The organism is Spirosoma sp. 48-14 (assembly GCF_001898575.1).
Classification (GTDB): domain Bacteria; phylum Bacteroidota; class Bacteroidia; order Cytophagales; family Spirosomataceae; genus Spirosoma.
The window spans coordinates 173,015-230,685 of the sequence record NZ_MKUD01000009.1 but is presented as its reverse complement, the minus strand read 5'-3'; the positions used below and the strand labels follow the sequence as shown (position 1 = coordinate 230,685).

The following is a 57,671-nucleotide window of genomic DNA, read 5'->3' as shown; positions in this document are numbered from 1 at the left end:
CGGCCCGAGTTTGCCTATGTTCAGAAAGGGGTAGCCATCAAAGAAGGGGTAGATTTAAATCTGGGCGGATTTAATCTGCCGATTGGGGCCACCATCGCCTACCAGTCGCAACACCTGGAGATTCCGCTGCTGGCAAAAATCAACCTGACCGATGGTGCAGTTCAGCCCTACCTGATTGTTGGTCCTTCGGTAAGTTACGCTGTTGACGGGCGAATTCGTACACGAGCTTCTGCCTTATTTACGACGCAACCCTACGATATCGATGTTAACTATGGCGGTTCACTCAGCCGCTGGGACGTCGGCGCAGTGGGTGGCCTAGGGCTGGCGATGGATGCGGGTCCCGGAAAGTTCTTCTTCGAAGGCCGCTACACGCAGGGATTTACCCGTCAGATACAGGTTCCCGTTGTCAATCTCAACGTACGTAACCGTGGCGTCGCGGTTTCGCTCGGATACTCATTCCCGATTGGTTATTAACCAGTCCACCATTCACCATCCCACCCACTATACGAATTTGTTGAATCAACCTGAATCAGTAAAGGCGGAGCTAATCAGCTTCGCCTTTCTTATTTTGGTGGAATATCTGATTAAAATCAGGCAATTTTCCATTCGCTAAGTAGGATTGCCTGCTAAGATTGTGTTAATTTTACTGTCTATTTTTTCACTGAGCCGCTCGCACGGCCATTGTTGTTCTGGCGACACCTTATTTATGGCAAGATTCACAGATTTTGTTCGTTCAAACGCAACTGAACCGCACCGTATTCGTACCCGACAAATTCTTAAAGCGCATCCTGAAATCAAACAGTTAATCGGTCAGAAAAACCCTGCCACGTTCTGGGTTATTCTGGGCTGTGTAAGCATGATGGTGGGCATGGCCTGGCTGGTACGCGATCAGTCATGGTGGATTGTTGTGGCGGCTGCCTGGTTTATTGGCGCGTTTCCGGCGCACACCTTATTCGTTTGTATTCACGAAGCGGCCCACAATTTAATTTTCCGCAAACCAGGGGCCAATGCCTGGGCGGCTATTTTCGCGAACCTGCCGACGGTATTACCAACGGCTTTGTCGTTCAAGAATTTTCACATTAAACACCATGCCTTTCAGGGTGTACACGAACTGGATGCCGATCTGCCCGATTGGTACGAAGCGAAACTCATCAACAATTACTCCATTGGTAAAGCGCTTTGGCTACTTTTCTTTCCGATTTTCCAGGCCATTCGTACGCTTCGGATGCACGAGCTCGCGGTGATCGATAAATGGGTAGCGGCCAATATTATCGTACAGATAGCGTTCGATGCTGTAATTGTCTTCTTCTTTGGCTGGAAAGCACTGGCTTTTCTGCTGCTTTGTTTGTTCTTCTCGGTTGGGCTACACCCACTGGGCGCCCGCTGGATTCAGGAGCATTACCTGACGCTCGATCCTGAGCAGGAAACCTACAGTTACTACGGCCAATTGAACGGCTTGAACCTGAACGTTGGCTTCCATAACGAGCACCACGATTTTCCGTCTATCCCCTGGAATAGACTGCCTGAGATCAAAAAGTCAGCTCCTGAGTATTACGATACGCTGAAATACCATACGTCGTACGTTCGGTTGTTCTTCCGTTTCCTGTTCGATCAGGAGATTTCGCTTTACTCCCGGATTGTGCGTAAAGAACGCGGTCGTGTTACGGTTGCCGATCAATCGAAACCGGATTTGGAACTGATCGAGTCACAAGCGTTGAACAGACCCGCTAAAACGGCTGCCTGATCCTAGTGTTTGTTTGACCTGGGCAGGCGTTCAATGAACCAACTTGTTTGCCTATTTTAGATAAGTTGAAAAATGGGTTCCAGGCAAATGGTTTAACAGGCTTATCTTCAATAAAAAAAGTCCTCGCTACCAAAGCGAGGACTTTTTTTATTGAAGCCTAATCAGTGCTATTGCGCTTCGGCCCGCCAGGTGTTGTTCTTGGGATTGATGTCCGGTAGTTTTTCGTCGGGGTCAATCACAACGGTTTTGATGGGCGATGTCGAGTTGTATTTAAGCGTCCAGGAACCACCGCGTTGCCAGACTTCGATTGGTAAATTGACTCGACCTTTTTTGCCATTACTTTCGGTCACCTCGATCGTTGCGGGCATCGCCATTTTGTCAAGGTTTTCGATGGTAATCAACGAGCCTTTATCCGCGCTGCCATCCACATATTTTACGTCTTTAACACTCTGATCGAGCCGCCAGGTTTCGTAGAAAAAGCCGCGCCAGAACCAACCCAGATCTTCACCGGCACCGTCTTCGATACTGCGGAAGAAATCATAGGGAGTTGGGTGTTTGAACGCCCAGCGCTGCACGTAATTTTTGAAGGCAAAATCAAAACGGTCGGGGCCAAGAATGACATCGCGCAGGAGTTTCAGGCCGATACCCGGCTTGTAGTAAGCCAAAATGCCTAACGCTCTGGGCTGCTGAACATCGGGGATGGTCATAATCGGTTCAGTTGGGAAGGCCAGTGCGGGAGCCAGGTCATGCATGGTGCCCCGTTCGCGGTTGTACTCGCCCTTGTTGAAGTTGGCCGTCGACAGCCCGTTGATAAAAGTATTGAAGCCTTCGTCCATCCAGGGGAATTTTCGTTCGTTATTACCCACAATCATCGGGAACCAGTTATGCCCAAATTCGTGGTCGGTAACGCCCCAGAGCGCGTCTTTCTTATCGCGGTGGTCGCAGAAGATGATGCCCGGATACTCCATTCCACCTACAATACCGGCTACGTTTGTAGCGACGGGGTAGCTGAACTCATAAAGGTATTTTGAGTAAAACTCAACGCAGCCTTTTACATATTCGGTCGAGCGGTTCCACGAATCATTGGTCGCACTTTCGTTGGGGTAAACCGATTGGGCGAGAGCGGTTTTACCACTGGGGAGATTAATTCTGGCAGCATCCCAGACAAACGCGCGTGACGAAGCCCAGGCTACGTCGCGGCTATTTTCACACCGAAATTTCCAGGTAAGTGTACCCGATTTTTTCGGGCGGGAGTTAGCGTTTGTTACTTCATCTTTTCCACGGATAATTACGGTCTGGTCACTTTTGCGAGCCTGTTCCAGTCGTTTTTGCTGTTCGGCCGTCAGCACTTCGTTTGGATTCAGTAGTTCGCCGGAACCAACTACGATATGATCCCAGGGAGCGGTAATGCTGTATTCATAATCGCCATAATCGAGGTAGAACTCACCAGCGCCTAAGTAAGGGAGTACGTTCCAGCCTTCAATGTCATCGTAAACGCACATGCGCGGGTACCACTGAGCGATTTCATAGATGATCCCATCTTTCCGCTTGAGTTGCCCCATCCGGTCCGAACCGTATTCCGGAATTTTAAAAGAGTAGGCAATTTTTACTTTTATAACGTCACCTTTGGGTTTTACAGACTCGGCCAGGCGAACCTGCATGCGGGTATCTGTAATGACATAAGGAACGGTCGAAAACTTGCCTTTGCCCTGATCGACGCTTACACTGGAGATCGTTAACCCACCTGCAAACCCCTGGTTGCCAAATCTTCCCCCCGAAACAGGGGTCGTTTTAGCGGCTCGTGAGGTGTCGCTGAACGCATTCTGGTCCAGCTGGAGCCACAAATACCGTCATGACTCTGGCGAGTTGTTTTTATACGTGATCGTTACTTCGCCCGTAATGGAATTCTGCTGATCATCGAGTGTAACATTAATCTGGTAATCTGAGCGATTTTGCCAGTAGTTGGGTCCAGGAGCACCACTTCCGGTTCGATAATCGTTGCCCGGCTGCATGTTGAACAACGGATGAAATAGAGCCAGTGGGTCATATTTGGAACCCGGTGTGGAGGTTGACGAAGGAGACGTTTGGGCGAAGGAAGAGACACATAATGCCCAAATACCTGCCCAAAGAGCGATTTTTCTCATGAAATTCAGATGCGTAACTCGATTAATTGAGTAAACTTACTTTTCGATTGGCAGATGTTGATTACAAAAGCTGAACCAACTTTCTGATTCATATTCTCTTACAAATAACGCTATAAAGCCTTACAATTAGCTACTATTATACGGGAAGCCCCCAGTTGATGCCATGATGGACAAGTAAAAATAAGAATAGGCCCAGCCAGAGCACATCAACAAAATGCCAATACAAAGCAATGAGTTTGAGCTTGAGCCGATTGGGTGGGTTTACACTGTAGACAAAGGCATCGACATAAGGTCGTCGGAGTAAGGCTTCCCACAGGACTATCCCCAGTAGGATCAGGCCAACCAGGATATGCAGCAAATGCAGCCCGGAGATAATGTAGATGAAGCTACCGGCAGGGTTGCCTTCCAGGTGAATGCCGGCCCTGAACAGATCGCGCCAGCCCCAGCCCTGGAGGAGAATAAACAGAATACCAAGCCCGAGTGTAGTGGCCAGATTGGTACGGTAACTTCCAAATCGTTCATGCCAGAAAGCCTGTTTGGCATTGTTAAGTGTTAAACTGCTCAGTAGGATAACACCGGTACTAACCAAAAAGACGAGGGGTAGTTTTACGGTAGCCCAGTCTGATGCGGTTTGACGAACGATATAGGTAATCAGCAACATGGTAAAAAGCATCGTACTGCTGGCGATGCCCAGCCAGACCATAAAACGAGATGGTTCACGCCGTTTGGTCACGAAGTTGCTCATAGTAACAGAGGTTGTTAATCGGGACTCGTTAATGGAATAACGATTGGAAGGGATTTATAATTTCCCTAACCAAACGCTGTATGCCTGAAATTGGTTTGGCGTGGTAATGGGCGCGTTAAAGATGCCGTATACGGTTGATCCAGAGCCGCTCATGCTCGCATAAACAGCCCCTTCCTCATACAGTTGTTGTTTAATGTCGGCTAAACGTGGATACCTGGGAAATAGGCTGTCTTCGAAATCGTTATGAATGGTATTGCGCCAGTTATCGATTGGCGCCTGTAACTGTTCGAACAACGACAGTTCGGGTTGATGTGGTCGAACTCCTGCATACGCTTCGGCCGTTGAGATAGCCAGATTGGGGTAAACGAGCAGGATGTAATACCCTGTCAGATCAACCGAAATCTCTGAGAAAACATCACCTTTCTCCAGGCAATACAGGGGGCGATTCTGAACAAAAAAGGCACAGTCACTTCCCAACGTCCGGGCATAATCCTCCAACTGGGCGATGCCTAAGCCGAGGGCAAACTGGTCATTCAGCAATTTCAGTGTGAAGGCTGCATCGGCCGAGCCCCCACCTAAACCCGCTCCAATAGGCACAATCTTATGTAAATGCATGGACACAGGAGGTAGGTCGAAATCGGCTTTCAGTAGGTTATAGGCCCGAACGCACAGATTAGTTTGGCCATCACCCGGAATAGGCAGGCCACTGCTGCTGAATCTAAAATCGGTAGCTGGAATAGTTTCCAGTATGTCCCCCCAGGTTACGGGATAAAAACAGGATTGTAGATTATGATAGCCATCCGGTCGTTTTTCGGTGATCCGAAGGCCAATGTTGATTTTACAGGTTGGAAACGCAATCAAATGAAGGATGAATTAAAGCTTTTACACGATGATGTAAAAATAGGATGCTATAGTTCATCATTTACTTGATGGAGACAACTTTAAATTCGGTTCGGCGATTTCGCTGGTGTTCGGCTTCGGTACAGATCACACCGTCGGTGCAGTTATTGACTAACTGCGATTCGCCCATGCCCAGGGTGGCCATTCGCCGACGGCTAATGCCTTTTGAAACCAGGTAATCTGCAACCTGTTTGGCTCGTTCCAGCGACAGAGCTTTATTTCGCTCCGCATCGCCCCGGCTGTCGGTATGCGACCGGATTTCGATGATCAGCGACGGGTATTTGCGCATGGTAGCCACAACTTTATCCAGTTCGCGCATGGCAGCAGGACGAAGGCTGAACTGATCGAGATCGTAATAAATATTATCAATCGTAACCACATCGCCCACACTCAGCATTTTCAGGTCAGCCGACAGTTCCTTGGGCTTTGCCTTGGGGGCTATCTTTTTGATTTTACTGGTATTGGTGCCAAAGGATGGCTTTGAGGCAATCAACGTATAATCGCAGCCCTCGTTAATGTCGAACGAGTAATGGCCGTCGGCCCCGGTTATGTATTCTTTTATCGAATTATCACATTCGTTTCGAAGGCGTACTTTCACCCCTGCGAGCGGCTTGCGGTTATTGTCGCCCAAAACGGTCCCCTGAATGCGTGATCGGGTAAGGGCAGGGGCCGGTGTCGATTGCGCTTCTGAAATGGTATCGATCGGAACGGTTGGCTTCAGTAAACCGATTTCCAGTCGGCTGGGCTGATCATCGACTAATGAACGAGTTGTGAAACCAACGGTGCTGTTGATATACCCATCGCGGCTGGCTTTGAAGGTAAATGTATTACTTCCGGGAAGGCAAATGCGAACGAGGCCGTTCTGGTCACTTAGCAGGGTTTGGTCGGGTTGCCCATCTGCATTGGACTTCACCAGCACACTGACGCTGTCTAAAGGCTGGTCAGTAAAGGTATCGTATAACCGGATGGTCAGGTCGCGGCATCCATACAGAGAGCTTTCGCGGACAAACCGATAAATGTCGTCACTACCATCGCGTCGGTTTGTACTGAAATAACCCGCCTTCCGATTAGCGTCGGTGATGAGGCCAAAATCGTCCTGTGGCGAATTGATGGGTGCATCCAGATGTTCAATCGACTGGACGGTTATTCCATTGGTTAAGGTAGCATAATAAATATCCAGTCCACCCAAACCCTTTCGGCCGTCGGAAGCAAAGTAGAGGTTACCAGCATCATCGGCAAACGGAAATAATTCGTTTCCTTTCGAGTTAATGGTACTGCCCAGATTGACAGGCCGACTCCATTTTCCGTTCTGGAAGCGCGTTACATACAGGTCGGTTCCGCCAAAACCACCGGGCATATCCGAAGAGAAATAGAGCAGTTCGTCGCTCTTATTCAGGGTCGGATGCCCCACCGAGTATTCATCACTATTGAACGGCAGTTCGACAATGTCAGTCCAGGCGCCATTTTCCTGAACAGCCGTGTACAGTTTTAACTTATTGACCCCCTCCGAACTCTTACTGGCCCGACCGTTATTGTAATTGTTACGGGTAAAAATGATCTGTGAGCCGTCGTGCGAGAACGTGGCTGGCCCTTCATGGTATTTGGTGTTCAGTGTCTGGCTGAAGCGTTTGGAAACATTCTGTGAACTCGCATTGGCTGCGTAGCCCAGCCCTTCTGAAATGTTGATGCCCTGGCCAAAATTGGGTATAGTCGGCGAATCATTCGGTGTTTGACGGCTGTAGCTTCCGGCGGAGCGGTCATCTCGGGCAGGTGTAGTGACAGGGCGGCTGGTAGTGCCGTCGGCATTGAGAATGCTGCTCACCTTCAGGTTATTCCGATTGGGTAAATAAAAGAGATCCAGGTAGCCTGCTCCACCACCACTGCCTGTGGTTTCGATGGCAGACCCTCCCTTTTTACCGGCCACATAGACGAGGCCATCCTGGTAATAGGCCGGGCTGAACTCTTCTCCCGATGTGTTGAAATCCAGAAACTCCAGTCGGTACTTAACTGGCTCTTTACGAGGACTTGCCGAAGAACTGCCTGCCGTCGAAGCCGTTATAGCTGCGCGGGGTGGTTGTTTGTCTTTGAGTTGTTCATAGCGCTCAAACATTTTCTGCCCTTCCTGGAACTTACCATTACCGACCAGCGTCTGGGCAAAAAGCAGAAGTAATTGGGGGTTAGGCTCAGGGTTAGCGGTTAAGGCTTCCCGGTAAAAGCGCTCAGCTTTTGCGCCATCACCAACCTGGCGGTAGGCAGAAGCCAGCTGGCTTTGTACAGTTATTTTTTGCGTGGGCGTGAGCTGATCGGCCTGCTCGTTCAAGAGCTGCGAGTAGGCTTCAATAGCTCGGCCATAGGCCTTATAGCTGAGCAGACGGTCGGCCTGCTGCAGCAACGAGTCTACCTGTGCCCAAGCCTGTAAACTGCTTAGCCACAGAAACCCACCTATGATCCATACGATCCACTTGTTACTCATTGGTATTACCCCCTACGGCCAGCTACACGATCTCCCTACGAAAAACGAAATTGGCCAAAAATCATTGCTACAAAAGTTATCTTACTAAGGTCAGGAACCGAACAAATTCGCGTCCGTCGCTGAGTCGAATCTGGTAATAGTATGTACCATCTGGCAACCCCTGTCGACTATCGGCTGTTTTGACTCCCTGATTGGATGTGCCGTCCCAGTCATTTTTGTAATTCATAGTCTGATAAACCAGATGCCCCCATCGGTTGTAAATCTCTACCTGTATGGTTACGCCTGTAGGAACATTCTGAATAACGAATCGATCATTAATCCCGTCGCCGTTGGGCGAAAAACCCTCTGGAATAAAAACACTCGAATATTCTTCGCCCTGCACTGAATGCAGCGTGATAACGGTTGGTTCATCGTTATCGGTTGGATTACCATTCTGGTCAGGGTCGGTATCGAGGCCATTGGTCGACCGATCGCGGCAGATGGTGCCCGTTGCATCGATGGCCTGAGCCATTGCTTTATTGGTGAATGTTAAGGTGTTGGCCTGACTTACATCCAATCGGACCGTCAGCCACGCATGAGCCTGTTCACCTGCCTTTAACGTCCCTCCGGTTACTAAAATAGTATCGGCACCAAGCCCGGTATAGTTCTTGTTTGCAACCAGACCGCTATCGACGCGAACGTTGACCGACCGAATCTGAGCACCAGCTCCCGAAAAAGCTGCGTCCAGATCATCCGCTAATTGTATTCCTGTCAGGGTCTGCTTACCAAGGTTGGCAACAGTGAGTTGATACGTAAGTTCAACCAGACGTTTTTGGTTTTCGGTTAGCCAGATCGGTTCCGCTACTTTTTTGCTAAGTCCCACAAGTTCGCGTGAAGATGCCGTCACCAGTTTTTGGGCCGATGCACCTACACAGGGCCCATCACCGTCCGGGTCGGCTATAGACACCGTAAACAACGTGGCTCCCCGCTGACGGTCGGCCTCAGAGAGTAGATAGCGGGCGTTGGTTTCAGTGCTGGTAAATAAGCCCCCGCCGTCACTCTGCCAGGAGGGTTTTGTGGCCGAGCCTCCTAGCTGTGCCGTTAAACGAACAACGCCTTTTGCCGGATCGAGAGAGTCGAGTCGGATGGCTACGAAAGCTGGGTTGCTCAGGCAGGGAGGTATCGCGTTCTGGCAGGGTTTGATAGTGGCAACGATGGCTATTGGCGCTGTATAACACCCATCGGCTGTTCGGCCAAATAGGTAATAGGTTCCGGCTCCCACGGCTCCAGGCGATTGTACTGCCGGAGCAAGTAGCGAGGCTCCGGTTCGAAATTCATACCGTTGTATCGAAACGTCTTTGTTGATAATGGCTTTCGACAGATCAACGGTTTGAAACGGACAGTTACTTGTTAAATTGGTTTGCAGGTTGAGCGGGTTGCTGGCCGATCGAACGGTTATCGAAACGGCCTGAGAGCTGTCACTCTGGCATGAACCAATTTGGCAGACAGCCCGGTAACTAATTGATGAATAAGGTGTTATTGTTCGGGTCAGTCCTTCGGTTCCATCGGCCCAGCGAACGGTTCCGAGGCAGCCTGAAGCCGTCAGTCGGATCGTCTGGCCTGCGCATATATCACGCCTATCGGCAGAGACGGCGGGCGTTTGGGGAGTCGCTACCTCAATGGAGCGAGGAATGGATGGATTGCTTATGCAATTGTTTTGCTCGCAGGTTGCCCTGAAAGCAGTTGACGTTTGCAAAGTTGTTACCCAGGTTTTTCCCACAGCTTGTTCCGTTCCGTCCTGACTGACCCAATGAACCGTACCAGCGCAATTGGCCGCCGTTAACGTTACAGGTTGACCGGGGCACACAATCTTTGAAGAGGTAGTTACAGTAGGGGCTTCTGGTGTATTGACGGTAATTTTCCAGACGTCGGCAAAACAACTGATGCAACCTGGCTTTGCTCGGCAAATAGCCGTATATTTTGTTGTCTGCTGTGGTTTGACGCTGATTGTCGAGCCTGTGTCGCCATTCGACCAGACAACTGTTCCCGAACAGCCAGTTGCGGTTAATGAAACAATTTCGTTGCGACAAATGGCTTTCGCAGAGCCTATGATTATGGGAGGCTCTGGGTGCTGACAGGTATCGGCTGGTATATGCGTGTTCGACGTCGCCATGACGCTTGACCACGAAAGTAGCCAGACGACCATCCACCCATACCTTTCGATAAAAATATACAGTAGTCGTTTCCTCATCAATATACGTTGCTTGACAGGATATAGGACGAATTTCATGCCAAGCCCTTTTTTTTAGTAAATGAACCGGGTTGGTTGAGGTATTTATGGGATTACCCTGTCAATTTTTTGAGTGAATGGTCAGTTGCGATGCCTGAAGGAAATAGTCGGGGTGTGCCTCATAAACCATGCCAACATAAAGGCCTTTTTGTTTACAAAAGGATACCTTTACGATTATACAAGACTACAAGTTTAATTAAATGTATACCAAAAGCCGTTAAAAGGATTTATTTGATTTTTAAGAAGTAGTAACACGAATAGAAAAGACCTGATTGATGCTGCTCGGCAGTTCGGATTGGTCGTGCGTAACGAATAGGATTGTTTTACTGGTAAAGCTGTCGATCAACTGTCTGGCTAACTGCACATGGCTATGGTCGATAGCCTGAAACGGCTCGTCAAGAAGCAGAACGGGGGCATTTTTTAAAAAGGCTCGAATCAGCAATACCAATCGCTGCTCACCTGCCGACAATGTGCCAAACGAGCGCTGAAGCAACTGGGTCAGCCCGAAATAATCAAACAATGACGATAAATCAGCTTCAGAAGCGGGCGTAACCTGGCTGGGTGGGGTAAGTGTATCGGTCAGCCCGGTGAGGGCTACCTGACGAGCAGTCAGGTGTTGAGGGAAATAAAGATGCAATTCGGGCGAAATAAAGCCAATGCGCCGTTTCACATCCCAGATGCTTTCGCCCGACTTCCCGCGTCGACGGCCGAATACGCGTACATCATTTGAATAAGCCTGCGGATGGTCGCCATATAGCAGGCTAAGTAGCACCGATTTACCAGCCCCGTTCCGCCCAAACAACGCCCAGCGTTCACCGGTCCGAACTGCCCAGTCAATACCATTGAGGATGATAGTGTCGCCATATCGGACTGTTACATCACAAAGGCGAAAAGCTTCATCAAAGTCGGATGCTGGAGCAGAGACCTGTAAGGCTGGTGGTGGTACCGATGGAGGCTCTGGCGGATTGTATTGATAAGCTTCTTTGGGGCCAGACCAGGCAATTCGTCCTTTCTCCAAGACAACCACATGCGTTACAAAGGCCGGAATGTTATCTGGTTCTTTAACCAGTATAAGCGTTAGCCCGTGGTGTATGAGTTCGCCGAGCCAATCGGTCAATTCGGCGCGAAAAGTGGAGTCGAGACCTACAAAAGGGCTATCCAGTAACAGAACGGAGGGGTGTTTAAGCAAGGCTTTGCCAATGCGAGCTTTACGAGTTTGGCCATTGGATAACTTGATGAACGATCGATTGAGCAAAGGAGATAATCCCAGGCGGTCGACCAGATTGGTAGATTCCTCCGTATCGGTCAGTTGTAAGAAGTCACGTAAGGTTGGGGTCGATGAATAGCTACCATCGGTGCCTTCGTCGCTCATGGTAGCCTGGTAACGTTGTTGATAGAAATAACTGCTGTAAGAAAAACGGCTTGATTCTTCCTTGAACGATACGAATTCAGTACGCGCCTGGCGTATGAGTGTGCCAGGTGGTGCATGAAAGTGCCCGGCAAGCGTCTGTAAAAATGTAGTTTTACCACTGCCCGTTGGACCTACTACAGCCCAGCATTCGCCCGGACGGAGTGTAAAGGTTAAATCGGTTAAAACAGGCTGGCCACTTCGACGGACAGTCAGGCCATTTAGCGTAATCAACTCGGCAGAAAGAGACATAAAAAAAGTAGGCAACTTTACAAAGTTACCTACTTCACTCTATTTCGGTCATCAATTTACCGAGCTTGGCCGATAATCGATATTAATAAATCTGACTTCGTTACTTAGTTGGTCATTGACCGGGGGCGCGTCGTTGAGGGCGATGTACTTGTGCTACTACGAGTACGAGTTGAACCGTTAGTTGTGGTCCCGTTATTTAACCGATCAGTGGTGCCCATTGTACTTTGTGGATCGGTTGTCGTTGTTGTACCCGTATTAGTCGTCCCCGTATTCATCGTCCCAGTCCCAGTACCATAGGTTGTACCTGTTCCGGTTGTTGAGTTATTGATACCCGTTTGCGGCTGCGTTTGATAGGTACCCGTTGTCGGCTGCGGATTCACCGTCGTTGGCGTTGTTGGCTGAGTAGGGTACGTACTCATGTTCGTATTAGTTGCCGGATTTGTTGAATTCGTGGTTCCAGTTGGCGGTTGCGACTGGTAGGTACCCGAGTTGGTCCGGGTTCCTGTAGTTGGTAATGTTCCGGTTGTTCCTGCGTTGGAATTGGTTGTCGTATTGGTCGTTTGTGCTGTTGCACTAAAGGCGATGCCGGCTACCAGCATGCATCCCATTATCATTACTTTTTTCATCGTTGAGTTCTGTTATTGCTTGATATTCTATGGTATAACTATACTAATTCTGAGTTGTTTTAATTTTTATTGAAAAATGTACGTTTCTTCATGAAAAAAGGCAGGAAGATTTGTTCTTCCTGCCTTTAGCGTATATGAAAACAGTCTTACAGATTGCCTTTCTTCATTTCCTTAACGGCAAAATCGGCAGCGCGGGCTGTCAGTGCCATGTAGGTCAGTGAAGGGTTCACGCACGAAGCGGAGGTCATACAGGCACCGTCTGTATTGAATACGTTTTTGACCGTATGAATCTGGTTGTGCGCATTCAGGATCGACGTTTTAGGATCACGACCCATGCGTGCAGTACCCATTTCGTGGATACCAATACCTGGATTCTTGGTCGTGTCGTTATAGGGCGTCACGTTTTTAAAACCAGCGGCTTCCAGCATTTCGGCTGCGTCGTTCATCATATCGATCCGCATCTTCTTCTCATTTTCGCCGTAAGCGGCATCGAAAACAATCAAGGGTAAACCCCATTTGTCTTTCTGATCGGGCGAAAGCGTCATGCGGTTATTAGGATCGGCAATCATTTCGCCAAAACCACCCAGGCTCATTGTCCAGGGGCCGGGTTTGGTCAGACTTTCTTTGAAGTCGGCTCCGAAACCTTCCATCCCGTTTCCACGGCCCCAGCCGCCACGGCCAGCGCCACCTTGATAACCAAAACCACGGACGTAATCGCGCTTATCGCCATTCCAGTTGCGGTACCGAGGGATATAGACCCCATTGGCCCGACGACCGAAATAGTATTGATCTTCCATGCCTTCAAAGCTACCAGCCGCACCTGCTGCCAGGTGGTGGTCCATGATGTTACGGCCAAGCTGATCCGAGTCATTACCCATACCATTCGGGAAACGATGCGATTTGGAATTCATCAGAATGGATGTACTGGCAAATGCCGATGCATTCAGGAAGATAATCCGGGCATAATATTCACGGACTTCTTTGGTATTCTGGTCAATCACCCGAACGCCGGTCGCTTTCCCTTTTTTCTCATCGTACAGGACTTCCGATACAATTGAGTCAGGCCGGAGCGTTAGCCGCCCCGTTTTCATAGCTGCTGGTAAGGTAGCGGCCTGGGTGCTGAAATAAGCACCGTAAGGACATCCCCGCATACACTGATTACGGAACTGACAGGCAGCGCGGCCCAGATCGGTATGCCATTTCTGGGGCTGGGTCAGGTGAGCCGTACGACCGATGGTAACAAGCCGTTTGGGGAACGCTTTTTCAATTCGCTTTTTGGCTTCCCGCTCAAGGCAATTGAGTTGCATGGGGGGCAGGAAGTTGCCATCGGGCAGTACGTCAATACCATCTTTATTACCCGAAACACCGATAAACGTTTCGACGTGTGTGTACCAGGGAGCCAGATCTTCATAGCGGATGGGCCAGTCGACACCGATACCCTCTTTGCCGTTAGCCATGAAGTCTTCTTTGTTCCAACGGTAACTCTGGCGTCCCCACATCAGCGAACGACCACCTACGTGGTAACCACGAATCCAGTCGACTTTCCGTTTTTCGAGGTATGGGTTTTCTTTGTCATTCTCGAAAAAATGCCGCCATTCTTCGTTGGCTGTGTAGCCCGTCCGCATGTTGGCCCAGTATTCTTCAGCTGCTAGGGTCGTGATACGGCCCCGGTGCGGGAAATCCCAGGGATTGTTCATGGCTGTTGGGTAGCCCTCAATGTGTTTTACATCGCGGCCCCGTTCCAGCATAAGGACTTTTAACCCTAATCGAGTCAACTCTTTAGAGGCCCAACCCCCCGAAATGCCTGATCCTACAACGATTGCGTCGTAGGTCATATCTTTTTTTGCGTCTATATTAAGATTCATGTCTTTGTTAAGGAGTGAGGAGTCAGGAGTAAGGAGTGAGCATAGCTGGCGCAATCTCATCATGCGAAGTATTCTCACTCCTCACTCCCCGCTCCTAATACTAAAAATTAGATAGCCCACGCTTTCTGGCCCGGCTTCAATGTAATACAGCCATCATAACGGCCCGGAACAGGCACGTACTCCAATGCTTGTGTACAGCCGATTTCGGAGGTGAAATAGCCGGTAAGGGTCAAATCTTTCAGGATCGAATAGAAAGGCGTATACCGTTTTTTGGCGGTAGGCATCTGGAGGTCGGCCTGGGAGTTTTCGACTTTAGCAACGGATTTAGCCGGAGCCATTTGGGCCCGCTGCGCTTTGTCGTCAGCTTCGAGTTTTTTTACAATCTCAATGCGTTGTGCCGGATCGAGTTGCACAAACGCTTTCCCGTACGCTTCCTGGCTCCACTTGTTGGTTTGCGCTAATCCTTCGACAAAACGTTGCTGATCATCGGGTTTATAGCAGTCCTTCAGAATCACGTCGATAACTTCGTTGACTTTAGCCGCTTTGGCACCCGGAGTCTTGGTGGTCGGGATAATGGTATCGGCCAGTTCAGCGACAGTAGCGTCCTGGTCGGCCGTAAAGAAGACAGGTTTGCCGGTGAGGGCACGTCGAGTGGCTGAGGCTTCAAGCGTATCGGCCAGAGCTGGCAACGACATGGTTACGCCTGCCAGCGCGGCCACCCGCATGAGGGCATCTCTTCTGTTCATAGGTTATAGCAATTAGACTTTCAGGTAGAACGTATTAAGGAATTACAAATGTATAACAATCAAGGAATGGTTTGTGCTATTTAGGGATAGAGTTTTCAGGTGTGATGAGGTCTATCCCCAGATGGATGGAGCCAGGAATTCGTCCAGTAGCGTTAACCGAAGTTTTAGGCCTGTCAGGTTACGCCATTTTCAAAATAAACTCCGGGCTAATATCTAAACGCTCGTAAAGTTTTTTCGCTAAGTCAATGGTAATGCGTCGTTTCCCATTCATTACCTCCGACAAACGGGCGGTTGATACTCCCAGAAGCTTTGCCATATCCTTTTGTTTCATATTTCGTTCCGCCATTTTGATATGGATCATTCCTGGCAACGTATCTGGTGTACGAATTGGCATGAGCGGGATGCTCTTTTCATACGCTTCAACCTGTACCGATAGCCGATGTAGTGTATCGGCTTCTACTGATGTCAAGCTATCAAAGCTTCCGTGCTCCGTAACTTTCTGGATATACTTCTCAATTTCTGTTAGTAAAGAATTGTATTCCTCCTGATTGCGTATTGGTTTCATATCGTACTACAATCAATTTTGTCATACTCTGAGTGGGTGCCTACAAATCGAATGAAAACAGTTCGCTTACTGAAAAATATCATAGCAACAATTCGATACTGATTCCCTTTTATATTGAATACATAGCGCTCATTTTTAACATAATCGACTGAATTAAATGTTTGGCGTATGTCGGTCAAATTACTCCAATCAGCCGTATTCACCAACTCATACCAGCTATTTAGGGCTTCGGCTACATCAGGATGCTCAAGGCCGAAACGAGTTAAAATTCCTTTCGTAATGATGACCATCTAACTAACAATTCTTGAGCGAAAAATATTTCATAATTCGAAATTTTATTTCCAAATATGAAATTATAGGGTTGCCAATTCCTGAACCGCTAGCCAGCTCATAAGCCCAGCACCCGTCTCGAGAGCCGCTTCGTCGATGTCGAACGTGGGCGTGTGGACTCCAGAGATGATACCCCGTGCTTCGTTACGGGTGCCGAGTCGGTAAAAGCAGGAGTCGACCACTTGTGAGTAAAACGCAAAATCTTCGCCAGCCATCCACAAATCCAGATCGACCACATTTTCGGCACCCATGTAGGTTACGGCTTCGGCCCGTACTCGGCGGGTCAGTTCGGGGTGGTTTTTGAGGTAAGGATAGCCGTGGACAATTTCAAATTCGCAGGAGCCACCCATGGCTTCGGCAATGCCCTGGGCCAATTTTACCATGCGTCGTTTACCTTCGGCCCGCCATTCTTCATTCATGCAACGGAACGTCCCCTGAATGGTAACTTCGTTGGGAATCACGTTGGTAACGCCATCGGCGATGAATCGGCCAAAGGATAATACGGATGGGCTGGCTGGTGGCCGGTTTCGGCTAATGACCTGCTGCAGGGCCACAATGATATGTGATGCAATCAGAACGGGATCGACAAGGTTGTCGGGCATGGCAGCATGGCCTCCTTTGCCCCGGACGGTCAGGTATAATTCGTCGGTACTGGCCATGTACATACCTTCGCGGAACCCGATTTTGCCTACTGGAATATTGGGGGCTACATGTTGCCCAATCATGCTGATGGGAGCCGGATTTTCGAGTACGCCTTCTTTAATCATAAGCGAGGCCCCACCAGGTGCTTTCTCTTCACCGGGCTGGAAAACCAGTTTAACGGTTCCATCGAACTGGTCACGCAGTACATGCAGGATACGCGCTACACCCAGCAAGCTGGCAGTATGCACATCGTGGCCGCAGGCATGCATTACCCCGTCGATCGTCGATTTGTATGGGACATCATTGGCTTCATGGATGGGCAGAGCGTCCATGTCGGCCCGCAAACCAACGACCCTTGCGCTGCCCGACGACCCTTTGGTGCCTTCAATCAATGCAACCAGGCCCGTATCGGCAACGCCTTCCTGGGGCGTGATACCAATGGCTTTCAACTGGTCGGCCACGAATCGGGCTGTGTTGCGCTCCTGAAAAGATAGTTCGGGATGGGCATGCAAATGTCGGCGGGTCTGAACGATGTCAGCCGCATACTGACGGGCGAGCGATTTAATTGAATCAAGCATAGGTAACGCGGCTGGAAAGCCGTTTATTAAATAGTTTGCGGCTTTCCAGCCGCGTTACTGTGTCGTAATAAACTGATAGTCATTGATAACGGTAAGCAGAAATTCTCGGTTTCCTAAATCACTACGGATTCCAGTAACGGCTTTAACCTTGTCGGCAGTACGTTGGAAAAGAGGTTCATCACCCTGCCGGACTACATTTCGCACAATGGCGATGTCGTGATCGGAAAGCAGCCGGACGTCGGGAAACTGCACGATATAGTTGTCTGTAAAGGGTTTAATAACGACGTCGTCGAGCGTAACCGCGGGTTTCAGCCGCACAACGGTGGTTCCGGCAGCTATGTCGCCAAGGCGTTGGCCTTTTCCGTTGATGGCTATTGTGATAACGGGAACAATGCCTCCTAAAAACGCCCCCGACTCAATAATTCGGAACAGCCACCGAATCAGGTAAGCCCCGATTCCTGGCGGTGATCCGTCGAGCATAACCACCCGAATACGCATGGCGAGCTTGCCGATGCTGCGGCCATTGAGTAACCACTCACTCAGGAGGTCGTAAAAAACGGCGGGTAGTGCAATGAAAAGGCTGTAAAAGCTATTGATCTGATAACCTAGCGAAGTGGGCAAAAAAACGGTCAGGATAAGCCAGCCAAATATCACCAGATAATCCATCAGCGCTGCCAGAATTCGCTCGCCAATGCTGGCCGGTTCGTATTCCAGAAGGACGTTTTGGGAGGTGCGAATCGCAACAGCCATGCAGGAGAAATGAATAAGTCGTCTGTCAAAAGTCGTAAGTTACGATGGTTTAGTCAAAAGTTTTTCATAGAAAACGAATGCCCAACTTGGTCGCCATTGGGAACTTCACTAATTTACCCTTTCCTAGCCTGCTGATACCTTACAGACTGACGACTTCCTATGCGTGAAGCCCTTTTCGTTAAACGCAACTCCGACAAGTGGCGCGACATTGAACAGAACCCGACCCGCGATCCTGATGAACTGACGGCCCGTTTTGTGGAACTGACGGATGATCTGTCGTACGCCCGAACCTTCTACCCAAACGCGAACGTAACGCGATACCTCAATGGGCTGGCCGGGCAAATGCACCGGGGACTGATGCAGAATCGGCGGGATGATCGGGGACGGTTTCGGCTGTTCTGGCAATACGAGTTACCGCTTTTATTTCGACAGTCGCATCGAATGCTGGCGCTGGCTGCTGCAATTTTTCTGGTGGCGTGTGTATTGGGTTGGGTTTCGGCGGCACACGATAATACGTTTGTACGGCTTATTCTGGGCGATGGATATGTAAACATGACGCTCGAGAATATCAAAAAGGGAGATCCGCTGGGCGTTTATAACAGCAGCGATCAGGCCACAATGTTTGTTCAGATTACGATGAACAACATTTTCGTAGCTTTCCGCACGTTCATTTTCGGGTTGTTTGCCTCGTTTGGTACCATCGCCATGCTGTTTTATAACGGGGTGATGCTGGGGTCGTTTCAGTATTTCTTTTACGAACGCGGTCTGCTACTCGACTCGATTCTGAAAATCTGGATTCACGGTACGCTCGAAATTTCGGCTATTGTCATTGCGGGTTGTGCAGGACTGACGGTCGGGAATAGCCTGTTGTTTCCGGGGACGTATTCGCGGCTGGAATCGTTTAAGCGAGGAGTCAAACAAGGGCTTAAAATAGCCATTGGATTGGTTCCCATTTTTATCACGGCTGGCTTTCTGGAAAGCTTTATTACCCGTATGACGTTGCCTCCGGTAGTTAGTGGCGGAATCATTCTTATTTCAGCTACTTTCATTGGCTGGTATTTTGTGTATTACCCGATTCACCTAAACCGTAAACTGCAACCATGATTCAGCTTTTTCAACAACGTGATTTTGGCGATAAAATCAACACTACCTTTCAATACATCACCCAGAATTTTCGCAGCCTGGGGGTATCACTTTTGTACATTGTTGGGCCCGTTGCCTTAATGGCTGGAATCGCTTCGGGAGTGATGCAGTCGAATATATTTGATCTGGGCAAAACAGCGGAAGATGCTGGTAGAGATTCGAGTGCTCCTTTTGCTGTTGGTTATGCCTTAGCACTAAGTTTTTTTTCGCCGGCGTTCTGGATTACGATGCTGTTTAGCCTGTTAGCTATATTGGCCGTCAGCCTGGCTACCTACGCCCATATGAAGGTATATGCTCGTAAGACGCAGCCTAATGCGCCGACGAGTTTTACCGGAACGGTTGATATTAGTGTTGCCGAGGTTTGGGAGGAAATGCAGCCACTCATCGGCCGAGGTGTCCTGATTAGCGTCCTAAGCGCGATTATTTCATTTATAGCGACTATGTTTTTTGTCATTCCGGGCGTTTACGTAGGTATTGTTCTATCACTGGGGCTGGTCGTTACTACGTTTGAAGGAACGGATTTTGGGGAGACCTGGAACCGATGTTTCGCCTTGATTCGGGATAAGTGGTGGTCCACCTTTGGGTTGATTATTGTAATGGGGATTATTTCCGCAGTCGTTGGGATGATTTTTTCCGTTCCCGCAGGCATTATTGGTATTCTGACGGGCATGAAACTACTGCCTAATATAACTAGTTTCTGGCTTATATTGGGCAATGTAATCGCAACAGTGGGCGGTACATTGTTGCGGGCCTTAATTTATGTAGCCATCGGTTTTCAATATACGAATCTGGTAGAACGTCAGGAAGGTCGAGGGTTACTGTCGGCTATTGATTCAATTGGTACCAGCCCAACCCAGCCTCGCGCATCGGATGAAGGAACGTATTAATTCGGGGTTTTCGATTTTCAGTTTTCGGATTTTGTCGGGGCGATTGCCATCGCGGACGGGCCGACTCTGGTTTCTTTTGGGGATCGTACTCTTTTGGCTGACTAGCAGTCCAATTATAAGCTATGGGCAGCAAAAACCGATCTCAGGAACAGCCAATACGAGTGCCCGCGACGATCGTTCGCCCATACGCGTACGATACCCGGAGGCTGACCACCTCCGCGATCTGCAAACCGATCACGATTATCAATATGGCAACGATACGCCACCGCCCGAAAATCCAATTGCTCGTTTTTTCAACTGGCTGTTTCGAAAGTTGGCCCAGTTCCTTTCCAGCAAAGCGTATCAGAATGTCTGGCAGTATGTGATTCTGGCGGCTATTGCCTGTTTTGTGATTTATCTGCTCATGAAAGCTGAGGTACTGGGTTTTCTTTTTCCGAAAAAAGCACAATCGGGTGCGCTGGATTATGAAAATCTGGCGGAGAATATTCATGAAATCGACTTCGAGACGGCCATTGACGAAGCTGCTGCTGCCCGAAATTTCCGGCTGGCCGTCCGGTTACTCTATCTGCAAACACTAAAGCGATTAACTGATGCCGGGCGTGTACACTATAAACCTGATAAAACCAATCGGCAGTATGTAGCCGAGCTGATCAATTCGCCCTTACAGCCAGATTTTGAAACCCTGACACGACAATTTGAATTTGTCTGGTATGGTGATTTTCCTGTCGACGAGCAGCGATTTCAGGCCATACAAAATCAGTTTCGCCAATTTAATCAGGCACCATTGGCCAAAGCCATAAATCCTATACCGTAACCACATCTTGCGAAAACCGAATAAATACCTACTGATTTTATTAACTACGGTGTTGGCATATATGCTCTTTGAGTATTATCGTCCAAAACCGATTGATTGGTCGCCAACCTACCAGAATGACGACAAAATTCCGTTTGGGACGCAGGCATTGTTTGAATTACTGCCCGATGCACTGCCGCAATCGTCTCTACAAACAGTACGCTTACCTATTTATAATTTTCTGGGAGAAAGTAAGTTTTCCGGTCGAAGCAACTATGTATTTATCTGTCAGGAATTTAAGGCCGACAGTATCGAGCAATTGCGGCTGCTCGATTATGTAAAACGGGGCAATACAGTATTCATTTCGGCCTATACGATACCTGAATCGCTGGGCGACACGCTTGGGTTTAAGGCAGATTTGAAAGAGCAGGATGAAGCCGACACGACATTACGTCAGAATCTGGTTAATCCGCAACTGCAAAAAGCGGGCGGGTATAATTTCTTTCACGACGACGGACGAAATTTTCTGGTTATTAAGAAGCCGAAGAATAGTATTGTGTTGGGACGTAATGCCCGCAAGGAACCCGTTTTTATCCGGGTACAGTTTGGTAAAGGAACGTTCTTCATTCATAATTTACCTCTTGCCTTTACCAACTATTACGTGCTCGATACGAAGACAGCCGACTATGCGTTTAAGGCGTTTTCGTATTTGCCTGCGCAACAGACGTATTGGGACGAGTATCAGAAACAAGGCCGTTTTAATGAAGACCAGCAGTCGATTTTCCGCTACATTCGCTCACAACCAGCCTTGAACTGGGCCTATTATCTCATTCTGATTGGGTTGTTAGCCTATGCCATCTTTGCTGGAAAACGTAAGCAACGAATTATTCCGGTGATAGAAGCGCCCCAAAATACATCTCTCGACTTTGTGAAGACGGTAGGGCGGATGTATTTTCAGCAGGGCGACCACGATAATCTGGCCCGGAAGAAAATTCAGTATTTTCTAGCCGATATCCGTGAGCGATATGGCCTCAATACAACTAGTTTAGATAAAGAATTTACAGAAGCCCTGGCCCGGAAAAGTGGCGTTTCATTAGTCGAAACGTCGGAATTAGTCATGCTCCTGCGTAATGCACAAAAGAGCATTTCACTTTCTGAGTTCGATTTGCTAACCCTGAACCGGGCAATAGAAAAATTTAAACAATCAGAACCGCTCCGGCGGCCCGGCGGGATTTAGCTGATTCATGGATTTGCAGGATTTTGTGATCTCAGTGCTTCAGAGAAGCGAAAAACAAAATCAGATTAATCTTAAAATCAGTTAAATCCCGCCGGGCCGCCGGAGCGGTTCAGACATCCTATGGAAACATTCGATTCTCGCTTAGACCTAACCCCTCTTAAAACGGCCGTTGACGCCATCCGGGCCGAGGTTAGTAAAGTAATTGTTGGCCAACATCAGACGGTTGACTTACTGCTGACGGCCCTACTGGCCGATGGACACGTACTGATTGAAGGCGTTCCGGGCGTAGCCAAAACCTTAACAGCTAAACTGCTGGCCAAAACCATGTCGGTGGGCTTCAGTCGTATTCAGTTTACGCCCGATCTAATGCCATCCGATGTGATCGGTACAGCGGTCTTTATGCCCAAAACCGGCGACTTTACGTTTCGGCATGGTCCCATTTTTTCGAACCTGGTGCTGATCGATGAAATTAACCGGGCTCCGGCCAAAACCCAGGCAGCCTTGTTTGAAGTGATGGAAGAGAGGCAGGTTACCAACGATGGGACTACCTACACACTCGATGAGCCCTTTATGGTACTGGCTACACAAAACCCGATTGAGCAGGAAGGGACCTATCGGTTGCCCGAAGCCCAACTCGACCGTTTTCTATTTAAAGTCGTAGTTGGCTATCCGGCCGTCAATGAAGAAGTCGATATTCTGCGTGGGCACCACGAACGTCGGAATCTGGCTGCGGCCATCGATGCCGTCAGCGCTGTTTTAACGGCCGATCAACTGGCAACTCTACGCAGCCAGGTGCATCAGGTGCATGTTGAAGACAAATTGTTCAATTATATCGCGCAGATTGTGCAGGCTACACGTGCCAACAAATCATTGTACCTGGGAGCCTCTCCTCGCGCTTCTGTAGCGTTGCTAAATAGTGCTAAAGCGCTGGCTACCTTACGAGGACGCGATTTTATTACGCCCGAAGATGTACAGGAGCTGGCCGCACCGGTATTGCGCCACCGCGTACTGCTGACTCCCGAACGCGAAATGGAAGGCGGTACAGCCGATGAAGTGGTTGCTCAGTTAGTGCAAAAAATTGAAGTACCGCGTTGATAAATGAACAAGGCACAACGGATAATGAATAAAAGGGAATGGCAAAGTCGATTGCTCTGCCTATTGGTAGTCATTGCTCATTATCCATTATTCATTGTGCATGCTTATGCTCAGGTACCTACGCCTACCTACGAACAGCTAGTAGGAATCTGGATAGGCGTCCATACCGAACAGGACATTGATTTTGTTTGCCCATTACCCAACTATATCCGGCTGGATGCCGATAGTATATATCACTTGGGAATGGTTGATGGATCGGCGCAGGAGCAGGTGTCGAGTTGGGCTATTCATGGAGAAATTGTACGGTTCGATACCGTTCACTTTGCTCCCAAACTGGTGACCGTACAGAACGATCTGCTGCGAATAGGTAAAAACTATCCGATGGTGCTTCGGCGGTTTACTGATATTCCCGTTGATTCGACTCGAGCTTACCAACAATTAAGTGGGCGAGTCTGGCAGTCAGATAGCCTGGTCATGGCCTTTTATGCCAATGGAAAAGTGAGCCTTGAAAACCGCACAACGAAGCAGCGAACGGCCCACTTCTGGCGATTGGCTCGGTTTGGTAAATCGGTATTCATCGTCATTCGGGGTAATCAGTACAATCGGTTCAGAGGGTATAAACCACTTTGGCAACTCCGCTCGCTACAGCCTAATGAGCTAGAAGCGATTGGCTGGAACGGACGGGCTGTATCTACTGAACGGTTTACGTTCGTCAGAAAACTATTCCCTGGCGATTCCTGCCGCCCCAGTGGTTTTCAGGCTTGTGGCAATTGTTTCCGCCCTACCTGGTATGAGCGTTCGTTAACGCATGGACAGAAACGATACGACCTACTTGCCTTTGTGACGAAACAGTATCAACCCGTTCAACGGGAAAGCGAAACCGGTTTAATACAGATTCAGTTTGCCGTCAACTGCGAAGGTGAAAAAGGGGCTATAACCCTCAACAGCTTTGGTGAAGACTATTGCCCTAAATCATTCGCTCCTCAAATTACTAGCCAACTAATTGCAATTTGTCAGAATTATGTGGCTACTGATGCATCGCTTCGGGAACCTGAGCGCCCTGGCGACTGGCCGCTGGATCTGTGGGTTTCGCTTACATTTCGGCTTAAAGAAGGGCGTATAACTGAATTATTGCCATGAAAGGACGATGGCTTTTCTTTCTGCTATCACCGCTGATAAGTTGGGCGCAGGATGGCGAACGATTCCTTCAATCATTCTCTTCGATGCTGGCTGCTAATCGGACTGTGCCTCCCCAATTCTTCTTCCGGGAACGACGGGAACGGCTTCGGTTGGACACTTTATCGGCTAGTGCGCAGAACTATCGTTTTCGGGCGTTCAATTACGTGTGGCGAGGTGACTATGAACAAGCCATCGTCTGGCTCGAAAAAACAACGGCACTTTACCCCAAAGAACACGGCACCGTCGGTGAGCTTTACCTGGCGCAGTTGCGGGACTACCCCCGTGCGCTGGCTCACTTCGATGCGTACGATGCGTTGACGCCGAATTTCGATGACATTATAGGGTATAACCCAGTCAGCTATTTGCGAGGCTTGGCGTACCGAAGTCAGGGTAATCAGGAAAAAGCCATCGAGCAATTTTCGAAAGCCATCGATCCTTTAGCCGAAAAGCACGGTGCCGAATGGGTTAACTACAAGCATTTCGTGAGCCGGGCGGTTAGTTATATCGCTACCAATCAGGCAGAAAAGGCATTGGTCGATCTGGAAAAGGCTACTAAGAATTTTCCCCGTAGTGCCCTCGTCTATTATCATCGTGGCCGAGCCTTGCTACAACTCAATCGGATTGCCGAAGCCCGAACCGCTTTCCAGGATGCATCGTTTTTCTTTAAGGCCCTTCGTGCCGAACGAACGGGCGATTATCAGGAAGATGACTTTAACCCGGTTTACGAGCCAGAAATTGACGAAGCCGTTCGGCAACTAAAACCGTAACTTTTTATGACTACGTTTTACGAGCAAATAAAAACCGTTCTGGAAGAGGGCTGCCAGAAAGCGTATCGTGTCGTTAATGTCGGTATGGTTGAAGCATATTGGCACATTGGCCAGCTCATTGTTGAAGAAGAACAAAGGGGCAACAGTCAGGCCGAATACGGAAGTTGCCTGCTTAAGTACCTCGCCGAATGGCTGACTCAGGGTTTTGGAAAGGGATTTACGGAGACGAATCTAAAATACACGCGGCTTGTTTATCAGGCTTTTCCAATTCGTCACGCAGTGTATGACGAATTAAGTTGGAGTCATGTTCTGAATGGAACCCAACAGTTGTTTGCCTCGAAATACAAACTGTTTTATCTACCGTAGAGAAATTAATGGCCGAAATAGAACGTGATAAACAGTTACTGCAACAAAACCGCCGAATAAAATGAAATCCATCCGCGCCCTGTTTATCGCCAACCGCTTGTGGTTTAGCTTGATTGCGATTGTTTTATTGTTTGTAGCGGCTTACGCGTTTCCAATTCTGTTTCCATTGATGCAGGTCGTTTTTGCTGTCTTTATCTTATTAATAGCAATCGATGCAGGGCTGTTGTTTCGGCAGAAAGCGGCCTTTTTTGCCCGCCGTGAACTGCCCGACCGTTTATCAAATGGCGATGAGAATCCGTTGACGATTTACCTCGAAAATCGCTATACATTCCGGGCGGATGTAGAGGTGATCGATGAAATTCCGTTCCAGTTCCAACGACGTGATGTGTTGTTTATGGCTCGATTGAACCCACGCGAGACGCAGGCGATTCGTTACGAACTCCGCCCCACCCGTCGGGGCGAGTATAGTTTTGGAGCCGTCAATGTGTTTGTAATGTCGCCACTGGGTTTATTGAAACGGCGGTATCAGTTTGAACAGGGTAGAATGGTCGCCGTGTATCCGTCGTTTTTGCAGATGCGGCAGTATGAACTCCTGGCCGCTACCAATCGCCTGACCGAAGTGGGCGTGAAGCGAATCCGACGAATTGGCCACAGCATGGAGTTTGAACAGGTACGTCCTTATACAACCGGCGACGATGTGCGGACCATCAACTGGAAAGCTACCTCTCGTCGGAGTGACTCCCAAGGCACATCGCTGATGATCAATGCTTTTCAGGATGAGCGGTCGCAGCCGATTTATTGCCTGATTGATAAAGGTCGGGTGATGCAGTCGCCGTTTGACGGGTTAACACTACTCGACTATGCGATCAATGCCAGCCTGGTATTGAGCAATATCGCCCTTATGAAGCAGGATCGAGCTGGTATTCTGACGTTTTCCGACCATATCGGCCAGCTTTTGCCTGCTGACCGTCGGTCGGGACAGATGCTGAAAATTCTGGAATTACTGTATCGGCAGAAGACCCGCTTTCTGGAAACCGATTACGAAAACCTATATGCAAGTGTTCGGACGCACATTCGCCAGCGGAGTCTGTTGCTGCTATTTACCAACTTTGAGACCGTAAGTGGCATGCATCGGCAATTGCCCTACCTGCGTCGGTTGGCTAAAGATCATCTGTTGCTGGTCATCTTCTTTGAAAACACCGAGCTACGCGCTTTACTTACCGAATCGGCTGCGGATACGGAAGATATTTACCTCAAAACCATTGGCGAAAAGTTTGCCTTTGAGAAACGTCAGATCGTAAAAGAGCTTAGCCAATATGGTATTCAGACGATTCTGACCGCTCCGCAAAACCTGACAGCTAACACGGTCAATAAGTACCTGGAACTGAAGGCAAGGGGTATGATTTGATAGCTGTATTCTGGACAGCTATATCTATCAATTATCGCCCAGGCTTCCTTTGACGGACTCGTAATCGGTTTTCAATCGGCCCATTTCTTTAGCCAGGAAAGTCTGTAATTGTCGATTAAAATCTTCTTTTTCATCTTCAGGTAAAGACGCATACAACTCTTTCAATTCCTGATTGATGGCCGCTCGTTCGGCATCAGTGGCCGCGTTGATAGAGCGGTAATGATATTTCCGGAAATCGTATTGGGGCATAGTTTATTCTTCTGGTAGGTTGGCAAAGCAAAAAAGCCCTCTCCGCAGAAAGGGCTTTTGGTTAAGGCGCTTTATTTACGAATTCATTAACTCCTTCCGGTCTTCTTCGCGCATACGCTGGACTCTTCCCGAAACCACAATACTTATCTCATAAAGAAGGGCAAGCGGTAAGGCAACCAGCACCTGACTGTAAATATCGGGCGAGGGAGTAATAACCCCCGCTACGACCAGAATGACAATCCAGGCATGCTTGCGGTATTCGCGCATGAAAGCAGGTGTCAGAACACCAACTTTCGACAGCACAAAGGCAATAATCGGCATCTGGAAGATGAGTCCGCAACCCAACGCCAGCGTCACAATAACCGAGATATAGGACGTAATGTCGATGTTGTTCTCAATCTTACTCGATAGCGTATAGTTGACTAAGAAGTTGATTGCCAGCGGAGATACGATAAAATAGCCAAACAGTACGCCAAGAGCGAACAGTAACGATACATAAAAAACGGCTCCTCGCGCAGCGCGTCTCTCAACCGGGCGAAGACCAGGTTTTATAAAGCGCCACAGTTCCCAGAAGGCATAAGGAAAGGTAAAGCTTAACCCAACAAAAAACGACGAGGTGAGTGACATCGTAAACTGATCCGATAAGCCCAGCGCCTGTAGTTTAAACGTCAGACTTTTAACGCACAAATCGGCATAGCCCGTAATATCAGCCAGTTTGCACATCTGTCGATACGTCCAGAAGTCCGTTTTGGCAGGGCCCAGCAGCACATATTCAAAAATATCGTCGATGAAAATGAAGGCCGTAATCGTAAATACCAGAATGGCTGCGGCCGAGCGGATAATGTGCCAGCGCAGTTCTTCCAGATGGTCCAGAAAGGACATCTCTTTACCTTCAGAATCAATCTCTTCGTCAGTCAGTTGGTCGAGTGGCATTGTTGTAATTGCGAATGATTGAATGATTGAATGATAGAATTAATTAACACATAAGCAGGTATTAACTAATTCTATCATTCAATCATTCACAATTAACTTTTATAGAGCGGAAATGCTTTCATCCACTCGTTGATTTCTTCTTTAACGGTAGCTAGAACCGAATCGTTATCGTGGTTCATCAGCACTTTGTCGATATATACGACAATTTGCTCCATGTCCGATTCTTTCAGGCCGCGTGTGGTCATAGCTGCCGTTCCGACGCGCATCCCCGACGTAACCATCGGCGATTTATCATCGAACGGAACCATGTTTTTGTTGATTGTAATATCGGCTTTGATCAGTGTATTTTCGGCCAGTTTTCCGGTTAGTCCTTTCGAACGTAAGTCGATCAACATCAAGTGATTGTCGGTGCCGCCCGAAATGATTTGATACCCTCGGCTCAGGAAAGCGGCTGCCATTGCCTGCGCATTGGCTTTTACCTGAACAGCATAATCGTAGAAATCGTCGCTCAACGCTTCACCGAAAGCAACGGCTTTGGCCGCAATAATGTGTTCCAGTGGACCACCCTGCGTACCTGGGAATACACCTGAATCGAGCAGTGAGGACATTAGACGGGTTTCGCCTTTCGGTGTTTTAATACCAAATGGATTCTCGAAATCATTCCGCATCATAATAATGCCGCCACGTGTGCCCCGTAAGGTTTTGTGCGTCGTAGTCGTTACGATGTGTGCATGAGCGAGTGGATCGTTTAATAATCCCTTGGCAATCAGGCCGGCAGGGTGCGAAACATCAGCCAGCAACAAAGCGCCAACTTCGTCGGCAATGGCACGTAGGCGGGCATAATCCCAGTCGCGACTATACGCCGACGCACCACAGATCAGAACTTTGGGACGTTCACGCTTGGCTGTTTCTTCTACGACGTCGTAGTTAATGACGCCGGTTTCCTGCTCCACACCGTAGAATGTTGGCCGGAAGTATTTACCAGAAATATTTACGGGTGAACCGTGGGTAAGGTGACCACCGTGCGAAAGGTTGAAACCCAGGATGGTATCGCCGGGTTGCAAACAAGCCAGAAACACAGCGGTGTTAGCGTTCGCGCCCGAGTGTGGCTGCACGTTTACCCAGGTAGCACCGAACAGTTCTTTTGCCCGATCAATAGCGATTTGCTCAATCTGGTCAACTACTTCGCAACCGCCATAATACCGTTTACCGGGCAAGCCTTCGGCGTATTTATTGGTGAGAACGCTTCCAGCCGCTTCCATCACGGCGGGCGACACAAAGTTTTCAGAAGCAATCAATTCAATACCCGATTCCTGCCGGTGCTGTTCTTTCGCAATCAGATCAAACACCTGCGTATCGCGGGTGGTGGTAGCGGTTGTCATCAGAATGAGCGATTTATTGTGTTGGTTATCTGCTGGTTCGATCTAATAAAGTCAATAGTTGTAAATGTGCGAACAGCCAGATAGTTATAGTGCAAAGGTACGGCGGAAAATGGTGAAAAAAGGAAGAATTTCCTGACAAAACCAACAAAACCGCTTGGGCGATTCAAAGGACGAGTTTTGTTGTTGATTAAACCTTTTAGCCAACTTATAATCTGATTAAAAAGAACAACGAGTACAAACACTATATAGTTGGTTTTCATTGGTAGTGTAATGTTATATAATTCAAGTATTTAACGCTATGAAAACGAAAAGAAATGTATTGGCAGTAGTCAGTTTTGTGTGTATGGCACTGGTGTCGGCCTGTACGGCTACCACCACCGTACAGGGACCTCCGGCTGCACGTGTCGAACGGATTCCTCCACCACCTTCGGCCCGCCACGTTTGGGTTCCAGGTCACTATGTACGTCGGGGGCGGGATTACCGCTGGGTAGGGGGCTCGTATCGGCCAGCTCCCGGACGGTATACGGCCTGGTCGCCGGGGCATTGGCAACAAACCCGTCGTGGCCCAGTTTGGGTAGAAGGTCATTGGCAATAAGTAGTGATTGATGATAATGTCTGAGTTAAACTTCCCGAAAGGCCCAATCTTTCGGGAAGTTTTGTTTTGACTGGTTATAGGCAGCAAAACGGATTTTCTGAATGGTAGACGGGGCTCTATTTTGTCTTATGAGTCTAATCTATTTTTCGCTAAACCTATGGAAGCGCTGGCAGACAAATCTCTCTTGCTGAGTCAACTTGATGAACCGTATACGATTGGCCCGGAAGCCATCGAATTTTACCGGAAAAATGGGTATGTAAAGCTGAAAAATGTACTAAGCCCGGTTGTGCTGGACTATTATGGGACGATCATAACCGATTTAGTTTTTCGGCTCAATACACTCATTAAACCTATGGAAGAGCGTACGACCTATGAGCGGGCGTTTTTGCAAATCATGAATCTCTGGCGGGAAGATGAACAGGCTAAAGAGTTCGTTTTTTCGAAGCGATTAGCCAAAATAGCCGCAGACCTGATGGAAGTAGATGGGGTACGACTTTATCATGACCAGGCTTTGTATAAGGAACCTTCGGGTGGTATTACGCCCTGGCATGCCGATCAATTTTACTGGCCGTTGGCATCGCCAAAAACGGTTACTGTCTGGATTCCGTTTCAGGAGACGCCTATGGAAATGGGACCGCTTGCCTTTGCCGAAGGAAGTCAGCACGTTGAAATTGGGCGTGATATTGAAATCAGTGACGAAAGTGAGACGATTCTGGCCGACGAACTACAACGCCAGAATTTCAGTATGAACGATACACCCTTTGAGCTGGGTGAGGTTAGTTACCATGCTGGCTGGACATTTCACCGGGCTGGTCCTAATCTGTCAGATCGCCCTCGTAAGGTAATGACCATGATTTATATGGATAAAGATCAGATCATTAGCCAGCCGCGAAATCAATATCAGATAGCCGATCATATTACTTGGCTGGCAGGTTTACCAGTTGGGAGCCAGCCTCAGGATGAATTGAATCCTGTACTTTATAGTCGGTAACGTACAAGCGATTCAGACTACTTACTAGTCGTTAGTCGAGGTGAAATGAGCAAAATCACCGTCGATTAACGACTATTCTTATTTAATGGAAATATTTTTGCAGTATTTCTGTTCTAAAACAGAACCATTATTTACCCGGAGTGGTATGAAATCTATTCTTACGCTTGTGGTGGGGCTCCTGCTTCCCCTGGCAACATTTGCTCAATTACTTAAGCCAGTCACCTGGAGCTATAAAGCCACGAAGTCATCGGCCAAAATAGGCGACGTTGTTGAGCTTCGATTCTCGGCAGCGATCAAAGACGGCTTCCACATTTATTCGTCCGATGTAAACCCTAAAATTGAAGGGCCTCTACCAACAGAGTTTAAGTTTACTCCGAACAAAACCTATGAGTTGGTTGGGAAAGTAAAACCAATCAGTAAGGTCGAAACCAAGTACGAAGAAGTATTTGAAGGCGATACGTACGTGATGCATGGTGTGGCCCAATTTTCGCAACGGGTGAAGATTTTAGCCGAAAAGCCCGTTATTGAGGGGACAGTCAGTTTTCAATCCTGTACCGATAAAGACGGCCAATGCATTCCGGGCGATGATAATTTTTCGTTCACAGGCATACAGGTCACAGCCAGCCCCACGAGTACAACGACAGCAGTAGCCGAAACACCTAAAGCAACCTCAGTAGCTACTACGCCAACGACCGAGACGGTTGCTGTGGCTAGTGCCCCTGCATCGACGACAATGGTAGCGGAAGCGTCAAAGCAACTGGATCAGACCACCACGGATCTGGCTCCCAAAGCAGAGGTTTCATTGACCGAGCCGAAATCGGCAGCCAGCGAATCGTTAGGTGGTTTTCTGTTGGCGGCTTTTCTGTCGGGTTTAGTAGCCTTGCTGACTCCCTGCGTATTTCCCATCATTCCGGCTACGGTTAGCTTCTTTACCAACCAAAAGGGGGGGCAGTGGAAAGCACTGCTTTATGGTGTGTTTATTGTTGGCATTTACGTGTTGGTAGGTACGGTGGTATCCCGATTCAATGGTCCGGCGTTTGCTAATTTTGTTAGTACGCATTGGATACCGAATGTATTATTCTTTGCCATCTTCTTCATTTTTGGCCTCTCGTTTCTGGGCTTGTTTGAGATTGTATTACCGAACTCGCTGATCAATGCGTCGGATGCAAAGTCGGAGCAGGGCGGTATTCTGGGCGTTTTCTTTATGGCCTTTACCCTGGTGCTGGTTTCATTCTCCTGTACGGGCCCAATTGTGGGTAGTCTGCTGGTAGCGTCGGCAGGCGGTGAGGTTGTAAAACCAATTCTGGGCATGGCCGCTTTTTCGTCGGCGTTTGCGGTGCCGTTTACGTTGTTTGCTGCGTTTCCGCAATGGCTCAAAAACTTACCCCGCTCGGGTGGATGGCTCAATTCCGTAAAGGTAGTTCTGGGCTTTCTGGAGCTTGCGCTGGCGCTTAAGTTCCTGAGCGTAGCCGACCAGGTTTACCATTGGCATTTGCTGGACCGAGAAGTATTCCTATCTATCTGGGTTGTAATTTTCTCACTGATCGGGTTTTATTTCCTTGGTAAACTTCGACTGCCGCACGATAGCGAAGTGAAAGTCATTAGCGTTCAGAAACTGCTGTTAGCAATTGTAACCTTCTCATTTGTAGTTTATATGATTCCAGGTTTGTGGGGGGCGCCCTTGAAAGCGCTTTCGGGTTACTTACCTCCAGAAACCTCTCAGGACTTTAATCTGCATGGGCAGCGAACAGCGGTGAGTGGCCCAACAGGGGCTGGTATTACGGAGAATGTTAAATACGCCGATCTTTTCCATCTACCACACGGCTTGCAGGGGTTCTTCGACTATAAGCAGGCTTTGGCGTATGCCAAAAAGGTGAATAAGCCCGTCTTTATCGACTTCACCGGGCATGGTTGCGTCAACTGTCGTGAAATGGAAGCGCGCGTCTGGTCGGACCCGGCCGTTTTGTCACGATTACAAAATGATTTTGTGATGCTGGCCCTTTACGTAGACGACAAGACCGAACTGCCTGAATCGGAGTGGTACACGTCGACTTATGACCAGAAAGTGAAGAAGACGATTGGCTCCCAAAACGCCGATCTACAGATTATAAAGTACAACAACAACGCGCAACCGCATTACTGCCTGGTCAATAGCGAAGGTAAGTTGCTGGTACCGCCTAAGAATTATGACCGCGACGTGGCCAACTTTGTCGCGTTTCTGGATTCGGGAAAAGCGAAGTTTTAATGTAATGTAACGTAGGCAGAAGCCCGCGAAGCTGTAGGATAACTAGGTAACCTCTACAGCTTCGCGGGCTTCTGCCTACGTTACATTACACTTCTACCAGCATGGCACCGTAGGAGTAACCTCCGCCGAATACGGTGATGACGATATGCTGGCCCTTTTTGAACATATCCCACTGTTCGGAAAGAGCTATTGCACAACCAGCACAACCTGTGTTGCCATAATGCTGAATATTCGAAATTAATTTCTCTTCGGGTAAGCCAAGCGTATTCATCACGTTACGGGAAATACGCAGATTCGCCTGGTGGGGCAGTATATAATCGACATCGGCGAGGGTAAGTCCGCAACGCTCCAGCACCTGTAGACTGGCTTTGGGCATATACTGACAGGCATTGATAAAGACATCGCGTCCGTGAGGCATCGTAACACCGCCATCGGCAGGTCGCATCATCACACCAGTAGTCGCTTTGGGCGTATGGGCAGCTCCGCCTGTCAATAAAGCTTTAATTGAGAAATCGTCCTCGCTTTGTCGCTCTTTAGTAATTAATAAAGCAGCCGCACCATCGCCCCATAAATGCCCCGAGATCGTATCCTGCTCGTTGTAGTAGAGTGTGTTATGCTCTGCTACAATGACCAATGCACGCGTTGCTTTGTTCAGCGCAAAGTAGCCTTCAACAACTTCAATGGCATTGAGCAACGAGGAACAGGCTGTGGAAACCGAAATAACCGGAATATCGGCAATGCCCAGATAATGCTGAGCTTCGTGAGCGAGTGAAACGATGGTATCGTATGGTGTATAAGTAGCACCTACAATTAAATCGATGGTCGAGAGGTCGGTTTTTTCCTGAAGCCGTTTTACGACTTCGATGGTCATGGTATTGGTATTCTCACCGGGAGCAGCTTTGCGTCGCTCCTTAATTCCGGTACGTTCAATAATCCAGTCGCTGGACAAGCCATTGAGCTGGGTAAAGTGTTCATTGCCAACTACCTCCGTTGGAAGGTAATGGCTTACTGCATGTATATACATCAGGCCAAATAAGTTGGGCTATACGAAGATAACCCTTAATTAACGTCTAAAGTTAAATCCTTCCGGGAAAACGTAGTATTACACATTGGAACAATACCATAAAGTATTTGATATATCCTGTTAAATTGCATAATATAGCTCTATGGCTACGAGTTAAGTACCCGTTCATAAAAGCTAAGTAGCTTTCTGGCCTCCGTTGTCCAGGTATAGTGCTTCTTGACAGCTTCGTATCCTCGTAGTCCCATCGCCAGAGCTTCCTTAGGATGCTCGATCAAATACCTAAGGGCATCGGCGATTTCCGCTGGATTATTTGGCGACACGCAAAATCCACATTGGTGTTGTTCTACGACTTGTTTATAAAGCGGGAAATCGGAGGTAATGACGGGCAGTCCCAGCGCCATGTACTCAAACAATTTGGTTGTATAGGAATCGGGGTAATCACCAACGGGTTTCAGTAAAGCCAGGCCAGCCGTTGCACCGGCTGCATATCGAAAGGCTTCTCGTTGATCAGTATAGCCATAAAAGCGCAGATTTGCTTTCACTTCGTTGAAACGAGGCAGTCTGGCCAGGTCGTCATCGGTAAATGTGCGACTGCCAAACAAATGCACCACAAATTCAGGGTAGGTCGCTTTCAGTTGGGCCAATGCATCGACCAGCGTATCGAAAGCTCGTTCGAAACTAAGTAAGCCAATGTAGAAAAAAGAGGGTTTGGTCGGGCTAGGATAATACGGCGTTCGAAACGGCTCCAGAAATCCAGGTAATGGGTAGTTGTAAATCACCTCATAGGGTTTGGTCAAGCTCGTGTACGTAGTCAGATAGGCATGTTCCGTGAAAATCAGATAGCAATGCTTACGCGCAAACTGGTCAATTTTATAAAAGGCTTTTTCCAGTAAACGCCCACGATTTAGGGTTTTAACGTACATTTTCTTATACAGATTTTCCTGTACTTCGTAAATCACGTTAGCGCCCAAAAGCTGGAAGACAAAAGCAAATGGCAGAAATTCGGGTACGTACACATGCACGAGTTGCGGACGAAGCCATAAACCTCGGATAAGGGCATAAGGACTGGTAAATAAAGCTCGCCAGATAACCCGTCGAAAATAAGGCAAACGGATAAAGTGGATGCTTTCAGAACAGGCAGAGTCTGCGTGGGGGAGAGCACAATACACCTCATACTGTTCGGCTAGGGTAGGGCATTGCTTGAAAACAATTCTCGGGTCTTGAGCCGGATGGGCTGTACTGACGTGAAATACACGGATTGTCTTCATTTGATCACACCCAGACTGCGCAATTCGGCATCAATCTTCTGGTTCCAGCGCTCCTGGGCAGCCTGGTTAATGCTATGGTTGGTTTCGTCGTCGTACTGGGTCTGCATCTTATTTAATTCCCTGAACGACTCGATAAACTTGTATTGGGCAATGCTATTGTAATCTTCCAGCGTCAGGCTATCGGCCACCAGCTTGCGTTTGAATCGCTCCACAATGATTTTGGTAATGTCGAAATGGCGTTGTTCATGGTTGAGCGAATAGGCATTACGAGCATCGGCGCGGCCCCACGATGAGGTTTTCAGCATATAGGCTTTGGCGGCCAGATTCAGGCTAATGATCCCGTCCTTGACCGAACTTTTGCCTTCATACGAAAAGCTGGTAAAGACTTCGGCTGCATAGTGGCTACCCTTACGGGGCTCGGCTTTAAAGTCGGCCCAGGTTAACTTACGCGTAGGATTATAAAGGACAGTATCATCGTTGGTAATACGCGTATCATCAATGAAGTTAACCCGCAGCGTTTTCGCCAATTTCTCATTCTGATTGCTCTCCCGATTCATGTATTCGTTGAACCGGCGAAGTGCAGCAACCAGCGTCTGTCGAATTGACGACTCAATAACGGCTGTCTGGCCCAAGGGACGTATGTATTTAGTCCCCCCCCGGTAGTCCATCAGATGCGTGTGCGTTTCTGCCCCGTTATCGTCCTTTCCGAGCAATTCAAAATCGACATCGAACGATAATTGACCATTGACCCGACTGCCACTAGCTGTTTCGATGACTTTACACTCACGCACGCTCAGACCAATGGGGCGCAGGGCTTTGTTTTGCTTAAGGCTTTGATTAATAAAGGATTGAAAGCTACCTACGAGACCTCCTTCCAGATCGACCGGCAAGGGCGGCTGATTCAGGTTCAGCGCCAAACGGGCAATCGGCCCCCGGTCTGATCGTTGGTCAATTACTTTGGCAATATAAAATTCTTTTGGGACCAGCGGCAGTGATTCAGCGTGAAGTCTGATTGGATCGGCCTGTGGGGAAAACGACAAGAGTCCAGCAAAAAGCAGGGCAAAAAAGATGTAACGCATGCTGTACTAATAACGATTCTGTTTACCGGAAAGTGCCTGTTAACTGCCTATCCATAAAGTGTGCCGAAAGAGATGAATAACTTAAAAAATCAGACAGTAAAAATGCCCGCTGAACCATCTGTTCGGCGGGCATTTTTACTGTCTGAGTTCAGACTAGTTTAGTCGATGAGCATGGCTTTGCCACTAACCACATCATTTTCAACCGTTTTGAACTTGACATCACGTTTTACTGACCCATCTGCATATTGTACATTGACGCGAGCGTTCCGGTCAAGCTTAGCTACCCGTAGTGGGGCCTGGCGTTGGGCAGGCATAGGTGGAGCCCCGGCCCCCATCGCATCATTTTCGGCCATCCGACGAGCATACTCCTCAGGGCCTGTAGCCAGGTGATCGTCGGTGAAGTCCTCCGCATTTGTTTGCAGTTTAGGCTGCGGCTGTGGCTTTCGCTGGGCCGGAGCCTGACGGATTTCCTGCTGCACTTCTTCTGGCTCCTGGGCTGGAATATCGGCTTTGGTCAGGAAACTGATGGTATCAAAATTGACCTTGTTCAGGAATCGCTTGAACAGCTCTACAGACTCAAACTTATAGACCAGCAAGGGGTCTTTCTGTTCGAATACGGCGTTCTGTACCGATTGCTTAAGGTCATCCATTTCGCGGAGGTGTTCTTTCCATTCCTGGTCAATAATCGATAACGTGACTGCTTTCTCCATTTCGGTCACGATTTCGCGAGCCCCTGATTCAACGGCTTTACGCAGATCGGCTACAACGGTCAATTCATGGATTCCATCGGAGAATGGCACAACGATATTCTTAATCTGATGTCCCTGCTCGTTTAGCACTTGCGTTAGAATGGGCAATGCCTTCTCGGCAATAGCCTGGTTCTTGGCCTGATAATGTGCTTCGGCCTCGTCATATAAACGCCGGGTCAGCTCCGGTTTCTTCAGACGATTAAACTCTTCACTACTTAAATCTGGCGAAAAGCCCAGCGTAGTCAATAATTGGAGTTTAATCTCCTCATAATTGCCTTCGGAGTTATTGACTACCTCCTCAACTACATCATACATAGTGTTGGCAATATCCAGCGGCAAACGGTCGCCAAACAGAGCGTTCCGACGGCGTTTGTAAATAGCTTCCCGCTGATAGTTCATCACATCGTCGTATTCGAGCAGCCGTTTCCGAATGCCGAAGTTGTTTTCTTCAACTTTCTTCTGCGCTCGTTCGATGGACTTTGTAATCATCGAGTGCTGAATCACTTCACCTTCTTCCAGACCCATGCGGTCCATGACTTTAGCAATCCGTTCGGAGCCGAACAACCGCATCAGGCTATCTTCCAGCGAAACAAAGAACTGGGAGGTACCTGGATCGCCCTGACGGCCAGAACGACCCCGTAGCTGACGGTCGACCCGACGCGATTCATGGCGTTCGGTACCAATAATAGCCAATCCACCGGCAGACCGCGACTCGGGGGTTAGTTTGATATCAGTACCCCGACCAGCCATGTTAGTAGCGATCGTAACCGTACCTGGCAAACCTGCTGTTGCAACAATTTCGGCTTCGCGCTGGTGGTACTTGGCGTTCAGAACCTGGTGTTGGATTTTGCGGAGCGTAAGTAGGCGGCTTAGTAATTCAGAGTTTTCGACCGACGTTGTTCCCACCAGTACCGGACGACCTTTTTCGACCAGGCTGGTAATTTCGTCAACAACTGCATTGTATTTTTCCCGAACCGAACGATACACCTTATCTTCTTCGTCTTTCCGACTAATGGCGCGGTTAGTTGGAATCACAACCACATCCATTTTATAGATCTGCCAGAATTCAGACGCTTCCGTTTCGGCCGTACCCGTCATACCAGCCCGTTTGTGATACATCCGGAAGTAGTTTTGAAGCGTAACAGTAGCGTAGGTTTGAGTAGCGTCTTCTACCTTAACATTCTCTTTGGCTTCAACGGCCTGGTGCAAACCGTCCGACCATCGACGGCCTTCCATGATCCGCCCTGTCTGTTCATCAACGATTTTAACCTTACCGTCCATAATGACGTATTCAGTGTCTCGTTCGAACAGACAATATGCTTTCAGAAGCTGGTTTACGGTATTAATGCGCTGGGTTTTAACGGAGTAATCGCGAATGACGGCTTCTTTATGAAGAAGTTTTTCCTGCTCTGAGAATTCACCATCTTTATCAATTGTGTTCAGATCAATTGATAGGTCGGGAAGGATAAAGAAGTTGGGATCTTCGCCCGAACCCGTGATGTAGTCAATCCCTTTTTCAGTAAGATCAATGCTGTTATGCCGCTCGTCGATGGTAAAATAAAGGGGGGCATCAGCTTCCGGCATCAACTTCTGATTTTCGGCCAGATAGATTGCTTCTGTTTTCTGAAGTAGCGCTTTATTCCCAGTTTCACTCAAAAACTTGATCAGAGGCTTATGCTTGGGCAAGCCTCGGTGTGCGCGGAACAGCGACAAACCCCCTTCTTTTTCATCACCAGCGGCAATCTTCCGTTTGGCATCATTCAGGAAGTCGTATACTAATTTCCGTTGGGCTTCAACAACTCGTGCTACCCGAGGCTTTAGTTCGATATAATCCTGCTCATCCCCACGAGGAACGGGGCCGCTGATGATCAATGGTGTTCGGGCATCATCGATCAGAACGGAGTCAACTTCATCGACCATAGCGTAGTGGTGCTTCCGTTGCACCAGTTCGCCGGTTTCGCGAGCCATGTTGTCACGCAGATAATCGAAGCCGAATTCATTGTTCGTACCATATGTAATATCAGCAAGGTACGCCTTCTTGCGTTGCTCGGAGTTCGGCTGGTGTTTATCAATACAGTCGACGCGTAGGCCATGAAATTCAAATAGAGGCCCCATCCATTCGGAGTCACGCTTGGCCAGGTAATCGTTGACCGTTACAATATGAACGCCCTGGCCTGCCAGGCCATTCAAAAAAGCAGGGAACGTAGCCACAAGGGTTTTACCTTCACCCGTAGCCATCTCAGCAATTTTACCCTGGTGCAGAACAACGCCCCCAATAATTTGCACATCATAATGAACCATGTCCCATTTGATGGGCGATCCGGCAGCATCCCAGCGATTGGCCCAGTGCGCCAATTCACCATCGATAACTACACTTTTTTTCCGAGCGGCCAATTCACGGTCGAAATCGGTGGCGGTAACGGTAAGTTGTTCGTTTTCGGTGAACCGCCGGGCCGTTTCTTTCACAACCGCAAAAGCGCGGGGCAGAATGTCGAGCAGAACCCGTTCCAGTTCTGTATTGCGTTCAACTTCGAGTTTGTCAATCCGATTGAAGATTTGTTCTTTTTCGTTGACGTCGATTTCTGGATGACCAGCCTGTTCTTTAAGCTCGGAGAGCTGGTTATCAATATCGGCTAACTCGTCGGTAATCTGAGCTTTAAGAGATGCCGAAACCTGCCGCAATTCATCATTGGACAGATCTTTTAACCGGGCAAATTCGGCATTTACCTTTTCCACGTAAGGGAGCAGTTCTTTAATGTCCCGTTGGGATTTGGTACCGAAAAGTTTCGCTATGAGGTTAATCATTTTGTTAGTCGTTAGTCTCCAGCCGTTAGTCGATAGGAGATAAGTCTGTGATTTAAAAGACTGACGACTATCAACTGACGGCTTTTTTTCTACAAATTTAGTGCATTAGAGTGGGACTACAAGGTAAGACCACTCCACGCAGGTACCTTATTATAAGGGAATGATGATTTGAAAGGAATCTATTACTTTTGCAGTTCAATTTTCGGCCCAACAGCCACCGTTCATGCATACTAAGGACAAATTGTCACGTTTTCTCCATTGTATTAACCTGTTCCAAGCTGTTGTCCTGCTATTTTTACTGACAGGATCTTATGATGTATTCGCTCAAACTCCCCGATCTCGTGTCGATCAGCTTACGGATGATGAAGTAGAAAGCTTTTATCGTCGGGCGCAGGCTAGTGGCCTTTCGGAAGCACAAATTGAACAGGCGGCTATGTCGCAGGGCTATACATTGGATGATATAGCAAAGATGCGGAAACGTATTGATGCTATTCGTACAAAAGCATCGAATCCTTTAAGCCTTACATCGGCTGATGCCAAATCAACGGGGCGGACACTACCTTCCGATCTTTCCCGTCGGCCCGATTCTTCATGGATAACTCGTAAAGATACTAGTCGTAAATTACGTGTATTTGGAGCCTCATTATTTGAAAATGCCAATCTGTCGTTTGAACCAAATTTGCGTATTGCAACGCCCCGCAATTATGTAGTTGGGCCTGACGATGAAATCCGAATCGACATTGCGGGAGCATCGACAGGAGAGTTTCTCTTGAAAGTTAGCCCGGATGGTACGGTGAAAGTGCCTAACCTGACCCCTATCTTTGTTAGTGGTTTGACGATAGAGCAGGCTGAGCAACGTATAATCGCCCGACTCCGGCAAGGAGGCTATCAGGGTTTAGGGACGCCAGGTAGTAACACGACGGCGAACTTGACCCTGACAAATATTCGCAGCATTCGGGTCACATTGGTTGGTGAGGTCGTTCGTCCAGGTACCTATACGATTTCGTCGCTTGGTTCAGCCTTCAATGCCCTTTATTTAGCTGGTGGACCGAATCCGGAAACGGGATCATTTCGTAAGATTAGCGTCATTCGTGGAAATCGCGTTGTTCGTACGATTGATTTGTACGATTTTATTCTGCGGGCCGACCAGCGGGATAATATCCAGTTAAGGGACCAGGATGTTATCCGGGTAGCTGATTACGAAACGCGTGTTGAATTGGGGGGGCAAGTACGTCGTCCGGCTATTTTTGAATTATTGCCAGGGGAAACGCTCCAGACGCTTTTAGGTTTTGCCGGTGGTTTTGCCGACGACGCCTACCGAGCAGCAATCACGCTTCGGCGTAATACCAATCGTGAGCGACGAATTGTTACGATTACGGAAGAACAGATTAAAAGTTTCATTCCACAGAAAGGGGATAAGTACGAGGTTGGAAAAATTCTGGAGCGTTACGAAAACCGAGTCCAGGTAGCCGGTGCCGTAATGCGTCCTGGTGATTATGCACTCGAGCCAGGGTTGGAAACAGTCCGCCAGTTGATCAATCGGGCAGATGGGCTCCGCAAGGACGCGTTTACGAATCGAGCCTCTATTATTCGGGAGCGACCTGATATGGATCGTGAAAATCTGTCATTTGACCTTGGCAAACTGATGCGTGGCGAAATAGCAGATATTCCGCTGATGCGGCAGGATAGTTTAACGGTCTTATCTATCCGGGATTTGCGAGAACCGTATTATGTCACAATTGAAGGTGCTGTTAATAAGCCAGACACAGTCGAATATGTTTCGAATATGAGTGTAGCGGATTTGGTTGTGCAGGCAGGAGGTTTTCAGGAAGGCGCTAAACCCAATTTAATTGAAGTGGCCCGGCGCATTCGTCAGGATTCGGCTGGAATTAGTACAACATTACAAGAAATTCACCGCTTTTCGATAGATCGTAATCTACAAATCACTGCTTTGGAAGGCACTTCGCCCGAGTTCAGGCTACGGCCATTTGATATTGTCTATGTAAGAACATCGACAAACTACGAACCACAGCAACAAGTTTATATTTACGGAGAGGTGATGCAACCCGGCAACTACTCTATCTTTAGTAGAGCAGAACGAATTAGTGATGTGATTAAGCGTGCAGGGGGACTCAAGCCACAAGCTTATTTACCAGGAGCACAATTCAAACGGAAAGGAAATATCATCGGTAATGATTTGAGTGAAATACTGAGGAGTTCAGGAATAGAAGAAAATCTGTTAGTGAGAGATGGAGATTCCCTGTACATACCTCAGCAACAAGAGGTTGTTGCTGTTCAGGGCGCTGTTTTAAACCCAGGGATCGTAAGCTATAAAGTGGCCTATGAGTTTAGCGACTATGTTAGTGAAGCAGGAGGGTTTACGGATAATGCTAGAAAAAGTAAAGCCTACATAGTTTATCCAAATGGTCGTAAGGATCGTACGCACCATTTTTTGTTTTTTTCATCGCGACCAAAAGTGTATCCTGGTTCAACCGTAGTCATTCCCTTTAAGCCGCTGGATAACAACAAACTAAGTGTTGCAGAGCGACTGGGTATTTTGTCATTATTGACTACAGTATCAATTGCATTAGTTAATATAATTCTTCGTTAGTTTTTGGTATTAGCGATGCAAAAGTTATCCGAAACGAACATGGAGCAGGGAGAAATAGAGATTAAGTTAAGCGATTTACTATTTTTTCTGAAAACTAACTGGCGAAAAGTCCTGATTGGGGCTCTAATTGGGCTTGCTTTTGGTGGCGTATACGCTTTTTCAAAACAGAATGTATATACAGCCCAAATAATGGTCATGCCCGAAATTCAGGCAAAAGGAGCGGGAGGCCTAAGTAGTTTAGGCTCATTGGTAGGACTGGCTGGCCTTGGTCTTGACAATATGGCTTCGTCTGATGCGGTTAGACCCGATCTGTATCCAAATATATTACAGAGTATTCCATTTGCGTTGGATGTATTGAATCGACCTGTATTTTCTCAGTATTTACAGAAACGGTTAACATTACAAGAGTTCCTGCTTCAAATAAATGAGAGTAAGTTTAATTTGTTTAACTTATTTTCTAATACAGAAGAGAATAGTAGTGGTACTAAAACCAATCCTGGTAATTCTATTCAGGCTATTCAGTTAACCAAGAAGCAAGATAGTATGATTAAAGCAGTGCATGCAAGTGTATCTGCTTTATATGATAGGAAAACAGGAATATTAACGCTTTCAGCCGTTGAGCCTGATCCTGTTGTTGCAGCTACAGTTGCGGGTTTGTCGTTAGATTATTTAGCCAACTATGTAACAACTTATAGAACCGAAAAAGCGCGAAAGCAAGTTACTTTCCTAACCCAACGTGTCAATGAAGCGAAAAGTCGATATCAGGCTGCTGAATATAATCTTTCCAGTTATCGAGACCGTAACAGAAACCTATATTTAAATACAGCTAAAATTGATGAACAGCGATTGCAAGCCGATTATTTACTGGAACAATCAGTATATAGTGAATTGTCGAAACAATTAGAACAGGCTAAAATTAAAGTTCAGGAAGAAACGCCTGTCTTTAAGATATTAGAGCCTGCTACTATCCCTCTGAAAAAGAGCGGGCCTGGCCGAACATTAATTATGCTAGGCTTCATGTTTGCCGGGATTTTTTTATCCCTTATCATCATCTTATTTCAAAATAGACATCAGATTTTTCGAAATGTATGAAAAAGGCCTTAATCTGTGGTATATCTGGTCAGGATGGGGCTTATCTGGCAAAGCTATTACTCAATAAGGGTTACCAGGTTTATGGAGGGTCGAGAGATGCGCAAATAGCTTCATTTCACAACCTTGTCCGATTAAATATTAGAAAAGAAATAGAGCTTGTCTCAGTCAGTATCAATGATTTTAGGAGTGTTCTGCAAACGCTGTTAAAAGTAAGGCCAGATGAAATATACAACTTGGCTGGTCAAAGTTCTGTTGGGCTGTCATTTGAGCAACCTGTTGAAACTCTTGAAAGCATTAGCGTTGGCACACTTAATATTTTAGAGGCAATTCGATTTAGTAATCTGCCCATCAAATTTTACAATGCAGGTTCGAGTGAATGTTTTGGGGATACAGGGAGCTTAGTAGCCGATGAAAATACACCTTTCAGACCACGTAGTCCATATGGAGTAGCTAAAGCGGCTGCTTTCTGGCAGGTAGCTAATTATCGAGAAGCTTATCAGCTCGATGCATGTACTGGTATTCTATTTAATCATGAATCTCCGCTTCGTCCAGAGCGATTTGTAACTCAGAAAATAGTTGCCAGTGCCTGTCGTATTGCCAAAGGAAGTAAGGAAATATTAGTACTTGGAAATATAGATATTGCTCGTGATTGGGGCTGGGCACCTGAATACGTCGAAGCTATGTGGCTTATGCTTCAACATCAGCGGGCTGATGATTATATAATTGCGACTGGTAAAACTCATAAACTAAGTGATTTTATACGTATTGTATTTGAAACGGTTGGATTAAGCTGGCAGGAACATGTACGAATAGATCATTCTTTTTTTCGCCCTACTGATATTGCAGAAGGCCATGCTAATCCTGCTAAAGCATTAAATAAGCTAGGATGGATTGCAAATTATTCTATGGCTGATGTTGCTAGTTCAATGGTTGAACACCGTATGACAGAGGAAACAGATAGGCGAATGTACTAATTCAATAATGAAGATTTCAGTACTAAATTATTTAGCTCAACGTATTCGCGAGACGCACCCTCGCACACGAAAACTTCAATTAAATGCCTTTATTGGGCTTTGCGTTAAGGGAGTAGGTATGCTAATTTCCCTTTTACTAGTTCCTCTCACCATCGATTATCTGTCGAAAGAAACTTATGGCGCTTGGTTGACAATTAGTTCTGTGGTTACAATGTTGTCATTCTTTGATATTGGAATAGGAAATGGTCTCCGGAATAAAATATCCGAGGCAATTTCGAAAGAAGATAACACCAAAGCACGAGCATACATTAGCACTGCTTATGCATTATTCGGGATAATACAGCTAATAATAATATTATTATTTTATAGTATATACAGCTTTATACCTTGGCAGAAAGTATTTAATACTTCAATTAATGAAGTTCAATTAAATACTATTATTATTATTCTAGTTATATCAATGGCTATAAAATTAGTCTTAGATATGCTTACGTATATATTAATGGCCCTTCAGCAATCGGGCTTATCGAGTATATTAAATCTAATAACTAATGCTCTAATACTTATTGGTACATTTATAATTTCAAAGATTGCAATTGGGAATTTACTATATCTAGCAGTTTTAACTGCAGTTAGCCCTATATTGGTATTGTTAATAAGCAGTATAATTTTTTTTTCGACCTATCTAAAAGATTATAGACCCACTATCTCATCAATAGATTGGAAATTTGCAAAAGGACTATTATCATTAGGTTACCAGTTTTTTATTATTCAATTAGCTGTTATTGTAATTTTCTATAGCGATAATCTAATAATATCACAACTATTTGGCCCTTCAGAAGTATCTACATACAATGTTGCTTTTCGGTACTTCAATTCAATAAATATTATATTTACTATTATCATTTCTCCTTACTGGTCTGCATTTACTGAAGCGTTTATAAAAAATGACAGAGATTGGATAAAACGCACATATAGGTCTCTTCAGAAAATGTGGGTTGGCTTAGCAGTAAGCGTATGCATAATGATTTTATTTTCTGATATAATTTATGAAATGTGGATTGGCGATAGGGTGAAAATTTCGATTACATTGAGCATATGTACTGGATTGTTTGTTATTGTGAGTAGTTGGAATAGCATCAATAGCTTGATTCTGAATGGAACAGGGAAGATAAAGCTGCAACTTTTAGTAGCAGTGTTTTGCGCCACCATAAATGTACCATTTGCAATAATTTTGGGTAAACATCTTAAGATGATGAGTAGTGGGATAATATTAGCTACTACTTGCACTTTATTAATAGGGTCTGTTTTAGGAAGCATGCAAGTGAAAAGGATTGTTTCCGATAAAGCAAAAGGAATTTGGAATAAATAATTAAACGCTCTAGTTTAGAGATTATTTGCCAAGTAAAATAAAAAAACTAATTGCATGAATCGCGACATTGTACAATTTATATATGATTTAAAGCTTGAGCAAACTAACAATAGCTTGAGCACACGTGTAAAGAATCGATTGATTAACATGTGTTTTAATAAAATCAAAGGTAGTAATCCTTTGATTGAAACGTATATCGGAAAATACAGGCTACGACTTCCGTTTTCCCATCAATTGCCCTTTATAATAAAATTGTTTCCAAATTATTCTACTAACCTAGCCAGGATTGCCCGTAAAGCTTTAGAAAAATATCATGATTTAAAGTTTATTGACATTGGGGCAAATATAGGCGATACTGTCGCTCTATTGCGTTCAGAGGAAAGCTTTCCAATTCTATGTATTGAGGGAGATGATTATTTTTTTTCAATTCTCGAAAAAAATGCATCTAATTTTTCTGATGTTTACTTAGCTAAATGTTATGTAGGTGAGTCTACTGAAAGAATAAATGCTGTATCAGTTGAAATAGGTGGCACAGCTCGTTTAGTTCAAGATTCTAGTAAGGATAATATAATACTTATAAAAGATATTTTATCTATTGTTGAAGATTATCCCTTATTTAAAAGCTCAAAAATTATTAAAATTGATACAGATGGTTTTGATAATAAAATTATAAGAGGTTCAGCTGATTTTATTAAACTAGCAAAGCCTATTATATTTTTTGAATATGATCCTTATTTTTTATCGAAACAAAATGACGATAGCATTTCTATTTTTAGTAATTTGTTAGATATGGGATATAAGAATGTATTGATATATGAAAATGATGGTGACTATGTTTTATCAGCGGAATTAACTAATAAAAGTTTATTAGAAGATATAACTCATTTTTATAGTGGTCGTTTAAGTAAAAAATACTGTGATATTTGTGCTTTTCATGAAGAAGATAATGATTTGTTTTTGCAGATAAGAAGCGACGAAATAAATTTCTTTAAAAAATTTAGAAACTATGAATAGCCTTGCTTTTCAATTAGAAGTTTAAAATTAAATTTTATCAAAAGATGAGGATTTTTTTTGATCATCAAGCTTTCACAATCCAGAATTTTGGAGGTATTTCTAGATACTATTGTGAATTGATTTCTGGTATAAATGCCTTAAATTTTTATGATGCTCATCTGTCAATTTTATGGTCTAACAATGAAAATTTAAGCGAATATGATTTTAAAGTTTCCAAATTTCCGTTTTTAGGCAAGCATAGATTATATAAATACTCTAATCAAGCTTATAATATATTAGATATGTTAGTAAATGATTTTGATCTTTACCATGCTACATACTTTGATAATAGTTTAAAGAAATTTAGCAAAAAGAAACCATTAGTAACAACATTTTACGATATGACTTATGAAATTCTTTCAAAAGATTTCAAAGAATTGGCCAATGATAAATCTATTATTGAGCAAAAAAAAGTTATCGCTAATCAAGCAGCACATTTAATTGCAATTTCTGAAAGTACAAAGAAAGATATGATAGAACTGCTAAATATTCAGCCAGAAAAAATCTCTGTTGTTTATTTAGCAAGTACTTTTGAGCTATGTGAACCAGAGGTTAATATGAAAACTGAAGACGGTAAGGATCAATATTTACTGTTTGTAGGTAAAAGAGATAATTACAAGAATTTCGTGCCATTGATAAAGTCTATTTCTTTTATTTTAAAAAAATATCGTATTAATCTGATATGTGCAGGAGGAGGAGCGTTTACAAGTGCTGAGCATGAATTAATAAATTCACTAGGATTATCTGATAAAGTGTATTATCGAGATATCAATGATGCAACACTTCAAACATTGTATATGGGAGCACTTGCATTCATATTTCCGAGCTTATATGAAGGATTCGGCATTCCAATATTAGAAGCTTTTTCTTGTAATTGCCCTTGTATACTTAGTAATGTCAGCTCTTTACCTGAAATTGCAGGGACAGCAGCATTATATTTTGACCCTAAAGAGCCAGATTCAATGATGAATGCAGTAGAAAAAGTAATAGTAGATAACTCGGTTAAGCATGACCTTATTATACAAGGTAGAAAGAGACTGACTGCTTTCTCATGGAATAATACTGTCACCAATACATTAAATGTTTATAAAAGTATAGTTTAATTTGATTGTTTTGAGGTAGTGACTTCATTTGTCTTTTGCGAAATATTGCTATCAATTATCCTTATAGAATTTACTCATGACATTGTAGTTGTTTTTACAAGAAGTTTAATGAAAATTGAAAATAGTTTATAAGGATTTTTTTAAAAGCCATAAGGTATGACACTTGTAACTATTATTACTGTTTGTTTAAATAGTGATAAGCATATAGAACAGACAATTCAATCTGTATTAAATCAATCATATAATAATATTGAATATATAATTATTGATGGTAAATCGACAGATTCAACATTAGAGATAATAAAAAGATACGCTAGTAAACACCCTTCCATTATACAGTATATTTCTGAACCTGATGCTGGCATATATAATGCTATGAATAAAGGGATTAAGATGGCAAAAGGAGAGTTGATAGGCATTATCAATAGTGATGATTGGTATGAAGTTAATACTGTAGAAAATGTTTTGTTAGCGTATTCCAAAAATGGACTTGCCGTATACCATGGCATCCAAAGGACTTATCTCAATGATAAAATTATTGGCTTACAATGTACTAGCTCTAATCAATTACAGATAAGAATGATTGAACATCCTACCTGTTTTTTACCAAAAGAACTTTACTCGACATATGGTATCTTTGACGAGAATTATAAGTATGCAAGCGATTATGAACTTATGTTAAGATTGCAAAGTAAAAATATACCTTTTGTTATGATAGAAAGCATATTAGCCAATTTTAGAGAAGGGGGAGCATCGCACAGGAATACGGCGATATGGGATAATTATAAATTGTGGCTAGACAAAGGTTTGATGACTAAAAAAGAATACCTATACAGATCTATTATGGATAGGTTACGAATATATCTAGGGCGTCGTTAGTATATTTACTTAATTATTATGAAAATATTTTTTGATCATCAAACTTTTTCACTGCAAGACTATGGAGGTATATCCAGATACTATTCAGAATTAATCAATGCGATTAATAACACTCAAGCAGATGAAGCGCATTTATCTCTTTTATTTACAGATAACATTCATATTCGAGATGTTTATGATAAATTTTATTCGTTATATAATGGGAATTCTTTTCCAAGGAAAATATCTATACAGTATCGATTAAATAAATTGTTTTGTAAATATGAAATAAAAAAAAACAATTTTGACATATTTCATGCTACATATTATGATCCATACTTTGTGAATCTTATTCGAAACAAGCCTTCAGTTGTTACTTTTTTAGATATGATTCATGAGCGATATTCTAATAAATACTTAGGGCTCGCAGCAGATCGAAGAATTACCAAACGTAAGAGAGAGCTTGCAGAGAAATCTACTGCTATTATTGCTATTTCCGAAAATACCAAAAATGATATTATTCAGTTGTTTAATGTGGAGCCTGAAAAAATTTCAGTAATTCCTTTAGGTAGCTCTCTACAAAAAGTAGCTACTTTTGAACCTGTATATAGCCTATTTTCTGATAGACCACCATACCTATTATTTGTAGGAAATCGAGATTATTATAAGAATTTTGTTTGGTTTATAAAGGCTATTTGCCCAATTATTCATAAATATAAAATTCATGTGATTTGCGCCGGGGGGGGGGCTTTCAATAGCCAAGAACGGCAATTACTCTCTACTCTGAAGATTCAAGATAGCGTAATTCAGGAGCCAATTACAGATAATAAATTGGCTATTTTATACCAAAATGCAATTGCATTTGTCTTTCCTAGTTTATATGAAGGTTTTGGTATACCGATTCTAGAAGCATTTACTTGTGATTGCCCTTGTATATTAAGTAATTGCAGTTCTTTACCTGAAGTAGCAGGCGACGCTGCATTATATATAGATCCTGAAGATTCAGAAACATTGGTTAATGCGGTAGAAAACTTATATAGCAATAATAGTTTACGCATGAAACTTGTAGAGAGAGGAAGAGAGAGACTTGTAAGCTATTCTTGGAAAGAGACAGCAGTGAAGACACTGAATTTATATCACTCCCTATGATAGATTATGTTAATATAACAGCTAATAAGGATAGGGCATCTATTAATAGGGATCCTCTTGTGAGTATTATTATTGTTGTATACAATGGCGTAAGTACAATAAGAGATTCGATTGAGAGTGTAATAAATCAGACTGAAAATCATGAAATAATAATTATAGATGGAGCTAGTACTGATGGCACATTATCTGTACTAGAAGAATATCAGGAACGGCTTACCTATTTATTGAGTGAGCCAGATAGTGGTATTTATGATGCTATGAACAAGGGGCTCAACATAGCTAAAGGTGAGTGGATATATTTCTTAGGAGCAGATGATGTCATGTTACCTGGTATCATCAACAGTATGAAACATATTCTTTTAGGTGATAAATATGCTTTAGTATTTGGTAATATTAAATACAGCAATGGCAAAGTTTTTAAATCTAGCATAAGTTTAAAGACTATATTGCAAAATACACTTCATCATCAATCCGCTTTCTATAGAAGAAATTTATTTAATGATTTTAAATTTAATACTGGATTTAAGATACTTTCTGACTACGAGCTGAATTTGCTTATATATTTGAAAAAGCTACCATACTTAAATAAGAATATACTAATTGCCGAATGCATGGTGGGTGGTAGTAGCTTTAATACGAATTTGTCTCTAAAAGAAACTAATCAAATAAGAAAATTACATGTAAATAAATTTTTGAATTTTAATTTGACTTGGCTTCTTACTTTTAAATACTATATTAATTATGTATTATTACGAAAAGTATAATGCTATTGTTCTCTTTTTATCAATGGCTTTTTATACAATTTCTTTGTTCTTTTTATTTAAAAGGAAAATTTTTTCACTAATTGATCCTTTGATCCTTCATCTAACTTGGTGTTCAAGTGGTTTAGCTTTACTTTCTGGTTATTTTTTTGATAGAGGTATTGATTTTGATGGCTTTGGTTTTGTGTCTGTTTATTTATTTTATATATTAGGCTTATATTTATTTTTAGACACTTCTCCAAAAAGTAAAAGCGATTTAAGTTTAATATTAAACGACAATAGAAATAAAAAACTATTTTTTATTAGTTTACTACTTAATGTTGTAAGCAGGTATGAATTTATTATATATGCTATAAATAACCCTTCTGTTGTAGAATGGTTCCTCTATAAATTTAAGCAAATTGAATCTCATAGCTTTATACAATATATTTTACAAGTTGGGGCTAGGCCCTTTTTTATATATTATTCATTTGTACTTATTCATGCAAAAAAAACTTGGAGAACTCCTTTAATATTTATTTTGTCAATAAACGTATTGTTAGATATATTTTCAGGAGGTAGATCTGCTATTATTGGTTTAATTCTATCTGTTGGTTATTATATCTATTTTTTTAGGCCATTTTTCTCTCAAAAACGCCTTAATCAGATTAATAAGATCAGTGTTCTAGTAATTGTTTTAGCAATTGTTGTAGGTGCTGTAATCACATCTTTTTATAAAAGAGAGTCTACTGTAGAAGAAGGTATGCTTGGAATGATCAATAGGCTACTAGCAGCAGGAGATGGCCTTGAGATGTATCTTACTAATCATGGGTCAGCATATGTTAAGTCGGGACCTGGAGAGTATATTAAATCTGTTTTTGGCATTTTTCTTAAACGGATAATGCCTGTTCAATCTCAAAGTGTTGGATGGCAGCTTTATGAATTAGAGCATGGAATAATATCACCTATTGCGGTAGGCCCAAATTATATTTTACCACTTCAGGCTTTTGTTCTTGGTAAATTTTTTATACCTTTTTATTGCTTATTGATTAGTTTTATAGTTGCTTTTTTAAGGGGAAATAAGTTGTCAAGGAAACTTATCGTTAATCAGGATTTAGCTTTTGTTTTAGGGTTATTGAGCTTTGAGCCCGTTTTGGATATGGAATTGTTTATATTGGTAATTTGCGGTTGCTTGTCAATTTACTTTATATTCATATACCCATTTAAAAAGATAAGGTTTTTATTTGATTGGCATACGGTTATTCGGTTACTATTAAATAAGCAAAAATATGAAACGCATTAGTGTATGTATTGCTTCTTATAATGGACAACCCTATATAGCCCGGCAAATAGAATCAATTTTACCGCAGTTAGACCTTGAAGATGAAATAATAGTTTCTGATGATTTTTCTACGGATGAAACTAAAAAAATTCTTGCCCGCTTCCGGGATAGACGTATTAAAGTTTTAAACAATGCTGGCCCTAAAGGCCCTTTGAGTAATTTCCAAACTGCCTTAGAACAAGCTACCAATGATTTTATTTTTTTATGCGACCAAGATGATGTTTGGTTGCCAGAAAAAGTACATAAAATGCTAGCTTTTTTAGAGCATTATGACTTAGTAATTAGTGATTGTAAGATAGTTAATAATTCTTTGAAAGAAATAAGTCCATCTTTTTTCAAACTGCGTGGTAGCCATAAGGGTTTGCTTCGTAATATTTACAAGAACTCTTATATTGGTTGCTGCATGGCTTTTCGGAGAGAAGTATTGCTTTATGCTCTTCCGTTCCCTGCCTATATTCATATGCATGATTGGTGGATTGGCCTCTTGGTTGAAATGAAAGGCAAGGTTTTTTTTTACAACGATCCTCTGATTCTATACGTACGGCATGGGAATAATGCGTCTCCAACCGGTGAGTTAGAAATATCTGCTAACTGGTTAGCAAGACTGTTTAATAGAGTTGTTCTCGTTTTTTCATTAGTTATGCGTTTGTTAAAATAGATCTGTTATGGTCTCTGTTGTTATTCCAACATACAATGCGGCTTCTTACCTTCCGAAATTAATAGAAGAAATAAAGCAACAAACGTTAGTTTATGAATTAATAATTATTGATTCAGAATCAAATGATGAAACACAGGCGTTGCTTCGAAGTTATGGGTTGCCTTTCAATGTAATTCCAAAATATACTTTTAATCATGGAAGCACTCGGAACTATGGCGTATCGTTGGCAAAGTATGATCTTATAATCTTTTTGACGCAAGACGCTCTACCTGCAAAACCAGATGCTTTTGAATTATTAGTAAAGGCACTACTTAGTCATAATGACGTTTCTTTAGCTTATGGGCGCCAGCTACCTTATCCTGATGCTGATGTATTAAGCCAGTTTGCCAGAGCAAGCAACTACCCTGCTAAAAGCATCATAAAAAATAAGTCGTTAATTCCTGAAATGGGAATAAAAACTTGTCATTGTTCTAACTCATTTGCTGCATATCGCAAAGCAGATTTAATGGAAGTGGGTGGATTTCCATCCGATACTATTTTAGGTGAAGATGTAAGTGTAGCCGCACGGTTGATTTTAAACGGGAAATCTGTTGCTTATGAGTCGAAAGCTGAAGTATTTCATTCGCATAACTATAAACTTTTAGAGGAATTTAGACGATATTTTGATATAGGCGTTTTCCATAAACAACAGCAAAACGTTCTTAAGCCCTTTACGCAAGCAGAGTCGGAAGGAGTAAAATATGTTCTAAAAGAATGGACTTATTTGGTAAGAATAAATAGAGTGTATCTAATTCCTAAACAATTAATTCGAACACTTGCAAAATATATTGGCTATAAATTGGGATACTGGCATGAAAATATCCCTTTAAAGATAAAGCGATCTTTTAGCATGCATAGATCGTTTTGGAATTAATGCTTACGATATGGGTATAGGCTCATTAATAAAAAAATCACTTTGCAATTCACTATAGCCTTCAAAATAAACAGGTTCTCCTGTGCCACTACCTGAAACCCGAGGTGTCAATGTGACGGATCCAATGCCTCCACTAAAAGTGAGATTAGCTATAATACCGTTGATAAAAAGATAATTAGGATTGTCTGAGCTTTCATCTAATGAGATAATCGTAACGGATGGAGGAGATAAAGTACCATCATACTTTTGATTAATTACGATTTGGGCTTGAAAACAAAAAGTTGCAGCCTGGCCTGATCCATACCCTCCTGCTTTCATTGTACCTTCCACCCAGATTCGATAATATCCACTGTTGTTTGACGTAGTAGATAATCGCGCTTCAATAAATTGTAAGATAGTTGCCGCCGTCACATTACCATTAACCCCTGCAGAAACGCGAGTGTTGGCTAATTGTCGAATACGACCGTTACGTTTTTCAAATGGTTGTAAGGTATTTAGCGAAACATTAGTTGCACGTTTTAAAAGATTGGCTGATATAATGAATTGATTGTTGGGAACTGCTATGCAATATATTTCACAATTAATTAGTGTGCCAGCCGCTTGCTGAGTACCTCCGTTAGTAGGAGCGTGATAGAGCACAGTACGATTACGTTCAGTAGTAACTGGCTGAGCGATTCGAGCTTTAAGTCCTGCTACAAAGCAGTTTGTTATATCAATTAATTCCGTTGTGGGAGTTAAAGAATTAGCAATTACTACATCTAAGTCACAGTTTTCAAGCCCACTGCTTATAACTTGTAGAATTCTAGAAAAAGACTCAACAGTGGCATGAAGTTTTAAATTTGTAGTTGCTGTAGTACATAGTACAGCTGTTTCGTTCGTGCCACCAGCTGAAACAATTCGACTGAGGTATCCCTCAAAGTTTATGCTGTTTGTGCCGTTGAGGATTAGGGCAGGTTGCCGCTTTTCAACAGCCTGTAAAGAGGTGCCCATTATATTCACTACTCCCATAGACCCTGTGCCCGATAAGAGCCCAGGGGAAAAAGAGCTGGATGCTGAATAATTGACACCTGGGTAATTAAGGCTGGCTGAGTAGCTCAGAACTACTGGTGAGTTAGCCCGAATAGTGCATTCATGTATAAAAAACTCTTCACTCCGTATATTCAAAAGTCCAATTGACCCTAGTCCACCGTTGGATGACGGTGTGTCACTCATTTGAAAATAACATTTCTTAATGCCACAATTCAACCCGCCAAGATTAGTTCTACCAAATTGTACAGCTATAGTGGACGGGCTTGACGCATTCCCCCCAGCTGGTTCGAACATAAAGTTTTCGCAGCCAGAAAATGAAGAGCCACTAAAGTCGAACATAGGTCGGCTACCTGTGATGCCAAGGATGATTGTATTTAAATAAGATCCCCCATCGCCAACTAACCAAATGCCCGTTGCCCCTGTCAAATTGATAGTTGTTCCTATTAAATAATATCCTGCAGGAAAATAAACAGTAGCAATATATGGAGCCGAGGCATTAGCAGAGAGAGTCTTTGCATAATTTACGGCTTTCTGAATGGCCGCTGAATCATCTGCAGAGCCGTTTCCTACTGCACCAAATTGTGGGTCTTTTACATTGATAGCCATTAAGTAACGATTAAATTCGATCTATTGGTAAAGATGAGTTGTAAACAATAACTCTTTAAGATTTGTTTAGGATAGCCTATCCGTACATATTTTAGAAAATTTAAGCAAACAATTTTCCTAATAATGGGGTAATTAAAGCACATATTAAATAAACTAATTTAGTTGTAGCGGGATAAGCCTGTTGAGTAACTGTTGGGTTTGGGCTTTATAATAACAGCAGTAATAAGTTTAGATACCATTAATGCACGGCTTAAAATATGGAGAATAGATATATAAAAATGATTGCTAGCGTTTTACTGGTTTTCATTATTGGTAAGGCAAATGCACAAAATAACTTTTCCTTTGTTAACAGTAATGTCTTTACTGGAAACAGAGCTGGTTATCAGAATACCACTGGTTCTGTAAATGTATTTATTGGCAATGCTGCAGGATTCAGTAATAGTAGTGGCTCTGCTAATCTTTTCTTAGGTCAACGAGCTGGTTATGGAAACTCAACGGGAGCTTATAACACCTTTATCGGTAGCTCATCCGGAGAAAGCAACACGGTAGGGGCTAACAATAACTTTATCGGTAATGGGGCTGGCCTGGCCAATACAGAAGGTAACTTCAATGTGTTCATTGGCTCAGAAGCAGGTTCGAAAAACAAACGGGGCGGCTCCAATGTTCATATTGGCAGCTATGCTGGTAAAGAGAATCTGGATGGGAGTGCTAACACGTTTATTGGGCATAATGCTGGCGTGCCGGTCGGAGTGACTCTCAACAATGTGACCGTGTTGGGTTACAATGCGGTTGCCACGGCGAGCAACAGTGTAATTTTGGGCTACAGTGCCAATGTAGGGATCGGTACATCCGCCCCTGCTAACAAGTTAGAAATTACTCAGGGCACCAACGGAAATAGTGGACTGCGATTCACTAATCTGACAAGCGCTAATATACCTGTTATAAGTACAAATCAGTTTTTAACTGTTAATGCTAATGGTGATATTGTACTGGCTTTAGTAGGCGGTAGCAAAGGCGCATTCCGGCAAGCAAGTATTGACTCTCTTGAGGTTAACAGTTGGCAATTGGAGAATGATGGCAATCTAAAGAATACAAATGAGAGAGGAATAATAATTGGTGACGGAATTGATAAAAAACCTGTCGGTTATAAATTATACGTAGCGGAAGGGATATTGACTGAAAAAGTGAAAGTGGCGGTAAAGTCGACCTCGAATTGGAGTGATAAAGTATTTGAAAAAGGTTATCATTTGCGTAACCTAAGCGAAGTAGAACAATATATTAATCAGAGAAAGCATTTGCCAGGAGTACCTTCTGCAAAGGAGATGGTTTTATCTGGTAATAACTTACATGAGACCGATGCTATTCTACTGGAAAAAATAGAAGAATTAACGCTTTACAGTATTCAACTTCAAAAGATAAATAATGATTTACAAAAACAAATAATTAAAATTAAGCATAAACAAAATAAACAATTACAAGAGTTACAATTACTGAAAAATAAGCTAAAGTGATTCTATATCGATATTTATGATTATATCTCAATTGTTTAAAATATCGATTGTTTGCATATCAAATAATATCTTTGAAATATAAATAAAATTCAGGATATATGATTTATTGTAATTTGATAGCTTTGCTAATCAATTATTTAAATATATAACAACCCAGGCACTCATGAAGTACTCAGATACGTATCGTATTCTATTTTTCTCCATATTGTATTTGAAGTCATATTTACTATTTTCACAGATTAAAACAAATCGATCTGCTAGCGATAAAAATAGAAAACAAACAACTCTTTTAGTGAATACACTTCAAACTTATAATAGTATAGAGCAAATTCGAAACTTAAGAGAAGCGCCGAATTACATATATATAACAGATTCTAAATCTTACGGTGCATTTCGTTACGATCCTAAAGATATAACAACGCCTGATA

48 protein-coding genes and 1 pseudogene (2 of these 49 running past the window's edge) are annotated in these 57,671 nt (G+C 44.6%); 28 read left to right on the top strand and 21 right to left on the bottom strand.

Features of this window, described 5'->3' with window-relative positions; all coding sequences use genetic code 11:
* Positions 1-474: the 3' portion of a porin family protein gene (locus tag BGO59_RS07685; RefSeq protein WP_293682850.1), read on the top strand. The gene continues 219 nt to the left of window position 1, outside the view; only the last 474 of its 693 coding nucleotides appear in the window; its start codon lies beyond the left edge, outside the window; the stop codon is at positions 472-474.
* Positions 475-706: 232 nt separating this feature from the next.
* A complete protein-coding gene (locus BGO59_RS07680) occupies positions 707-1,744 on the top strand; it encodes a fatty acid desaturase (RefSeq protein WP_293682848.1) in 1,038 nt (345 codons plus the stop codon).
* Between the two features lie 167 nt (positions 1,745-1,911).
* Here BGO59_RS07680 and BGO59_RS07675 read toward each other — a convergent pair.
* From BGO59_RS07675 to BGO59_RS07615, 13 genes and pseudogenes are all read right to left on the bottom strand, one after another.
* Positions 1,912-3,756: pseudogene (locus tag BGO59_RS07675) on the bottom strand (M1 family metallopeptidase).
* A 268-nt stretch (positions 3,757-4,024) separates the two neighbouring features.
* Positions 4,025-4,633: a cytochrome c oxidase subunit 3 gene (locus BGO59_RS07670; protein WP_293682846.1), complete on the bottom strand. Its 609-nt coding sequence runs from the start codon at positions 4,631-4,633 to the stop codon at positions 4,025-4,027.
* Between the two features lie 54 nt (positions 4,634-4,687).
* Complete coding sequence (gene ispE, locus BGO59_RS07665) at positions 4,688-5,494, bottom strand: 4-(cytidine 5'-diphospho)-2-C-methyl-D-erythritol kinase (protein ID WP_293682844.1); 807 nt, start codon at positions 5,492-5,494, stop codon at positions 4,688-4,690.
* A 61-nt stretch (positions 5,495-5,555) separates the two neighbouring features.
* The gene (locus BGO59_RS07660; protein WP_293682842.1) at positions 5,556-8,006 is read right to left on the bottom strand and encodes an OmpA family protein; all 2,451 of its coding nucleotides are present in this window, start codon (positions 8,004-8,006) and stop codon (positions 5,556-5,558) included.
* 76 nt (positions 8,007-8,082) lie between these two features.
* Complete coding sequence (locus BGO59_RS07655; RefSeq protein ID WP_293682840.1) at positions 8,083-10,275, bottom strand: gliding motility-associated C-terminal domain-containing protein; 2,193 nt, start codon at positions 10,273-10,275, stop codon at positions 8,083-8,085.
* Between the two features lie 238 nt (positions 10,276-10,513).
* Entirely contained in the window at positions 10,514-11,935 is a 1,422-nt protein-coding gene (locus BGO59_RS07650) for an ATP-binding cassette domain-containing protein (RefSeq protein WP_293682838.1), read from the bottom strand.
* Positions 11,936-12,039: 104 nt separating this feature from the next.
* Positions 12,040-12,561, bottom strand: a complete 522-nt coding sequence (locus tag BGO59_RS07645) for a hypothetical protein (protein WP_293682836.1) — start codon at positions 12,559-12,561, stop codon at positions 12,040-12,042.
* Positions 12,562-12,707: 146 nt separating this feature from the next.
* Entirely contained in the window at positions 12,708-14,426 is a 1,719-nt protein-coding gene (locus tag BGO59_RS07640) for a GMC family oxidoreductase (RefSeq protein WP_293682834.1), read from the bottom strand.
* A gap of 107 nt (positions 14,427-14,533) precedes the next feature.
* A complete protein-coding gene (locus BGO59_RS07635; RefSeq protein WP_293682832.1) occupies positions 14,534-15,172 on the bottom strand; it encodes a gluconate 2-dehydrogenase subunit 3 family protein in 639 nt (212 codons plus the stop codon).
* A gap of 178 nt (positions 15,173-15,350) precedes the next feature.
* Positions 15,351-15,737, bottom strand: a complete 387-nt coding sequence (locus BGO59_RS07630; RefSeq protein WP_293682830.1) for a helix-turn-helix domain-containing protein — start codon at positions 15,735-15,737, stop codon at positions 15,351-15,353.
* Positions 15,734-16,027, bottom strand: coding sequence for a type II toxin-antitoxin system HigB family toxin (locus BGO59_RS07625; RefSeq protein WP_293682828.1), 294 nt, complete (start codon positions 16,025-16,027; stop codon positions 15,734-15,736). The genes BGO59_RS07630 and BGO59_RS07625 overlap by 4 nt, the downstream gene beginning before the upstream one ends.
* A 63-nt stretch (positions 16,028-16,090) precedes the next feature.
* A complete protein-coding gene (locus BGO59_RS07620; RefSeq protein ID WP_293682826.1) occupies positions 16,091-17,287 on the bottom strand; it encodes a M20 family metallopeptidase in 1,197 nt (398 codons plus the stop codon).
* A gap of 54 nt (positions 17,288-17,341) precedes the next feature.
* The gene (locus tag BGO59_RS07615) at positions 17,342-18,037 is read right to left on the bottom strand and encodes an RDD family protein (RefSeq protein WP_293682824.1); all 696 of its coding nucleotides are present in this window, start codon (positions 18,035-18,037) and stop codon (positions 17,342-17,344) included.
* A gap of 159 nt (positions 18,038-18,196) precedes the next feature.
* On the opposite strand from BGO59_RS07615, the gene BGO59_RS07610 reads away from it, so the two are divergent.
* From BGO59_RS07610 to BGO59_RS07570, 9 genes are all read left to right on the top strand, one after another.
* A complete protein-coding gene (locus BGO59_RS07610; RefSeq protein WP_293682822.1) occupies positions 18,197-19,141 on the top strand; it encodes a stage II sporulation protein M in 945 nt (314 codons plus the stop codon).
* Positions 19,138-20,067, top strand: coding sequence for a hypothetical protein (locus tag BGO59_RS07605; RefSeq protein ID WP_293682820.1), 930 nt, complete (start codon positions 19,138-19,140; stop codon positions 20,065-20,067). Before BGO59_RS07610 ends, BGO59_RS07605 begins: the two co-directional genes overlap by 4 nt.
* Positions 20,051-20,881, top strand: coding sequence for a DUF4129 domain-containing protein (locus BGO59_RS07600; protein ID WP_293682818.1), 831 nt, complete (start codon positions 20,051-20,053; stop codon positions 20,879-20,881). The genes BGO59_RS07605 and BGO59_RS07600 overlap by 17 nt, the downstream gene beginning before the upstream one ends.
* 7 nt (positions 20,882-20,888) lie before the next feature.
* Entirely contained in the window at positions 20,889-22,097 is a 1,209-nt protein-coding gene (locus tag BGO59_RS07595; RefSeq protein ID WP_293682816.1) for a DUF4350 domain-containing protein, read from the top strand.
* 120 nt (positions 22,098-22,217) lie between these two features.
* Entirely contained in the window at positions 22,218-23,192 is a 975-nt protein-coding gene (locus BGO59_RS07590) for a MoxR family ATPase (protein ID WP_293682814.1), read from the top strand.
* 24 nt (positions 23,193-23,216) lie between these two features.
* Complete coding sequence (locus BGO59_RS07585; RefSeq protein WP_293682812.1) at positions 23,217-24,332, top strand: hypothetical protein; 1,116 nt, start codon at positions 23,217-23,219, stop codon at positions 24,330-24,332.
* On the top strand, positions 24,329-25,138 hold the full coding sequence (locus BGO59_RS07580; protein WP_293682810.1) for a tetratricopeptide repeat protein: 810 nt from the start codon (positions 24,329-24,331) through the stop codon (positions 25,136-25,138). The genes BGO59_RS07585 and BGO59_RS07580 overlap by 4 nt, the downstream gene beginning before the upstream one ends.
* A 6-nt stretch (positions 25,139-25,144) precedes the next feature.
* A complete protein-coding gene (locus BGO59_RS07575; RefSeq protein WP_293682808.1) occupies positions 25,145-25,504 on the top strand; it encodes a DUF1016 N-terminal domain-containing protein in 360 nt (119 codons plus the stop codon).
* A 61-nt stretch (positions 25,505-25,565) separates the two neighbouring features.
* Positions 25,566-26,912 (top strand): DUF58 domain-containing protein, encoded by a 1,347-nt coding sequence (locus BGO59_RS07570; RefSeq protein WP_293682806.1) that lies wholly within the window; start codon positions 25,566-25,568, stop codon positions 26,910-26,912.
* Between the two features lie 27 nt (positions 26,913-26,939).
* Here the strand turns inward: BGO59_RS07570 and BGO59_RS07565 are convergent, their stop codons facing one another.
* From BGO59_RS07565 to glyA, 3 genes are all read right to left on the bottom strand, one after another.
* Complete coding sequence (locus BGO59_RS07565; RefSeq protein ID WP_293682804.1) at positions 26,940-27,161, bottom strand: hypothetical protein; 222 nt, start codon at positions 27,159-27,161, stop codon at positions 26,940-26,942.
* Positions 27,162-27,236: 75 nt separating this feature from the next.
* On the bottom strand, positions 27,237-28,094 hold the full coding sequence (gene tatC / locus BGO59_RS07560) for a twin-arginine translocase subunit TatC (protein ID WP_293682802.1): 858 nt from the start codon (positions 28,092-28,094) through the stop codon (positions 27,237-27,239).
* 92 nt (positions 28,095-28,186) lie between these two features.
* The gene (gene glyA, locus BGO59_RS07555; RefSeq protein ID WP_080059067.1) at positions 28,187-29,476 is read right to left on the bottom strand and encodes a serine hydroxymethyltransferase; all 1,290 of its coding nucleotides are present in this window, start codon (positions 29,474-29,476) and stop codon (positions 28,187-28,189) included.
* Positions 29,477-29,774: 298 nt separating this feature from the next.
* Here glyA and BGO59_RS07550 point away from each other — a divergent pair, with 298 nt between their 5' ends.
* The 3 genes from BGO59_RS07550 to BGO59_RS07540 all read left to right on the top strand — a co-directional run bounded on the left by BGO59_RS07550 (position 29,775) and on the right by BGO59_RS07540 (position 33,307).
* A complete protein-coding gene (locus BGO59_RS07550) occupies positions 29,775-30,071 on the top strand; it encodes a hypothetical protein (RefSeq protein WP_293682799.1) in 297 nt (98 codons plus the stop codon).
* Between the two features lie 157 nt (positions 30,072-30,228).
* Positions 30,229-31,062: a phytanoyl-CoA dioxygenase family protein gene (locus BGO59_RS07545; protein WP_293682798.1), complete on the top strand. Its 834-nt coding sequence runs from the start codon at positions 30,229-30,231 to the stop codon at positions 31,060-31,062.
* A 145-nt stretch (positions 31,063-31,207) separates the two neighbouring features.
* A complete protein-coding gene (locus tag BGO59_RS07540; RefSeq protein ID WP_293682796.1) occupies positions 31,208-33,307 on the top strand; it encodes a cytochrome c biogenesis protein CcdA in 2,100 nt (699 codons plus the stop codon).
* A gap of 85 nt (positions 33,308-33,392) precedes the next feature.
* On the opposite strand, the gene BGO59_RS07535 is transcribed toward BGO59_RS07540, so the two are convergent.
* The 4 genes from BGO59_RS07535 to secA form a co-directional block, all read right to left on the bottom strand.
* The gene (locus BGO59_RS07535) at positions 33,393-34,331 is read right to left on the bottom strand and encodes a 3-oxoacyl-ACP synthase III family protein (RefSeq protein WP_293682794.1); all 939 of its coding nucleotides are present in this window, start codon (positions 34,329-34,331) and stop codon (positions 33,393-33,395) included.
* A gap of 146 nt (positions 34,332-34,477) precedes the next feature.
* Positions 34,478-35,599 (bottom strand): glycosyltransferase, encoded by a 1,122-nt coding sequence (locus tag BGO59_RS07530; RefSeq protein ID WP_293682792.1) that lies wholly within the window; start codon positions 35,597-35,599, stop codon positions 34,478-34,480.
* Positions 35,596-36,678, bottom strand: a complete 1,083-nt coding sequence (locus BGO59_RS07525; RefSeq protein ID WP_293682790.1) for a hypothetical protein — start codon at positions 36,676-36,678, stop codon at positions 35,596-35,598. Before BGO59_RS07525 ends, BGO59_RS07530 begins: the two co-directional genes overlap by 4 nt.
* A 158-nt stretch (positions 36,679-36,836) precedes the next feature.
* A complete protein-coding gene (gene secA, locus BGO59_RS07520) occupies positions 36,837-40,232 on the bottom strand; it encodes a preprotein translocase subunit SecA (RefSeq protein ID WP_293682788.1) in 3,396 nt (1,131 codons plus the stop codon).
* A 223-nt stretch (positions 40,233-40,455) separates the two neighbouring features.
* Between secA and BGO59_RS07515 the strand changes: the two genes are divergently transcribed.
* From BGO59_RS07515 to BGO59_RS07460, 12 genes are all read left to right on the top strand, one after another.
* A complete protein-coding gene (locus BGO59_RS07515) occupies positions 40,456-42,843 on the top strand; it encodes an SLBB domain-containing protein (protein WP_293682786.1) in 2,388 nt (795 codons plus the stop codon).
* A 39-nt stretch (positions 42,844-42,882) separates the two neighbouring features.
* The gene (locus tag BGO59_RS07510) at positions 42,883-43,935 is read left to right on the top strand and encodes a GNVR domain-containing protein (protein ID WP_293682784.1); all 1,053 of its coding nucleotides are present in this window, start codon (positions 42,883-42,885) and stop codon (positions 43,933-43,935) included.
* A complete protein-coding gene (locus BGO59_RS07505; RefSeq protein WP_293682782.1) occupies positions 43,932-44,909 on the top strand; it encodes a GDP-mannose 4,6-dehydratase in 978 nt (325 codons plus the stop codon). The genes BGO59_RS07510 and BGO59_RS07505 overlap by 4 nt, the downstream gene beginning before the upstream one ends.
* Before the next feature lie 7 nt (positions 44,910-44,916).
* Positions 44,917-46,281 carry an oligosaccharide flippase family protein gene (locus tag BGO59_RS07500; protein ID WP_293682780.1) on the top strand — a complete coding sequence of 455 codons (1,365 nt, stop codon included), beginning with the start codon at positions 44,917-44,919 and terminating at the stop codon, positions 46,279-46,281.
* 54 nt (positions 46,282-46,335) lie between these two features.
* The gene (locus BGO59_RS07495) at positions 46,336-47,295 is read left to right on the top strand and encodes an FkbM family methyltransferase (protein ID WP_293682778.1); all 960 of its coding nucleotides are present in this window, start codon (positions 46,336-46,338) and stop codon (positions 47,293-47,295) included.
* Between the two features lie 44 nt (positions 47,296-47,339).
* On the top strand, positions 47,340-48,437 hold the full coding sequence (locus BGO59_RS07490; RefSeq protein ID WP_293682776.1) for a glycosyltransferase family 1 protein: 1,098 nt from the start codon (positions 47,340-47,342) through the stop codon (positions 48,435-48,437).
* Positions 48,438-48,593: 156 nt separating this feature from the next.
* Complete coding sequence (locus BGO59_RS07485; protein ID WP_293682774.1) at positions 48,594-49,316, top strand: glycosyltransferase family 2 protein; 723 nt, start codon at positions 48,594-48,596, stop codon at positions 49,314-49,316.
* Between the two features lie 18 nt (positions 49,317-49,334).
* Entirely contained in the window at positions 49,335-50,444 is a 1,110-nt protein-coding gene (locus BGO59_RS07480; protein WP_293682772.1) for a glycosyltransferase family 1 protein, read from the top strand.
* Positions 50,441-51,208: a glycosyltransferase family 2 protein gene (locus BGO59_RS07475; RefSeq protein WP_293682770.1), complete on the top strand. Its 768-nt coding sequence runs from the start codon at positions 50,441-50,443 to the stop codon at positions 51,206-51,208. The genes BGO59_RS07480 and BGO59_RS07475 overlap by 4 nt, the downstream gene beginning before the upstream one ends.
* Positions 51,186-52,487, top strand: coding sequence for a hypothetical protein (locus BGO59_RS07470; RefSeq protein ID WP_293682768.1), 1,302 nt, complete (start codon positions 51,186-51,188; stop codon positions 52,485-52,487). Before BGO59_RS07475 ends, BGO59_RS07470 begins: the two co-directional genes overlap by 23 nt.
* Positions 52,474-53,184: a glycosyltransferase family 2 protein gene (locus tag BGO59_RS07465; protein ID WP_293682766.1), complete on the top strand. Its 711-nt coding sequence runs from the start codon at positions 52,474-52,476 to the stop codon at positions 53,182-53,184. Before BGO59_RS07470 ends, BGO59_RS07465 begins: the two co-directional genes overlap by 14 nt.
* Positions 53,185-53,191: 7 nt before the next feature.
* Positions 53,192-54,097 (top strand): glycosyltransferase family 2 protein, encoded by a 906-nt coding sequence (locus tag BGO59_RS07460; protein ID WP_293682764.1) that lies wholly within the window; start codon positions 53,192-53,194, stop codon positions 54,095-54,097.
* Positions 54,098-54,100: 3 nt separating this feature from the next.
* Here the strand turns inward: BGO59_RS07460 and BGO59_RS07455 are convergent, their stop codons facing one another.
* Positions 54,101-55,732 (bottom strand): glycosyl hydrolase family 28-related protein, encoded by a 1,632-nt coding sequence (locus BGO59_RS07455; RefSeq protein ID WP_293682762.1) that lies wholly within the window; start codon positions 55,730-55,732, stop codon positions 54,101-54,103.
* 257 nt (positions 55,733-55,989) lie between these two features.
* On the opposite strand from BGO59_RS07455, the gene BGO59_RS07450 reads away from it, so the two are divergent.
* Complete coding sequence (locus tag BGO59_RS07450) at positions 55,990-57,243, top strand: bZIP transcription factor (protein WP_293682760.1); 1,254 nt, start codon at positions 55,990-55,992, stop codon at positions 57,241-57,243.
* A gap of 163 nt (positions 57,244-57,406) precedes the next feature.
* Positions 57,407-57,671 carry the 5' portion of a right-handed parallel beta-helix repeat-containing protein gene (locus BGO59_RS07445; protein WP_293682758.1) on the top strand. Its footprint extends 1,211 nt past the window's final position, so 265 of the gene's 1,476 nt are visible here — the first part of the coding sequence; its start codon is at positions 57,407-57,409; its stop codon lies off the right edge, out of view.

Excerpts from the sequence above, each read along its gene's own strand:
- BGO59_RS07680 (WP_293682848.1), top strand. The coding sequence starts at position 707 with ATGGCAAGATTCACAGATTTTGTTCGTTCAAACGCAACTGAACCGCAC.
- BGO59_RS07670 (WP_293682846.1), bottom strand. The coding sequence starts at position 4,633 with ATGAGCAACTTCGTGACCAAACGGCGTGAACCATCTCGTTTTATGGTC.
- BGO59_RS07660 (WP_293682842.1), bottom strand. The coding sequence starts at position 8,006 with ATGAGTAACAAGTGGATCGTATGGATCATAGGTGGGTTTCTGTGGCTA.
- BGO59_RS07655 (WP_293682840.1), bottom strand. The coding sequence starts at position 10,275 with ATGAAATTCGTCCTATATCCTGTCAAGCAACGTATATTGATGAGGAAA.
- BGO59_RS07650 (WP_293682838.1), bottom strand. The coding sequence starts at position 11,935 with ATGTCTCTTTCTGCCGAGTTGATTACGCTAAATGGCCTGACTGTCCGT.
- BGO59_RS07645 (WP_293682836.1), bottom strand. The coding sequence starts at position 12,561 with ATGAAAAAAGTAATGATAATGGGATGCATGCTGGTAGCCGGCATCGCC.
- BGO59_RS07640 (WP_293682834.1), bottom strand. The coding sequence starts at position 14,426 with ATGAATCTTAATATAGACGCAAAAAAAGATATGACCTACGACGCAATC.
- BGO59_RS07635 (WP_293682832.1), bottom strand. The coding sequence starts at position 15,172 with ATGAACAGAAGAGATGCCCTCATGCGGGTGGCCGCGCTGGCAGGCGTA.
- BGO59_RS07630 (WP_293682830.1), bottom strand. The coding sequence starts at position 15,737 with ATGAAACCAATACGCAATCAGGAGGAATACAATTCTTTACTAACAGAA.
- BGO59_RS07625 (WP_293682828.1), bottom strand. The coding sequence starts at position 16,027 with ATGGTCATCATTACGAAAGGAATTTTAACTCGTTTCGGCCTTGAGCAT.
- BGO59_RS07620 (WP_293682826.1), bottom strand. The coding sequence starts at position 17,287 with ATGCTTGATTCAATTAAATCGCTCGCCCGTCAGTATGCGGCTGACATC.
- BGO59_RS07615 (WP_293682824.1), bottom strand. The coding sequence starts at position 18,037 with ATGGCTGTTGCGATTCGCACCTCCCAAAACGTCCTTCTGGAATACGAA.
- BGO59_RS07610 (WP_293682822.1), top strand. The coding sequence starts at position 18,197 with ATGCGTGAAGCCCTTTTCGTTAAACGCAACTCCGACAAGTGGCGCGAC.
- BGO59_RS07605 (WP_293682820.1), top strand. The coding sequence starts at position 19,138 with ATGATTCAGCTTTTTCAACAACGTGATTTTGGCGATAAAATCAACACT.
- BGO59_RS07600 (WP_293682818.1), top strand. The coding sequence starts at position 20,051 with ATGAAGGAACGTATTAATTCGGGGTTTTCGATTTTCAGTTTTCGGATT.
- BGO59_RS07590 (WP_293682814.1), top strand. The coding sequence starts at position 22,218 with ATGGAAACATTCGATTCTCGCTTAGACCTAACCCCTCTTAAAACGGCC.
- BGO59_RS07585 (WP_293682812.1), top strand. The coding sequence starts at position 23,217 with ATGAATAAAAGGGAATGGCAAAGTCGATTGCTCTGCCTATTGGTAGTC.
- BGO59_RS07580 (WP_293682810.1), top strand. The coding sequence starts at position 24,329 with ATGAAAGGACGATGGCTTTTCTTTCTGCTATCACCGCTGATAAGTTGG.
- BGO59_RS07575 (WP_293682808.1), top strand. The coding sequence starts at position 25,145 with ATGACTACGTTTTACGAGCAAATAAAAACCGTTCTGGAAGAGGGCTGC.
- BGO59_RS07570 (WP_293682806.1), top strand. The coding sequence starts at position 25,566 with ATGAAATCCATCCGCGCCCTGTTTATCGCCAACCGCTTGTGGTTTAGC.
- BGO59_RS07565 (WP_293682804.1), bottom strand. The coding sequence starts at position 27,161 with ATGCCCCAATACGATTTCCGGAAATATCATTACCGCTCTATCAACGCG.
- tatC (WP_293682802.1), bottom strand. The coding sequence starts at position 28,094 with ATGCCACTCGACCAACTGACTGACGAAGAGATTGATTCTGAAGGTAAA.
- glyA (WP_080059067.1), bottom strand. The coding sequence starts at position 29,476 with ATGACAACCGCTACCACCACCCGCGATACGCAGGTGTTTGATCTGATT.
- BGO59_RS07550 (WP_293682799.1), top strand. The coding sequence starts at position 29,775 with ATGAAAACGAAAAGAAATGTATTGGCAGTAGTCAGTTTTGTGTGTATG.
- BGO59_RS07545 (WP_293682798.1), top strand. The coding sequence starts at position 30,229 with ATGGAAGCGCTGGCAGACAAATCTCTCTTGCTGAGTCAACTTGATGAA.
- BGO59_RS07540 (WP_293682796.1), top strand. The coding sequence starts at position 31,208 with ATGAAATCTATTCTTACGCTTGTGGTGGGGCTCCTGCTTCCCCTGGCA.
- BGO59_RS07535 (WP_293682794.1), bottom strand. The coding sequence starts at position 34,331 with ATGTATATACATGCAGTAAGCCATTACCTTCCAACGGAGGTAGTTGGC.
- BGO59_RS07530 (WP_293682792.1), bottom strand. The coding sequence starts at position 35,599 with ATGAAGACAATCCGTGTATTTCACGTCAGTACAGCCCATCCGGCTCAA.
- BGO59_RS07525 (WP_293682790.1), bottom strand. The coding sequence starts at position 36,678 with ATGCGTTACATCTTTTTTGCCCTGCTTTTTGCTGGACTCTTGTCGTTT.
- secA (WP_293682788.1), bottom strand. The coding sequence starts at position 40,232 with ATGATTAACCTCATAGCGAAACTTTTCGGTACCAAATCCCAACGGGAC.
- BGO59_RS07515 (WP_293682786.1), top strand. The coding sequence starts at position 40,456 with ATGCATACTAAGGACAAATTGTCACGTTTTCTCCATTGTATTAACCTG.
- BGO59_RS07510 (WP_293682784.1), top strand. The coding sequence starts at position 42,883 with ATGGAGCAGGGAGAAATAGAGATTAAGTTAAGCGATTTACTATTTTTT.
- BGO59_RS07505 (WP_293682782.1), top strand. The coding sequence starts at position 43,932 with ATGAAAAAGGCCTTAATCTGTGGTATATCTGGTCAGGATGGGGCTTAT.
- BGO59_RS07500 (WP_293682780.1), top strand. The coding sequence starts at position 44,917 with ATGAAGATTTCAGTACTAAATTATTTAGCTCAACGTATTCGCGAGACG.
- BGO59_RS07495 (WP_293682778.1), top strand. The coding sequence starts at position 46,336 with ATGAATCGCGACATTGTACAATTTATATATGATTTAAAGCTTGAGCAA.
- BGO59_RS07490 (WP_293682776.1), top strand. The coding sequence starts at position 47,340 with ATGAGGATTTTTTTTGATCATCAAGCTTTCACAATCCAGAATTTTGGA.
- BGO59_RS07485 (WP_293682774.1), top strand. The coding sequence starts at position 48,594 with ATGACACTTGTAACTATTATTACTGTTTGTTTAAATAGTGATAAGCAT.
- BGO59_RS07480 (WP_293682772.1), top strand. The coding sequence starts at position 49,335 with ATGAAAATATTTTTTGATCATCAAACTTTTTCACTGCAAGACTATGGA.
- BGO59_RS07475 (WP_293682770.1), top strand. The coding sequence starts at position 50,441 with ATGATAGATTATGTTAATATAACAGCTAATAAGGATAGGGCATCTATT.
- BGO59_RS07470 (WP_293682768.1), top strand. The coding sequence starts at position 51,186 with ATGTATTATTACGAAAAGTATAATGCTATTGTTCTCTTTTTATCAATG.
- BGO59_RS07465 (WP_293682766.1), top strand. The coding sequence starts at position 52,474 with ATGAAACGCATTAGTGTATGTATTGCTTCTTATAATGGACAACCCTAT.
- BGO59_RS07460 (WP_293682764.1), top strand. The coding sequence starts at position 53,192 with ATGGTCTCTGTTGTTATTCCAACATACAATGCGGCTTCTTACCTTCCG.
- BGO59_RS07455 (WP_293682762.1), bottom strand. The coding sequence starts at position 55,732 with ATGGCTATCAATGTAAAAGACCCACAATTTGGTGCAGTAGGAAACGGC.
- BGO59_RS07450 (WP_293682760.1), top strand. The coding sequence starts at position 55,990 with ATGGAGAATAGATATATAAAAATGATTGCTAGCGTTTTACTGGTTTTC.